Raw genomic sequence first — 44831 nt, 5'->3', positions numbered from 1 at the left:
CGCATCAGCGTCCTCTTCGCCATGCTCCGCGACGGCACCTTCTACCAACCCAGAACCCCACGGCTCGCTTGACGAAAGACATAGAGGCACCCCCCGCTGCCTCACCACATGACCTGCCCATGATGTCACCAAGCGTCATGAACTGTCAGTGACTGTAAAAGATCACGGATGACTGTCAGAAGCCGTCAAGTGAGGCTGACGAGTGCTGACGCTGGTTCCAAGGCGTCTACTTGGAGAGGTACATGGACCAGATCAGCACACGCACTCTTCTGCTCATGTTCGTTGGTGTCCTCACGGCCTACCTGGTCTTGCAAGACCCGGCTATAGGGGCAGCGCTCGGCACGGCAGCAGCGGTGGTGACTCTCCTACGGGAGCTTCTACGGAAGTAGCACCCCCACCAGGGCGGCTCGTCCTCAAGCGCTGATGAGCTTCGCTCAACGAGGATGCGGGCCACCGCAGGACGTGAAGGCGCCCGCTCTGCCTGGCGTAGGCAGAGCGGGCGCTGTCTGAGCTTCGAGGGTGGCCTACTTTTCGTCGGCAGCTTCAAGCGCCCGAGCGATCTGTTCGTTCGCATGCTGCTGACCACGGTGAATGGCTTTCGCATAGAAACGAAACAGCACCGCGATGCTGTGGCCAGCCCGCCGCGCGACCTCGGCCGGAGAGACGCCGGACTCAAGCCAGAGCGAGACGCCCGCGTGACGCAGGGAGTAGGGCACGTCAGCCAGGGGGCAAGCCGCTTCAGATTCCGTCAGCACCGCGAGCCGAGCTGCCTTCCAAACCTCCCCGTACTCCTTGGACAGCAGGCCGCCACCCTGGGCCGCACGGAACAGCCGGCCGTCTTCAGCAGTGCCGAACTCCTTGATGTGCTCGCGGACCAGGCGCACGAGGGCGGGGGGAATCGGTACAGGTCGGGTCGCCTTGCGGGCTCGCTTCTTCAGTCCGCGCGTATCGAACGACTCGCCCGTGTCGGTCCACCCGGAGCCGACGCGGGGAGTGCTCGTCGACAGCAGCACTTCCCCCCAGCCTTCTTCGGGCAAGGTTGAAGTCGGCTTCCCGAAGGTTGGCTGACTCCCCAGGACGGTTGGCCGCGTAGTAGAGGCATCCGAAGAACGCCATCAGGTGCCGTCCGCGTGTCCCCAGCTCGCCCGGCGATCGTATGAGCAGATGGCGGCCGGCCACTGGAATTTCCTGGCCGAAATCCTCAATCAGCAGGGCGTGGATGTGGAAGCGCGGGAGCTGGAGTGGCTTTCGCATGATGTTGTGCTCACCGAACGTCTGCAAGCACGGATTCAAGACGCTTGAGTATTGGCGCTGCACTTCCTCGTCGGAGAGGAATCAGGTCCGCTTCCTGGCTCGTTGCACGGGTCGGCCGGGCCGGCGGTCCAGGACGGGCCGCCGACGCCGGGCGCGGTTCAGGCCGTGACGTCCTCGGGGTACCAGCGGAGTTCCACGGTGTTGCCGTCCGGGTCCCGGACGTAGACCGAGCGGGCGGTGCCCCGGGCGCCGGAGCGGTCGACGGGGCCTTCGAGGACGGGGACGGTGGTCGACGCGATGAACGCGTCCCAGTCCAGCGGTTCCACGGTGAGGCAGATGTGGTCGACGTTGGATGTTCCCCGAGGGCTGTCGGCCAGGTCGATGATGGTCTCCGGGGTGATCCTCACCGAAGGGAACGGGGTCTCGCCGGCCCGCCATTCGGCCACGCCCACCGGTTCCAGGCCGAGGGGGCCGGTGTAGAAGTGTCCAGGGACCGTTCGATGTCTTCGACGTTGAGGACCAGGTGGTCGAACGCCTTGACGCGCAGGGAGGGCGCTGTTCCTCCGGGGCGAGGGCCGGTGGTGGTGTCCGGGGCGGTCATGAGCTCTCCTCCAGGGGGTTCCGGGGTGTATGTCCTTCACGATGCGCCGGGGAGGGATCGCGATCAAGGCCGGTTCGGCATACGATCGTTGAGCACAATTCAACGATCGAGGGTTCATGCTGGAACGGGGCGAGGCCGAGGCGTTCCTGACGCTTGCCGAGGAGCTGCACTTCGGGCGGACCGCCGAACGCCTGCGCGTCACGACCGGGCGGGTCAGTCAGGTGATCAAGAGGCTGGAACGGCGGGTCGGCGCCCCGCTCTTCGAGCGGACCAGCAGAACGGTCCGGCTCACGGCGATCGGCCGGCAACTGGCCGACGACCTCGCGCCGCTGGTCGCCGGGATGGACGCGGCGCTCCGGCGGGCCGCCGACGCCGGCCGCGGTGTCACGGGGGAGCTGCGGGTCGCCTTCCTCGGCGAGGGGACGGCACCGGTGCTCCTGAAGGCTGCCGCGCTGTTCGGCGAGCGGCACCCCGACTGCCGGGTCGACATCCGGGAGGCGCAGATGGCCACCTCCCGCGCGAGTCTGCTCGACGGCTCGGTGGACGTCCTCATCGCCGGGTACCCGTTCGACGGCATGGCCTGCGGGCCGGTCCTGCTGACCGAGAAGCGGGTGCTCGCCGTCGCGGTCGGGCACCCGCTCGCCGCTGAGGAGTCGGTCTCCCTCGACGTGCTCGCGGACCACCCGGTGGTGCAGTACCCGGAGGCGACCTCGGCGGCGTTCCGGCGGGATCGCACACCGGACCGCACTCCGTCGGGCAGGCCGGTTCCGAAGGGGCCGGCCGGCGGGTCGTTCTCCGAGATGCTCACGCTGGTCGCGATGGGCAGGGGCGTCCTTCCGGTCGGGGAGCCGGCCCGGCGCTACTATCCGCGGCCGGACGTCGCCTACGTTCCTCTGCACGACGCACCGCCGATCGAACGGGGGCCGGTGTGGCTCGCGGGGAACACCACGGAGCGCATCCGCGCGTTCGTCCGGGCCGCGTCGGACGCCGCCGGGGCGCCATCGGTCGCAGGGGTGTGCTGAACGGGTGCCTCCCGGGTGGGGGAGGCACCGTTCCGTGCTGTTCCACCGTCCCTGTCGGCGGGCCGTCGGCCCGCCGGTTCAGGGGGTGGCCATCGGTTCAGGTGGTGGCCGTCAGCTCCTCGATGTGCCGGGCGAAGTCGGGCTCGGGGAGGGGCAGGTCGACCTCGTCGACGAACTCGACCGCTCCGGGGACGTAGTCGATGACCGCGCTGGTCGCGGCGCTCATGTGGACCCGGTCGGCGGCGAGGAGCCCCAGCAGGCGCAGGCTCAGCGCCAGGTCCGGGGTGTCGCGGAGCCCGCTGTCGTCCCGCGCCGCATCCTCCGGGGAGGCCTGGGTGAACCACCAGTCCGCCTCCCAGGTCTCCCCGAGGGACATGTGGTGGAGGTAGAGGCAGTAGGTGGCGGCGGTGTCCCCGGCACCCGCGGCGAACTGCCACCAGAAGCGGGCGCTGTCCTCCCGGGTGGCGAGCTGCAGGACACAGCCCAGCACCCGTGCGCCGTCCGGTTCGAGGATGCGCAGTGAGAGGAACGTCGACATCTGGTGCAGCGCGCCTTCCTGTTCCACGACCGCGCGGCACAGGTTCTTGAGGTCGCGGGCGGCTTCGGCGCGGAGCTGCTGTTCCCAGCGGGGCAGCGGGCGGGAGGGGGCCGGCGGGCGGTGCGGGCCGGTCTCGTCCCGGGCGTGCCGCATCTCGTCGTCGAAGGAGAGGGCTCCGTTCAGCATCCGGTCGACGGCCCGCACCGCGATCCGGATCTCGGCGGCTTCCAGTTCCGCTTCCGTATAGGGGCGTGGCTGCAGGCGGGCTTTGGCCAGGGCGCGTTCAACGGGTGAGATCATTGGCGCTTCCCTTCCGGTTCAGGCCGAGCGTCTCCATGAGCCGACGTTTGGCGTAGCGGGCGGTGGAGCGCACACCGGGCTCGGTGATGCCGAGGATGTCCGCGGTCTCGGCGGTGGTGTGGTCCAGGCAGTAGCGAAGGACGATGACGTCGTGCTGTCGTTCGGGAAGTTGCCGGATGGCCTGGTATATCGACAGGCTCTCCTCGAGTTCGCCTATCGGGTCGACGGCTCTGCACAGGGCCGTGGTCTCGAAGGCGGCGGTGTCCATGACGGTCGCTCGGCGGTTGCGGGCGCGGGCGAGGTCCAGGGTGCGGTTCTTCAGGACGACCCAGGCGTAGCCGGCCGGGTTCTCCTGGGCCAGGACGTCCGGCCAGGAGAGCAGCAGTTGCTCGAAGGCGTGGTCGGCGGCCTCTTCGGCGTCGTGCCGGTTGTTGTCGAGGTGCAGTTCCGCCCACCGGACGTAGGCGGGGCGCATGAGCTGATGGAAGGCGCGGAAGTCGGCGGGCAGCCCGCCGGGCAGGAGAGTCACGTCGTTCGGGCGGGAGGTCCGGTTCATCGGTCTCCCCTCCGCCGGTCGCGCCCGTGGGACTGGGCCAACTCGGAGACACCCAGGCGTACCCCGGCTGCGGCGGCGCGGCGCAGCAGGCGGTGTACGTCGGCACCGAATACGCGGGCCGCCAGCGCAACCATGACGAGGTCACCAGCGAGTTGAAGGTTCACGACGTTCGGGTCCTATCGGTGGTCGGTCGGAGTGACGGCCCCCGCCCCGGCACTCCAGAGGGCACCACTTGTGCTCTCCACCTCTATAGCGATCGGCAATGCCCGAACGTGCATGACCAGAGTCGAAAAACTTACGGAATGCACTCGTCCGGTTACGCGCAGGTAGCTTATGTTCGCGGAAACGCACGAGGCTGCACGAGGCTGCGCGGACTGCACGAGGCCGTGCGTGCTTCCGGAGGCTTTTCCCCTCCCGCCGGGAGTCGGCCGCCCGGCGAAAGGTCCACGGGTGCGGCCCGGCGGGGGCCGTGTCAGGTACGGGCCGTAGCGCACCCGGTGCCGAACGTCATGGCCCTCCTCGCAAGCCGGACGCGGATCCGGAGGCTCCGCTTCCAAGGGCTATCGTGGCCGCGCCGCGTTTTCCGGCGGCCGTGCGAGAAGGGGGGTCCGAGGTGTCCGATCCGGGGACGCTCCTCGTCGGCCGGTACCAGTTGACCGAGTGCGTCGGCCGGGGCGGCATGGGCACGGTGTGGCGGGCCGAGGACGTGCTGCTCGGCCGGGACGTCGCCGTCAAGAAGCTCATCGTTCCCGAGCACTTCGACGACCACGAGATCCGGGTGCTGCAGGAGCGCATGCGCCGCGAGGCCCGCAGCGCGGCGCAGATCACGCACCCCAACGTGGTCGTGGTCCACGATGTCGTCGACGACGACGGCCAGCCGTGCATCGTCATGGAGTACGTCCCCTCGGTCACCCTGGGCGGGGCCGTCAAGGAACGCGGCCGGCTGCCCGTCGGTGAGGCCGCCCGGATCGGTTCCTCCGTGGCCGCCGCGCTGCGGGCGGCCCACGACGCGGGCGTGCTGCACCGGGACGTGAAGCCCGCCAACGTGCTGCTCGGGTACGACGGGCGGACCGTCCTCACCGACTTCGGGATCGCGGTGTCCTCCGGGACCCCCGCCCTGACGACGACCGGCGAGTTCGTCGGGTCGATGGACTACGTGGCGCCCGAGCGCCTCAGGAGCAAGCCGGCGAGTCCGGCCTCCGACCTGTGGGCGCTGGGCGCGACGCTCTACCACGCGGTGGAGGGCCGCCCTCCGTTCCGGCGTGAGTCGGCCTTCGCCACCGCTCACGCCATCGCGTTCGAGGAGCTCGAACCGCTGCGCGAGGCCGGCGAACTGTCCGCGGTGATCGAGGGGCTGCTCGCCAAGGACGCCGGGGAGCGCCCGGACGCCCGGCGGGTCGAAGAGCTTCTGTCGCAGATGGCGTCCGGGAGCGCGGCTCCCCGGACCATCGCTCCCCGGACCACGGCCGGCGCCCAGGAACCGCCGGCCTCCGCGGCCCCGGCCGGGACGCGCCCGGTGCCGGCGGCGGAGACCGTGGCCCACGCGGCTGCGGATGCCGGGACGCCGGTCCCGGATCAGCCGACTCCCCCGGCGCCGACGGCGCCGATCTCCGCGGCATCCGACGCCACGGCCCCGTCCCGCGGGGCCCCGCGGCGGCGTGGCCGGCGGGCGGCGCTGCTGTCCCTGGCCGTCGTCGCCCTCGCGGCGGCGGGCGCCGGCGGTGCTCTGCTGGTGAACAACTCCGGGGACACAAAGGCGCCGCCGGTCACCGTCAGCAGCTCCAGCGGCTCCCCGCACGCCGCCCCTTCGCCCGTGCCCGACGGCTTCCGGCTCCGGGAGCTGGGCAACGGCGCGTCCGTGCCGGTGCCGGAGGACTGGAAGCGGACCGCCACCAGCAACGGCGAGATCGCCCATGTCGACCCCTCCGGCCTGGTGGGGCTCCGTATCGAGGCGAACCGGTTCGCCGGGACCGATCCGTTGAAGCACTGGCGGGACGTCGAGGAGGAGCAGACGCGCCGCGACAACCCGAACTACCAGCGGGTGCAGATGAACGCGACGACCTTCCGGGGGCAGCAGGCCGGCTACTGGGAGTTCACCTTCACCGGCAGGGTCCGGAAGTACCGGGCCGTGGAGCTGGCCTTCAACGGCTCCGACGGCACCCGGTACGTGATCTTCCTCAGTGCCCCCGCGGAGGACTGGACCAAGTACCGCTCGGTCTTCGACCGGACCGTGGACGGCTTCCGCTTCCCGAAGTAGTGCCCTGAGGCCACCGGTTCGGGTGGTGCGGGAGAGGTTTGCCGGGAACTCCTCACGCCTGCGGGCGAATCGGAGTGGCTGGGCGATTCGGCGGTGGCCGGATGGGCACCTTTGCCTCCGCGACGTCGTACCCGAGGCAGCGGTCAACCGCCTCACAGCACCCTGTACTTCCCTTCTGGAGGACCTCCATGCCGAGCATCCGTACCGCACGCACTCTCGCCGCGGTCGCCTCGCTGCCCCTCGCCGCCGTGCTGTTCACCGGCGGGGCGCAGGCCGACAACGGCCCGGGTGCGGGCAACGGATCGAATGCCGGCACCGCCGGCATGGCCGAAAGCGGTGTGGCGGGCACCAACAGCGGCAACTCCACCACGACCCAGCAGGTCTCCACCGGCGCCGGGGCGTCGAACCAGAACAACTCCGCGGGCGTGGTCGGTCCCGGCCCCGCCACGGTCACCCAGTCCCAGACCGGCGCGACGGTCAACTTCTCCCAGCTGAAGTGACCGGCTTCTCCCGGATGAAGCGACCGGCGCGATGAACCGGCCCGCGACCCGGCCGAGGTGATCGGCTGCCTCCCAGCAGCCGTGCGGGAGCGGGCGAGAGGCTGCACGACGACACCCCGAAGTCGTCGTGCAGCCTCTTTTCCGGATCCGCTCGGTGCCCAGGCCCCGCGCCGGCAGTTGGCGTACGCGGAGGAACGCAAGCCTCCGGCGCCGTCACCCGCCGGAGCCGCTCACCCCCGCCCTTGACACCCCCAGGTATCTGACGGACAGTCAGAAAATGCGTTCTCGGGTACGGAGGCCGGGAAGGGGTGCGCGGTGACCGAGCGGAGTGCCGGTGACGGCAAGGGCGTCGAGGGTGCCGAGGCCCCCGGCGGCACGGAGGGGCACGCGGGGCGTGCCGCGCCGCCCGACGAGCTCCATCAGCGGCTCGTGGCCTACGTGGGGCGTCCGGCGACGGTCGGCGGGGAGGGCCGGGACCCCGTCAACGAGCCGATGATCCGGCACTGGTGCGAGGCGATGGGCGACACCGGCGCCGCCTATCCGGCCGTCGCGCCCCCGGCCATGCTCCAGGCGTGGACCATGGCGGGGCTCTCCGGGCACCAGGGCCGTTCCACCGTGTTCGACGAGCTGTTCGCGCTGCTGGACGACGCCGGGTTCACCTCGATCGTCGCCACCGACTGCGAGCAGGAGTATCTGCGTCCGCTCCGGCCCGGGGACCGGATCGGCTACGACTCCGTCATCGAAGCGGTGTCGCCGCGGAAGACCACCAAGCTGGGCACCGGGCACTTCATCACCACCCGGATGGAGATCCGCGCCGGGGGCGAGCTCGCGGGCACCCACCGGTTCCGGGTCCTCAAGTACGCGCCCGCCCGGAAGCCGCCCGTCCGGAAGCCGCCACCGGCCCGCCGCCCCCGCCCGGTGATCAACGCGGACAACCAGGGGTTCTGGGACGGGGTCGCCCGGCGCGAACTGCTCGTCCAGCGCTGCACCGGCTGCGGGGCACTGCGCTTCCCCTGGCTGCCCGGCTGCAACGGCTGCGGCTCGCTGAAGTGGGACACCGTGGCGGCGGCGGGCGCCGGGAGCGTCTATTCGTACGTCGTGATGCACCATCCGCCGTTCCCCGCCTTCTCCGCGCAGCCCGCAGGGGCCACCGGAACGGCGGACGGCGGGGCGACCGGCGGGGCGGGGCCCTACGCGGTGGCCCTGGTGGAGCTGGCGGAGGGCGTGCGCATGATCAGCAACATCACCGGGGTGCCGTACGACGAGGTGCGTGTCGGGATGCCCGTCGAACTGGAGTTCCTGGAGGCGGACGAGGAGTTGACCCTGCCCGTGTTCCGGGCGGTGGGGCACGGCCGCGGAGCGCGGTGACCGCGCGGACCGGGACGCGGGCCGTGCGACGACGCCGCTCGGGAAAGAGGGACACCGCTCCGGAACCGGCACCACCACCCGGCCTCCCGGCACCACCACCCGGCACCACCACCCGGAGTCAGGACCCGGAATCAGGCCCCGGACAGGACCCGGCCCCGTCATCCCGCCGTTCCCCGGCCCCGTAGCCGCCCCGCCGACGAAGGAGTCCGTGTGACCGTCCGTGCCACCGCCCGCCCGTGCGCCGGTGACGAACTGCTGCCGCTGACCGTGCCGGTCACCCGGACGCTGATCGTCGCCGGGGCGATCGCCTCCCGCGACTTCCAGGACGTCCACCACGACGCCGAGGCGGCCCGGGCGAAGGGCTCGCCCGACATCTTCATGAACATCCTCACCACCAACGGCCTGGTCGGCCGGTACATCACCGACCACTTCGGGCCCCGGGCGCGGCTGCGGAGGATCGCCATCCGGCTCGGGGCGCCCAACTACCCCGGGGACACGATGGTGCTCAGCGGCACCGTCACCGCCGTGGCCGACGGGACCGCCGAGGTCCGGGTCGTCGGGGCCAACGGCCTCGGCCACCATGTCACCGGCACCGTGACCGTCGAGCTGCCGGACGGGGCCCCGGTGGAGGGGGCGCGGTCCGCGCCCGAGGGCGCCCCGGTGGACCAGCCACAGCCGCCGGACCAGCAGCAACCGCCGGACCAGCCACAACCGCCGGATCTGCCGGACCGGCCCGAACCGCTCGCCCCGTCGGAGCGTGCCCGGTGAGCCTCCGCAGCCGTGACGCCCTCGGCGGCCGGGCCGCCATCGCCGGTATCGGCGCGACCGAGTTCTCCAAGGACTCGGGGCGCAGCGAGCTGACCCTGGCGGTCGAGGCGGTGCGGGCGGCCCTGGACGACGCCGGGCTCGCCCCGGGCGATGTCGACGGGCTGGTCACGTTCACCATGGACACCAGCCCGGAGGTCACCGTCGCCCAGGCGGCCGGTATCGGTGAGCTGTCCTTCTTCTCCCGGGTCCACTACGGCGGCGGGGCGGCCTGTGCCACCGTGCAGCAGGCCGCGCTGGCGGTGGCGTCCGGGGTGGCGGAGGTCGTCGTCTGCTACCGCGCGTTCAACGAGCGGTCGGGGCGCCGCTTCGGCTCCGGCGTGCAGCACCGGGCCCCCACGGCGGAGGGCGCCGCGCTCGGCTGGGTGCTGCCGTTCGGGCTGCTGACCCCCGCGTCCTGGGTCGCCATGGCCGCGCAGCGGTACCTCCACACGTTCGGGCTCACGCCCGAGGTCTTCGGGGAGGTCGCCGTGGCCGGGCGCCGGTACGCGGCGACGAATCCGGCCGCCCACTTCCACGGCCGGCCGATCACGCACGCCGAGCACGCCGCGTCCCGCTGGATCGTCGAGCCGCTGCGGCTGCTCGACTGCTGCCAGGAGACCGACGGCGGTCAGGCGCTCGTGGTGACCTCCGTGGAGCGGGCCCGGGACCTTCCGCACCCGCCCGTGGTGATCACCGCCGCCGCCCAGGGAGCCGGCCGCGCCCAGGAGCAGATGACCAGCTTCTACCGGGACGACCTGACCGGGCTGCCCGAGGCCGGGGCGGTCGCCCGCCAGCTGTGGCGGACCGGCGGCCTGGGGCCCGGGGACGTCGATGTGGCGATCCTCTACGACCACTTCACGCCGTTCGTGCTGATGCAGCTGGAGGAGTACGGGTTCTGCGGCCCGGGGGAAGGGGCGGACTTCATCGCCTCCGGGGCGCTGCCGGTCAACACGCACGGCGGCCAGCTCGGCGAGGCGTATCTGCACGGGATGAACGGCACGGCCGAGGCGGTCCGGCAACTCCGGGGAACCGCCGTGAACCAGGTCCCGGGCGCCGCGCGGGCCCTGGTGACCGCGGGAACGGGGGTTCCGACCTCGGGGCTGGTGCTTGGTACGGACGGCTGACATCGGGCTCCGGCGTCGCGTGTCTGACGGTGCTTCAGGTCCCGAGGATCGTTCACTCCCCGTATGGGACGACGAACGAAGATCATTCAATATGCCGCCGCGCTGCTGATGGCGCTGGCCGCGATCCTCGGCGGGCTCTTCGGCGGGCCGGCCGCGGCGGCCAAGGACGGCGCCGACGAGGGGGACCCGCTGGCGCCGGACGTGGAGGTCTTCACCGGCCGGGGGTTCGACACCTGCGAGGCCCCGTCGCTGGGCGCGATGAGCGCCTGGCGGAAGTCCCAGTACCGGGCCGTCGGCGTCTACATCGGCGGCCGTGGCCGGGCCTGCAAACAGCAGGTCAACCTGGGGCCGCGCTGGGTGCGGAGCGTGCATGACGAGGGCTGGAGCATCCTGCCGCTGTACGTCGGGTCGCAGTCCCCCTGTGTGCACAGCGGCAGCAAGCAGAACGTCATCATCGACGCCGAACCCTGGTACCAGGGCGCCGAGGAGGGGCGGGACGCGGTGCTGAGCGCCGTCGCCCTCGGCATGCGGGAGAACAGCCCCATCTACCTCGACATGGAGGCGTACGACCGACACGACCCCGAGTGCGCGGACACCACGCTCTCCTTCGTCCAGGGCTGGAGCAACGAGGTCCGCCGCCAGGGCTTCCTGCCGGGCTTCTACAGCAGCTCCACCTCCGGCGTGCGGCACATGGACAGCATGCGGGCGTCCGGCGTGCAGGACCTTCCCGAGATCATGTGGTTCGCCCGCTGGGACATCCCGGGATCGGTGGAGGACGAGCCGTCGCTGGCCGACGACGCCTGGACCCCGCACCGCCGGATCCACCAGTACGCGGGCAACGTCACCGAGGAGTACGGCGGCGTGACGATGAAGATCGACCGCAATATGGTGGACGCGCCCGTCGCGGTCATCGATTGACCCCGGGCCGCGGACCCTCCGCCAGGCCGGAGTCCACCCGGCGCGCTGCCCCCTGACTCCGGCCGCCCGGACCTCCACCTGAGGGAGGTCGGAGCCACCGCGACCGTACAACCTGAGGCTGATCCCCCTTCGGCACCTCCGGCCGATCCCCGCACACCTCCCTCGCTCCTAGCGTTGTGCGCATGACCACGCCTGTCTGCACCAGCGCATCCGCTGCCGTGTATCCGTCCTTCTCGTCGTACGTGCGAGCCCGCGGACCGGTGCTGCTGCGCACCGCCCGCTCGCTGACCGCCAACCCGTGCGACGCGGAGGACCTGCTGCAGACCGCGCTGACCAAGACGTACCTCGCGTGGGAGCGGATCGAGGACCACCGGGCGCTCGACGGGTACGTCCGCCGGGCCCTGGTGAACACCCGGACCTCGCAGTGGCGCAAGCGCAAGGTCGACGAGTTCGCCTGCGACGACCTGCCCGAGCGGGAGACCGTCCCGGCCCCGGACCCGGCCGAGCACCAGGTGCTGCGGGACGCGATGTGGCGGGCGATCCTCCGGCTGCCCGACCGCCAGCGGGCCATGGTCGTCCTCCGCTACTACGAGGATCTGAGCGAGGCGCAGACCGCCGAGCTGCTGGGGGTCTCGGTCGGCACGGTCAAGAGCGCCGTCTCGCGGGCCCTGTCGAAACTGCGCGACGACCCGGAGATCGGCCAGGCGGCCTGACCGCCGCCTTTCCGTGGCGCGCTCCCGTATGCGGTGACGCCTCCCGATGCGGTGCCGCTTCCCCCGACGGCGTGCCCGGTGACGTCCCGCGCGGGCGTTGCCCGGTGACCGCGCCCGGTGACCGCGCCCGAGGCGACCGTCGGCACCGCCCGCCGGATACCGGGCGGCCCGCCCCGGCAAGCACCCCTCTGAGCTGGGACGCCCGGGGCGAGTGACCCGGGACACGGGTTTCCCGGAGGTAGTGACATACCCACTGGTACGGCCGCAGAATCTCGGCAGGATTACCCCCGCGTAACCGCGCCCTCGGGAGGCCCCGTGCTGAGCACGATGCAGGACGTACCGCTGACAGTGAGCCGCATCCTGCGGCACGGCTCGACCGTCCACGCCCGGTCCCGGGTCACGACCTGGACCTCAGAGGGCTCCCCGGAACGCCAGAGCTTTGCCGAGACCGGTGCCCGGTCCGCGCAGCTGGCCCACGCCCTCCGCGACGAGCTCGGCGTGACCGGCGACGAACGGGTCGCCACCCTCATGTGGAACAACGGCGTCCATCTCGAGGCGTACCTCGCCATTCCCTCGATGGGCGCGGTGCTGCACACCCTCAATCTGCGGCTGCCCGCCGAGCAACTGGTCTGGATCGTGCGGCACGCCGCGGACCGCGTGATCATCGTCAACGGTTCGCTGCTCCCGCTGCTGGCCCCGCTCCTCCCCCGGCTGGAGCCGGTCGAGCACGTGGTCGTCGCCGGGCCCGGGGACCGGTCGGTGCTGGACGGCAGCGCGGTCCGCGTCCACGACTACGAGGAACTGATCGCCGGGCGGCCGACCGCGTTCGACTGGCCCGACGTCGACGAGCGGCAGGCCGCGGCGCTCTGCTACACCTCGGGCACCACCGGCGACCCCAAGGGCGTCAGCTACAGCCACCGTTCGGTGTATCTGCACTCGATGCAGCTGAACTCCGCCGACTCGTTCGCGCTGAAGGCGTCGGACACCGCCCTGCCGGTCGTCCCCATGTTCCACGTGAACGCGTGGGGGCTGCCGCACGCCGCGTTCATGTCCGGCACCTCGCTGCTGATGCCCGACCGCTTCCTGCAGCCCGCCCCGCTCGCCGAGATGATCGAGACCGAACGGCCCACCGTCGGCGCCGCCGTCCCCACCATCTGGAGCGGGCTCCTCACCGAACTCGACGCCCGCGGACGGGACGTGAGCTGTCTGCGGAACGTCCTCATCGGCGGCTCGGCCTGCCCGCCCTCGCTGATGAAGGGCTTCGAGGAGCGGCACGGCATCCGCGTCGTCCACGCCTGGGGCATGACCGAGACCTCACCGCTGGGCACGATCGCCCACCCGCCGGCCGGCGTCACCGACGAGGAGGCGTGGGGCTACCGGCTGACCCAGGGCCGCTTCCCCGCCTCCGTCGAGGCGCGGCTGACCGGGCCGGACGGCGCGTTCCTGCCCTGGGACGGCGAGTCCGCCGGAGAGCTGGAGGTCCGCGGGCCGTGGATCGCCGGGGCCTACTACGGCGGCGCATCCGGTGAACCGCTGCGCCCCGAGGACAAGTTCAGCGAGGACGGCTGGCTGCGCACCGGCGACGTCGGCACCATCACCCCCGACGGCTACCTCACCCTCACCGACCGGGCCAAGGACGTCATCAAGTCCGGCGGCGAGTGGATCTCCTCGGTCGAGCTCGAGAACCACCTGATGTCCCACCCGGACGTCGCCGAGGCGGCCGTGGTCGCCGTGCCCGACGACAAGTGGGGCGAACGGCCGCTCGCCACGGTGGTGCTGAAGGAGGGCGCGAGCGCCGGCTACCAGGAGCTCCGGGCGTTCCTCGGGGAGCGCGTCGCCCGCTGGCAGCTGCCGGAGCGCTGGGCCGTCCTCGGGGCGGTGCCGAAGACGAGTGTCGGGAAGTTCGACAAGAAGGTGCTGCGCCGTCAGTACGCCGACGGCGACCTGGACGTCACCGAACTCTGACGACAGCAGGGACGACAGCAGGGACGTCGGCACGGACGGCGGCGGGCCGATGGGGGCCGGGCGGTGTGCGCCCGGCCCCCGTCGCACGCCGGTGAGCGTGCCCCGGGCGCGAGGCCCGGGGCGTCGGTCGGTGCGGACCGGGTGCCGACCGGTGCGGGACGGCGGGAGGGCCGGTGCGGACCGGGGTCAGTTGGTGCCGATCTTCGCCAGCAGGTCCACGATCCGGCCCTGCACCTCGGCGCTGGTCGAGCGCTCCGCGAGGAAGAGCACCGTCTCGCCCGAGGCGAGCCGCGGCAGCTCCTCCGGGTCCATGTCCGCCGCGGTGTAGACGACCAGCGGGGTGCGGTTGAGCAGGCCGTTCGCCCGCAGCCAGTCGACGACCCCGGCGCGGCGGCGGCGCACCTGCATGAGGTCCATCACCACCAGGTTGGGCCGCATCTGCGTCGCGAGCGTCACCGCGTCGGCATCGGACGCGGCGTGCGCGACCTGCATGCCGCGCCGCTCCAGCGTCGCCGTGAGGGCGCGCGCGATGGCCTCCTGCGACTCGATCAGCAGCACCCGCGGCGGGTGCTGTTCGCTGTCGCGCGGGGCGAGCGCCTTCAGCAGCACCGCCGGGTCGGCGCCGTACGCGGCCTCCCGGGTCGCCTGGCCGAGGCCCGCGGTCACCAGGACCGGCACCTCGGCCGCCACCGCCGCCGTGCGCAGCGACTGCAGCGCGGTCCGGGTGATCGGCCCGGTCAGCGGGTCGACGAACAGGGCCGCGGGGTACGCGGCGATCTGCGCGTCCACCTCCTCGCGGGAGTTGACCACCACCGGACGGTAGCCGCGGTTGCTCAGCGCCTGCTGGGTCGGGCCGTCGGGCGCGGGCCAGACCAGCAGCCGGCGCGGATTGTCCAGCGGCTCCGGCGGCAGTTCGTCGTCCATCGGCGGCGCGGCCTGGGAGTCGGTGACGTCCACGGCGCCGTTCGGCCCGTCCAGCGGCTCCGGGCCCTCGGCGCCCTCGTCGGGTGCGCCGATGGCGTAGGCCCGGCCTCCGTTGGTGTCCAGCAGCCGAGGCTGCTGCTGCCCGTCCCGGGGGCGGGCGGCGGCCTGTTCGGCGGGCGCGGTGCGCCCGCCCTCCGGCGGCGCGGCCAGCTTGCGCCGCCGTCCCGAGCCGCCCGACGTCTGGCCGGGGGCCGGGGCGGGCGCCTGCGGCCGCTGCTGTTCGGCGATCTGCTGGGCGAACGGCACGCCCTGGCCGAGGGTGCGCACACTGATCGCCCGCGACTGCGGGACCGCCTCGCCGGACTGGGACTCCGCGGGCAGCGGCAGGGACGCCTGGATCCGGCGCGGCGCGGGCGGACCGGACCGGAGTGCGTACGGCTGCTGCTCCGGAGCGGCCTCCGGGGCCGGCTGCTGCGGCAGGCCCGGGGCGGCTCCGGGCGCCGGGGCGCCGGTCCCGTCCCAGGCCGGGGCGTTCTCGGCCGGTGGCGCCGACTGCGGTTCCGCGGAGGCGGGTTGCCCGGGGCCGGCCGGACCCGGCGTGCCCGGGATGGGGGCGCCCTGTGCGGGTGCTCCCTCCAGCGGGCCGGCGGCGGCCGGGGCCTGCTGTTCCTCGGCCGGGCTGGGCCGTCCGCGGCGGCGCCCGGTGGGCAGCGGGTGCGGCTGCGGGGGCGTGGGCTCCGGGTCCACCGACGCGGCGTCGGGCCGCCCGTGTTCGGCCGCGGACCACGCGCCGGGCTGTGCTGCTCCTGCCGGGGCCGCTCCTGCCGGGGCCGCTCCTGCCGGGGTGGCGGACTGTGCCGCTCCGGGCTGTGCTGCTCCGGGCTGTGCCGCTCCGGCCTGCGCGGGTGCGGGCTGGGCGGCGCCGGGCTGCGCCATGGCGGGCCGCGCGGGGGCCGGCGGTGCGACCTCGGGCTGTGCCGGGGCGGACTGTGCGGGGGCGGCCTGCGCAGGCGCGCCCGGCGCCGGCCGGTCGGCCGCGGCCGGGGGCAGGGCGAGGCCCGGGCCGGTGCCGGACCCGCCGGTGCCGGAGCCGTCGGTGTCGGGCAGCGGCCGGTCGGAGGCGTCGGCCAGGGCCCGCCGCGCCCGGCGGCCGGCCGGCTGGCCCGGGGGCGGTGCCTGGTGGGGCACGGTGGCGCCGTAGGTCTGCTGCGGTCCGGCCGGAGCACCGTCGTACGGGCCGCCGTCGGCGGGCACCGCACCGGGAGCGTCCACGGCGGGAGCGGTTCCGGGGGCGGCGCTTCCGGGGGCGGCGGGAGCCCCGCCGCCCGCCGAGGGCAGCGCGGGCCGACCGGCGGGCGCAGCGGGTGCGCCGCCCGCCGGCGGTCCGGTCACCCGGCCGCCGGTGCCCTGCGGGGGAACCGGGGCGCCGGTGCCCTGCGGGGGAACCGGGCCGCCGGTGCCGAACGGGGCGTTCCGCGGCACGGGGGCACCGCCCGCCGGTGCGCCGGGAGCGGCGGCCGGACCGGGGGCGCCGGGGGGCAGCTGGGCCTGTGCGGGGCCGAGTTGCGGCCGGCCGGTGGGGGCAACCCAGCTGTCGCCGCGGTCCTGTCCGGTGGGTGCCGCGGGCAGGGCGGGCAGCGCGCGGCCGTTCTGCGCGGTGTCGGCGGGTGCCGCGCCGGGGGCCTCCAGCGCGGGGCGTGCGCGGCGGCCGGTGCCCTGCGGTGGGACCGTCGCGCCGTTCGGCCCGCCCGGGAACGGCCCGTTCGGCCCGGCGAACCGCTCGTCCGCGCCGTCCGGGCCCGGCTGCCCCTCCGCGGCCGTGGCCAGCGCACCGTACGATCCGTCGCCGCCGCGCCGCGCCCGGCGGCCCGACTGCGGGGCGCCCGGGCCGGCGGTGCCCTCCGGGCCGGACTGCGGGGCGTCGCCCGGCGCGGCCTCGGCCGGGCTGGGCCGTCCGCGGCGGCGCCCGGTGGGGCGGACACCGTTGTCCGGCGTCGCCTGACCGGGAATCTGCGCGCCCCGACCGGGGACCGGAGCGCCCTCCGGCTGCGCGTCGGCCCCCCATGTGCCGGGCGCGGGTGCGCCGTCGGGCGCGGCGGACTGCGCTTGCGGGACGGCGCCGGACGGCAGTGCCGGACGGGCGACCCGGCCCGCAGTGCGCTCCGGGGCCGGTGCCGCGGCGGGGGCGTTCGCGGCCTCCGGGCCGATGATGTCGGGCGGACCGATCAGACCGCCGGGTTCGCCGCTGCCGTCGGTGTCCGCGCCGACGGGGCTGCCCGCGGCCGGGGTCTGCGCCCCGGCGGGGCCACCCGGGATCTCCGCCGCGGGGCGGGCCCGGCGGCGTCCGCCCGGTGCCGCGGCGTTCGCCCCGGCGGGGGCGGCGGGCGTCCCGAGACGCCGGCCGTCGGCCACCGCGCCCGAGGACAATCCGTTGTCGAGGAACGACGCCGTCCGGCCGCCCGGCGCGGCCGGGGCACCCGTACCGGCGTCCTGGGCCCCGTCGGTGCCCCGCGCCCGCTCCGTCGGCACCGGCATCACGGTGGTCGCGTTCTCGCGGTCCCGGTCCGTGGCGCGCTCCGCCGCCGGGGCGCCGCCGGCGGCGATCGGCACCTCCAGCACATAGGCGCTGCCGCCCGCGCCCGGCACCTCGTGGGTCTGCAGCACACCGCCGTGCCGCCGCACGATGCCGCGGACGATCGGCTCGTGCACCGGGTCGCCCCCGGCGTACGGGCCGCGCACCTCGATACGGACGACCTCGCCGCGCTGCGCGGCGGCGACCACGATCGTCGAGTCGCCGGAGCCGCCCGCGGGGGCGTTGCCGGTGGCGTCGACCCCGGCCACGTCCGCGACGAGATGGGCGAGCGCCTGCGCCAGCCGCTCCGGGTCGACCTCGGCCTCGATCGGCGGGGCGTGCACCGCGAACTGGGCGCGCCCCGGGCCGATCAGCTCGATCGCGCCCTCCACACCGGCCGCCACCACGGCGTCCAGCTCCACGGTCTTGAGCTCCAGCCGCTCGCTGCCCTCGTCGAGCCGCTGGTAGCGGAGGACGTTGTCGACCAGCGTCGTCATCCGCGCGTAGCCGGCGGTGAGGTAGTGCAGGATCTGGTTGGCCTCGGGCCACAGCTGGCCGGCCGGGTCGGCGGCCAGGGTGCCCAGCTCGCCCCGCAGCTGCTCCAGCGGGCCGCGCAGCGACTCGCCGAGCACGGCGAGCAGCTGGGCGTGCCGGGCCGCCAGCGCGTCCTGCTGCCGCCGGTCGGTGAAGGTCATCACCGCGCCGACGAGCTGGTCCCCGTCCCGGACCGGCGCGGTCGTCAGGTCGACGGGCACCGCCCGGCCGTCCTTGGCCCACAGCACCTGCCCGCGCACCCGGTGCTTGCGGCCGGAGCGCAGGGAGTCGGCGAGCGGCGACTCCTCGTACGGCAGCGGCGAGCCGTCGGGCCGGGAGTGGTGGAGCAGCGGGTGCAGCTTCCGGCCGCCGAGGTCGCCGGCGCGGTAGCCGAGGATCTGCGCCGCCGACGGGTTGACCAGGACGATCTTGCCCTCGGTGTCCACCCCCACGACGCCCTCGGCCGCCGCGCGCAGGATCATCTCGGTCTGCCGCTGCTGGCGGGCGAGCTCGGCCTCGGTGTCCACGGTGCCGGTCAGGTCCCGGACGACGAGCATCAGCAGCTCGTCACCGGTGTAGTGGTGCTCGTACGGGTCGGCGTACGGGGTCCGGCCGTCCTCCAGGTTGGCGCTGGTCACCTCGACCGGGAACTCCGTCCCGTCGGTGCGCCGCGCCACCATCCTGGTCGGCTTGGTCCTGCCGCCCTCCTCGCCCTCCTCGGGCCGCCGCATGGAGCCGGGGATCCGCTTGGAGTCGAAGGAGGGCAGCAGGTCGAGCAGACCGCGGCCGACGAGTGCGGTGCCGGGGGACTCGAAGGTCTCCAGGGCGATGGTGTTGGCGTTGACGACCGTGCCGTTGCAGTTCACCAGCAACAGGGCGTCGGGCAGGGCGTCGAGTATGGCGGCGAGGCGAGCAGCGCCTCGGGACGGCCTGCTGCTCACGACGACCATTCCTCCCTGATCACTGCATCTTGCCGACAGCCCCGGTCATCTTGCCGCGCGTCCGGAGGTCTGTCACTAGAGGGAGTCTACGGGCAGCCGTTGCGGGCGCGGCGGCGGATGAGGGGAGGGCGGGAGACGAGTTCGTGCGACTCCCCGCAGGCCCGACATAAGGCGTGCGAGCCCGTCAAGCGGCGGCAATCACCCGTCCGGGGACGGACCTCCGGGCGCGTCCGCCGTCAGGAGGTGCCGTCCGGGAGCAGCGGCACCAGCCGGTTCCAGCGGGCGATCTCGCAGCCGTTCGTCCGGTTGAAGGTGGCGTCCACCGGGCGGCCCGCCCAGGTGCCGGTGACCCGTGCGGTGGCCGTACCGCCGTGGATCATCGTGCAGTTGGCGCGCGGGGAGACCGGGGCGAACGGGTCGGCGCCCCACCGGGTGACCTCGTCGAGCCGGTCGCAGGCCAACTGGGGATCCCGGTGCGTGCCGCCCGCGGGGTGGCAGTCGAGGCTGTACATCCCGTCGAGGGCGCGCTCCCCGCTGCCGTCGACGGTGACGGTGAGTCTGTCCTCGCCGGCCGGGGCCACGGCCATCGGGGGCACGGGGTCGGTGTCCACCCCCGGCATGGGAACGGGGAACGCGGTCGCGGGGGCGGCCGCGGCGAGGACGGCTGCGGCGGAGAGCACGGTCAGGGTGAGGCGGCGGAGCGGCATCGGGGACTCCAGGAGTGGGGGGGGCGATGGGTGATGGGGCACGGTGCGGCAGGGCCGCTGACGCGTGCCTGCCATCACTAACGCTCCGGCCGCCGGGGCGTTGCGCAACCGGTGCGGACCCTCCGGGTGACGGGGTGGTGCTCCCGGGTGCTCCGGCGTGCTCCGGGGGTGTGACGGTTTCGCGGCGCGGCGGTGACGGGCGGGCGGCATCGTGACGGGCCGGCGGCGGGGGGCTGTGGTGACGGGCCCGGCACGGCCGGGTAAGGCTTTGCCCCGCTGCCCGGGCGCCGGGTACCGTAGGGGGCGATTGGTGACGGCCCGCAGGGCTGTGCCATCATCTGCACACACCACATCGCGTTCGCGCGATGGTGTTGGAGGCTTCGCCTAGTCTGGTCTATGGCGCCGCACTGCTAATGCGGTTTGGGGTAACCCCCCATCCCGGGTTCAAATCCCGGAGCCTCCGCTCGATCTTCTCGATCACTGAAGCCCCGGTCCGACGGCCGGGGCTTCTGTCGTTCCCGATGCCGTTCCCGACGCCGTTCCGGATGTCGTTCCCGGTGCTGTTGCGGGTGTCGTTCCCGGCGGCTCCACTTGGCCCCTCCTGGAGCCGTTTTCCCAGCTCAGGTGGGCTGGGAGGAACGGATTTCGCCTCAGGCGGCAGGTCATGTAATGTTGTTCCCGCAACGCCGACCGGCAAGAAAACGCCGGAACGCAAGCGCTCGTAGCTTAACGGATAGAGCACTTGACTACGGATCAAGAGGTTGCAGGTTCGAATCCTGCCGAGCGCGCAGTGCTGAAAAGCCCCCTCCGGTGACGGAGGGGGCTTTTTGCTGTCTCCGGCCCGGTGCTCTGACGGGTATGCCCTCACGGGGCTGCGGAGTCGGATCTGCGGAGTCGGATCTGCGGGGTGTGGGTGTCGCGGCGGCGGGCCCGGCGGGTGCGGTGGTGCCGCGGCGGGTTCGGCGGCCGGTCGCCTGGCGTGTTCCGGTCATGAGCGGGCGCGCCCCGTGTCCGCGTCACGGGGCCGGACGCGCCCCGGTCCCGCGTGCGGTGCGGACGGACGGCCGGTGTGGAGGGGCGGCCGGGTGTCCGGGTGAGGTGCGGCCGGTCACGTGACGGGTGCCTCGCCGCCCCCGCCCGGGCCGCCGTCCGCTCGCCGGTGGCGGGCCGGGGATGTCCGGGGGTGGGCCAATGGGGTGGCGTTATGCGGTGGGGAAGCGGTGCTGTGCGTTTTGACGCCCTATCAGTCCTTTTTGTGGCGGTAGAACTCGATGCGTTCTTCCACCCCGGAGACGCTGAGAATGGAGAGAGACATGCGCACATCCCTCAAGATGTCCGTGATGGCGGTCGCCGCGATCGCCGCGATCGGCGCCTCGGCGACGTCCGCCGTCGCCTACGACAAGAAGAAGGACGACGACAAGCAGATCAACGTCTGCGGCAACTCCGACGCGACGGCCTTCGCGGCCCACGACGCCTACCTGTACGACATCGAGCAGGAGGCGGAGGGTCCGGTGTTCTGCCAGAACGGCAAGAACAACACCGCGGTCAACTACGCCCCGAAGAGCTACCTCCTGTACATCGGCGGGCTCCTGTAGCCGCTGGCCACGTCGGCCTCTGACGGAGCGGTTCCGGACGGAACACCCCGCAGCACCGGACGTCCCGGGGAAGAGCGAGCTTCCCCGGGACGTCCCGTCGTTCCCGCCCGTGCTTCCGGCCGGTGCGGGACGCGTGTCAGTGCAGGATCTTCTCCTTCGCACGCTGGTACTCGGCCTCGGAGATGTCGCCCCGCGCCTTGAGGTCCGAGAGCTTGGCCAGCCGGTCCACGTTCGCCGAGCCGTCGTCCGCGCCGGCGGTCTCCCGGAGATAGTCGTTGAACGCCGCCTGCTGCTCCCGCACGTGCCGGATCTCGCGCTTGCCCATGCCGTCGCCGCGCACGATCACATAGGCGAGCACGCCCAGGAAGGGCACGACGATCACGAAGAGGATCCAGGCCGCCTTCGCCGGGCCGCTCATGTCGTGGTCACGGAATACATCGGTGATCACCCGGAACAGCAGAACCAGCCAGAAGACCCAGAGGAAGATCCACATCACCGTCCAGAAGGCGCCCAGGACGGGATAGTCGTACGCCAGGAACAGCTGATCGCTCATCGCTCTCCTCCTGCCACTGCCGCCGCGGCGATCATGCCGTCGGCACCCCGGCTCCGCCCGTCACCTGCCTCGCCCTCCACCGGACGGTTCCTCCATTCAGGTTGCGCCGGGACCCGCGAGGCCGCATCCCGTGGCGCCGCCGCACGCCGTTCACCTGCGCTGTCGCACCCCCGCACCCGTGATTGCATGGGGCGCGGACCGGCTGCGGGGAGGTGGTGGTGTCCGGCGGAGCGCAGTGGCGGTGCACCGGCTCGCTCTGGCGACCGGAGGGGCCCGTCCTGGGGTGGTACCGGCCGGGACGGCACGGCGCCGCGGCCGGGGAGCGGACGAGCCCGCTGACGGCGGGGCGGACGCTCGCGTTCGTCGCGGACGGCGGCCGGGGCTGCACCGGGGTGTGGCGCGGAGGCCGGCGCACGCCGTGCCCGGCGGATGCCGCGGTTCCGGTGCGCGGCACCCGGGCGCAGTGCGCGGACTGCGCGCGGCTCGACCGCTCCCGGTCGGTGGCGGCCGACACCCGGGCCGACGACCCGCAGCCGTACCGCGTCTACCTGGCCTGGTTCGGTCCGGGGCTGCTCAAGGTGGGGATCACCGCGGAGGCGCGGGGCAGCGCCCGGCTGCTGGAGCAGGGCGCCGTGGCGTTCACCTGGCTGGGGCGCGGGCCCCTCATGGCGGCGCGGCGGGCGGAGGAACTGCTGGGCTCCGCGCTGACGGTGCGGGACCGCGTCCCCTACGCGCGGAAGCGGGCCGTGCGGACGGCGCTGCCCCCGGTCGCCGACCGCTGCGCGGAACTGGCCGCGTTGCACGCGCGGGTGGCCGGGCTGCCCGGGTGGCCCGAGTCCCTGGAGCGCTGCCCCTGCGAACCGGTGGACCACACCGCTGCGTTCGGCCTCGAACGGCTCGAGGAACGGGCCGCCGCGGGACCGCCGGCCGAGGTCACCGAGCTGGGCGACGGCGCGGTGGTGGCGGGTGAGCTGCTGGGGGTGGCGGGGCCGGACCTCCAGCTCGGCACCGACGGCGGCCTGCTGGTGATCGACACCCGGCTGATGGCGGGATGGCCGCTGCGGGCCGCGGAGCCCGCAGCCGTGACCAGCGCGCCCGTCCGCCGGCTCGCCGCGGACGGGGGCGAGGGCGGCGGAGTGCAGGACGGGCTGTTCTGACCTCGGCGCCGGCCCGGGGCGTGGACGGGCCCGCGGTTTTCTCAGCTGATTCACAGGTGTCCCACAGCGCCCTCTCAGACCGCCCGCCGAGCGTTGAGGACATGACCGCGACCGCGCCCACCGGGCGTTCCGAACTGCTGCGGCCCGACGGCGGGCCGGTACGGATCCTCGTCGTGGACGACGAGAACGCCCTCGCCGACCTGCTGTCCATGGCCCTGCGCTACGAGGGCTGGGAGGTGCGCAGCGCGGGCGACGGGGCCGGAGCGCTGCGGACGGCCCGGGAGTTCCGTCCGGACGCCGTGGTGCTCGACATCATGCTGCCGGACCTGGACGGTCTCACCGTGCTGGCGCGGCTGCGCCGGGACCGCCCCGAGGTGCCGGTGCTGTTCCTGACCGCCAAGGACGCGGTGGAGGACCGGATCGCCGGACTCACGGCGGGCGGGGACGACTACGTGACGAAGCCGTTCAGCCTGGAGGAGGTCGTGGCCCGGCTGCGCGGGCTGCTGCGGCGCTCCGGCGCGGCGGCGGCGCGCACGCCGGACGCGCTGCTGGTCGTCGGGGACCTGGTGCTCGACGAGGACAGCCACGAGGCGCAGCGGGCGGGCCGGCCGATCCACCTCACCGCCACCGAGTTCGAGCTGCTGCGCTATCTGATGCGCAATCCGCGCCGGGTGCTCTCCAAGGCGCAGATCCTCGACCGGGTGTGGTCCTACGACTTCGGCGGGCAGGCCAATGTGGTCGAGCTCTACATCTCGTATCTGCGCCGGAAGATCGACGCCGGGCGGTCGCCGATGATCCACACCCGGCGGGGGGCCGGCTATCTGATCAAGCCGGGGGAGTGAGCGGTGCGCGTTCCCGGGCGGGGCGCCGGCGGCGGACCGCGGTCCCTGTGCGGTCGCCCGGTCTCCCCGCGCGGCCGCGGGCGTTCCCCGCGTGCCGGTACGCGCTCCCCGCGGGTCCGGCTGCGTCTCCCACGCCGGTCCGGCCGGGGGCAGCGCCGGGCGCGGTCGCTGCGCACCCGGCTCGTCCTCACCTCCGTCGCCCTGATCGCCGTGGTCTGCGCGGTCATCGGCGGTGTCACCACGATCACGCTGGACGCCTACCTCCAGGGGCAGCGGGACGCCCAGCTCCGGGGCATCGCCGACCGCGTCGTGCGGTTCCGGCCGCCGGTGCCCGACGGGAACCTCGGTTTCGTCACCGGGCCCGGACAGCCGCCCGGCACCGTCGGCGCCGAACTGGCCGGGAAGCACGTCGTCTCGGCGGTGCGCAGCACCGAGCGCGGGGAGGCCGAGCCGCTCACCGCCGCCCAGGCCGCGGCCCTCGGCCGGCCGGCCGTCGGCGGTGACCCGCAGACCGTCGAGGTCCCGGGGCTCGGCAGCTACCGGGTGCGCGCGGTGCCGGACCTCGACCGGGACGGCGGCAGCCTCGTGCTCGGACTGCCGCTGCGGGACGTGCAGGACACGGTGAACACACTGATCGTCGCCGAGGTGTGCGTGGCGGGGTCGGCGCTCGCCGCCGCCGGACTGGCCGGCACGGTGATGATCCGGGTCGCGCTCCGTCCGCTGCGCCGGGTGGCCGCGACCGCGGCGCGGGTGTCCGAACTCCGCCTCGACCGCGGCGAGGTCGCTCTGCACGAGCGGGTCCCGGAGGACGACACCGATCCGCGGACGGAGGTCGGCCAGGTCGGGGCGGCGCTCAACCGGCTGCTCGGGCACGTCGGGTCGGCGCTCGCCGCCCGGCACGCGAGCGAGACCCAGGTGCGGCAGTTCGTCGCGGACGCCAGCCATGAGCTGCGCACCCCGCTGGCCTCGATCCGCGGGTACGCCGAGCTGACCCGGCGCGGCCGGGAGGAGACGGGACCCGACACCCGGTACGCGCTCGGCCGCATCGAGTCGGAGGCGGCCCGGATGACCACGCTCGTCGAGGATCTGCTGCTGCTCGCCCGGCTCGACGCCGGCCGGCCGCTCGCCCGCGCCGAGACGGACCTGTCGCCGCTGGTGGTGGACGCGGTGAGCGACGCCCGGGCGGCCGGGCCGGACCACCGCTGGCGGCTGGAACTCCCCGACGCACCGGCGCTGGTGCGCGGCGATCCGGAGCGGCTGCACCAGGTGCTGGTCAACCTGCTGGGGAACGCCCGCAGCCACACCCCGGGCGGTACGACGGTGACGGCGCGGGTGCTGCGGCCGGCGGCAGGGGAGCTGCTGCTGGAGATCGACGACGACGGGCCCGGGATCCCGGAGGACCTGCTGCCGCACGTCTTCGAGCGGTTCGCCCGCGGTGACGCCTCGCGCGGCCGCACCGCGGGCAGCACCGGGCTCGGACTGGCCATCGTGCAGGCGGTGGTGGGCGCCCACGGCGGGCGGGTGGCGGTGCGGAGCACGCCCGGCCGCACGGTGTTCGCGGTGGTGCTGCCGGCGTCCGGAACCTCACGCGCCGGGGGTACGGAGGGGGCGGCGCCGGACTCACAGGCGGCCCACAGGCGGATCACACGGCCGTGACAGCCCGCCCGGCGAACGTCGTCGGCATGCGAACCGAGACTCTCCCGGGCACCCTGCCCACGCGCGGGCATCTGCCGGCCCTCCGGCCGCGGACCGCCGACGGCGAACCGGTCCTGGACGTCGTCATCCCCGTCCACAACGAGCAGACCGACCTGGAGCCCTGCGTCCGCAGGCTGCACGGTCACCTCACCCGCACCTTCCCCTACGGCTTCCGCATCACCATCGCCGACAACGCGAGCAGCGACCGCACACCCGAGGTGGCGGCCCGGCTCGACGAGCTGATCGAGGAGGTCACCGCGGTCCGGCTGGAGGAGAAGGGCCGCGGGCGGGCGCTGCGCGCCGTCTGGTCGATGTCCCCGGCCCCCGTGCTGGCCTACATGGACGTGGACCTCTCCACCGACCTCAACGCGCTGCTGCCGCTCGTCGCCCCGCTGATCTCCGGCCACTCCGACCTCGCGATCGGCTCGCGGCTGGCGCACAGCTCACGGGTGGTGCGCGGCCCCAAGCGGGAGCTGATCTCGCGCGGCTACAACCTGCTGCTGCGCGGCGGCCTGGCCGCCCGGTTCAGCGACGCGCAGTGCGGCTTCAAGGCGATCCGGAAGGACGTCGCGGAGCTGCTGCTGCCGATGGTGGAGGACACCGGGTGGTTCTTCGACACCGAGATGCTGGTCCTCGCCGAACGGGCCGGGCTGCGGATCCACGAGGTGCCGGTGGACTGGGTGGACGACCCGGACAGCCGGGTGGACATCGTCCGCACGGCCGTCGAGGACCTCAAGGGGGTCTGGCGGGTGGGGCGGGCGCTGCGTACCGGCGCGCTGCCGCTCGCCCGGCTGAGCCGGCCGTTCGGTGACGACCCGCGGGACCGCGAACTCGCCGGGGTGCCCCGCGGACTGGCCCGCCAGCTGCTGGGCTTCTGCGTCGTGGGGGCGCTGAGCACCCTGGTGCACCTCGCGCTGTACGCCCTGTTCCGGCTGGAGGCGGGGCCGCAGACGGCCAACGCGGTGGCGCTGCTGCTCGCGGCGGTGGGCAACACCGCGGCCAACCGGAGGTTCACCTTCGGGGTGCGGGGCCGGGAGCGTGCCGTACGGCACCAGGCCCAGGGGCTGGTGATCTTCGGCATCGGTCTGGCGCTGACCAGCGGCTCCCTGGCCGCCCTCCAGGGGGCCGGCAGCCCGTCCCGGACGACGGAGGCGGCGGTGCTGATCGTCGCGAACCTGGCGGCGACGGTGCTGCGGTTCCTGCTGCTGCGGGCCTGGGTCTTCCCCGGGCGGCGGGATCCGGCGCGGGGAGGGGAGCCCGCGGGCGGCTCCGGACGTGCCTGCCCCGACGGCGCCTCCTTCGACGGGGCTTCCCGCGACGGCGCCGCCTCCGACGGGGCTTTCCGCGACGGGGCTTCCCCCTCCCCATCTCGCACCCCCTCGTACCCGTACAACCACGACCCCCGGAGCACCCGATGACCGAGCGCCACGACGAGACGACCTCCCGGACGGGGGCGGGCGCCGTCCTGACGCCCCCGGCCCCCGCTTCCGCCGGACCACCGGCGGGACCGCCCCGCGGGCGGCTCGCCTCGGCCTGGCGCGGCCGGGCCGAGGACCCCCGCTGGGTGCGGCCCGCGTTCCTCGCGCTGCTGCTCGGCACGCTGCTGCTGTACCTGTGGAACCTCCAGGCCTCCGGTTGGGCCAACTCGTACTACTCGGCGGCGGTGCAGGCGGGCAGCGAGAGCTGGAAGGCGTTCTTCTTCGGCTCCCTGGACGCCGGCAACGCCATCACCGTCGACAAGCCGCCGGCCGCACTGTGGCCGATGGCCCTGTCCGTACGGCTCTTCGGGCTGCACTCCTGGGCGGTTCTGGTGCCCGAGGTGCTGATGGGCGTGGCCGCGGTCGCGGTGCTCCACGGGTCGGTACGGCGGTCCCACGGCCCGGTGGCCGGGCTGCTCGCGGGCGGGGTGCTGGCGCTCACCCCGGTGGCGGCGCTGATGTTCCGGTTCAACAACCCGGACGCCCTGCTCGCGCTGCTGATGACCGTCACCGTCGCCTGCGTGCTCCGGGCCATGGAGGGGGCGCGCACCGGGTGGCTGCTCGGTGCGGGTGCCGCCGTCGGGCTGGCCTTCCTCACCAAGACGCTGCAGGCGTTCCTGGTCCTGCCGCCGCTCGCCCTGCTCTACGCGGTGTGCGCCCCCACGACCCTGCGCCGGCGGCTCGGCCAACTGCTGCTCGCCGGAGCCGCGCTGGTGGTCGCGGCCGGATGGTGGGTCGCGGCCGTCGAACTGTGGCCCGCCGGCTCCCGTCCGTACGTGGGCGGTTCCCAGAGCAACAGCTTCATGGAGCTGACGCTGGGCTACAACGGCCTCGGCCGGATCAACGGCGAGGAGACCGGGAGCGTCGGCGGAGGCGGCGGTCCGGGCGGTGGCGCGTGGGGACGGACGGGCATCGGGCGGATGTTCGGCGACACGGTCGGCGGCCAGATCTCCTGGCTGCTGCCGGCCGCACTGATCCTGCTGGTCGCGGGCCTGCTGCTGACCCGGCGGGCGGGACGGACGGATCCCGCGCGGGCCGCCTTCCTGGCCTGGGGCGGGTCCCTGGTGATGACGCTCGCCGTCTTCAGCTTCATGGCGGGGATCTTCCACGAGTACTACACGGTGGCCCTCGCGCCGTACCTCGCGGCCGTGGTGGGCATGGGCGTCGTGGCGCTCCGGGAGCGGCGGCGCGGCGCCGTGGCGCCGGCGGTGCTCGGCGGCACGGTCGCGGTGACGGCTCTCTGGGCGTTCGTCCTGCTGGGGCGGAACGGGGACTGGCTGCCGTGGCTGCGGTGGACGGTGCTCGCCGCCGGGCTCGCCGCGGCGGCCGGGCTGGCGTTCGCCCGGCGGCTGCCGGCGCGGGCGGTGCCGGTGGTCCTGGCGCTGGGGCTGGCGGCGTCGCTGGCCGGGCCGCTGGCGTACACGCTCAGCACGGTCGGTACGGGGCACACCGGGTCCATCGTGACGGCCGGACCGGCCGTCGCCGGACGCAAGGGGCCGGGCGGCGGTATGCCACCCGGCATGGCGGGGAACGGCCGGGCCAACGCCCCCGGCGCGGACGGCGGGAACGGGGCCGGCGCCCCGGGCCGGGCTCCGGGAGGGAACGGCGCCGCCGCGGGCGGTGCGCCGCAGGGGATGCCTCCCGGGGGCAGCGGCCCCGGGCGCGGCGGCGCCGAAGGCGGCGTCATGGGCGGGCTGCTGGGCGGACGGACGGCCAGCGACGAGGTGGCGGACGCCCTCCGGCGGGATTCCGGCGACTACACCTGGGCCGCCGCGACCGTCGGGGCCCAGAACGCCGCCGGCCACCAACTGGCGACCGGGAGCCCGGTCATGGCCATCGGCGGCTTCAACGGCAGCGACCCGTCCCCGACGCTCGCCCAGTTCAAGAAGTACGTGCGGCAGGGCAGGATCCACTACTTCGTCCCGAGCACGGGCGGCGGCCCCGGCGGGATGCCCGGGCCCGGTGCACAGGCCGCGGGCGGTGGGAAGGCCGCAGGCGGTGGGACGGCCGCGGGCGGCCGGATGGGCGCGGGCGGCGGTGCCGGCGCCGAGGCCCGTGGGAACGGCGCCGGCGGGAAGGGCTCCGGAGGCGTCGCGTCGAGCATCACCCAGTGGGTCAAGAGCCACTACACCAAGGTCACGGTCGACGGCACCACGCTCTACGACCTGACCCGGCCCACCGGCTGACGGATCGGCCGCCGCTCCCGGACCCGGTGGGCCCCCAGCCGTCCCGGCCGTCCCGGCTTCCCCCGTCGCCGCAGCTCAGCGGCGCCGACGGGGCGCCGGGGCGGCCGGGACGGTCCGGGCACGTCACGGCGGTTCCCGGCGCACCACCAGGTCCGCCACGACGGGACGGTGGTCGGAGGCGATGGTTCCGGCCACCGCCGCGCCCCGTACGCCGATGCCGTCCGAGACCGTCACGTAGTCGATCCGCCGGACCGGGGCCCCCGCCGGATAGGTGGGCCGGGCCCCGGCCGGTACGGCGTCGGTCAGCCGCCTCCACAGCGGTGCCAGTTCCGGCGCCGCCGCCTCCGCGTTGAAGTCACCGACGAGGACCTGCCGCGGACACCGGCCCCCTCCGTCGCAGTCCTCGGCCATGATCCGGAGCATGTCGCCGGTCTGCGCCCGCCGGACGGCCGGGTCGGCCCGGTAGTCCAGGTGCGTCACATAGACGTGCACCGGCACGCCCCGCACGCGGACCACCGCCTCGCCGAAGCCGGGAGCGGGCGCGGGCACCGGGTGCGGATCCTGGGTCGAGAGCCGGGTGATGGCGTGGTTCCCGGTGCTCAGCACCGGGAGGCGGGACAGCACCGCCACCCCGAACTCCCGCCGGGGCCCGCCCGCCTGCGCCGGACCGAGGCTGTACAGCGGGGCGAAGAAGACCCGCATGCCCAGGGCGTCCGCCAGTTCCGCCGCCAGATCCCGCCCCTGGCTGCGGGCTCCCCAGTGGACGTCGACCTCCTGAAGGCCGATCACATCCGCCCGCAGGGCGCGCAGCGCGCGGGCCGTCCGCCCGGGGTCGAAGACGTGGTCGGCGCCCGCCCCGGCCGCGATGTTGTACGTGGCGACCCGCAGCGGCGCCTCCGCACCCGCCCGCTGCCCCACCGCCGCGAGCCGGGGTCCGGACCGCCCGCCCGGCGCCTCCGCACCCGCCCGCGGCCCCGCGCCGCCTCGGGCCACCGCTCCGGCCTGCGCGTACGGCAACGCCGCCGCCCCCGCCAGGCCCGCGGCGCACAGCAGTCGGGTCCATCGACGGCGCAGTGGCATCCGGACTCCCTCATCGGCTTCGCGCCGCTGCACCGTAACGGAGCCGTCCGCCCGATCCCCGCTTTACGGTGTACGAGACACGTTCTACGGTGTAAAGGTCAGAGTGCTCTACACCGTACAAGGGGGTCCGTGTGTCCACGACGTCCACCGAGCCGTCCACCCACCGTTCCGTCCCGCAGGGGCATCCGCGGCGCTGGCTGATCCTGGGGGTCATCTGCCTCGCCCAGCTCACGGTGCTGCTCGACAACACCGTCCTCGGCGTCGCCGTCCCCACGCTCACCGAGGAGCTCCGCGCCTCCACCGCCGATGTGCAGTGGATGATCAGCGCCTACGCCCTCGCGCAGGCCGGTCTGCTGCTCACCGCGGGCAGCGCCGCGGACCGCTACGGCCGCAAACGGCTGCTCGTCGCCGGTCTGGTCCTCTTCGGAGCAGGATCCCTCGCCGCGGGCCTGGCGCAGACGGCCGGTCAGCTGATCGCGGCCCGCGCCGGGATGGGCGTCGGCGGTGCGCTGCTCATGACGACGACGCTCGCCGTCGTCGTCCAGGTCTTCGACGAGGCCGAGCGGACGCGGGCCATCGGGGTCTGGGGTGCGGTCGGCGCGGTCGGGTTCGCCGCGGGCCCGCTGGTCGGCGGCGTGGTGCTCGACCACTTCCGGTGGGGCGCGATCTTCCTCGTCAACCTGCCCGTGGCGCTGCTCGGCCTCGTCGCGGTGGTGCTGCTCGTCCCCGAGTCGCGGGGCGCGTCCGCCGCGGACGGACCGGCGGCCGCCCGGCGGCCCGATCCCGGCGGTGCCCTGCTCAGCACGGTCGGGATGACCGGCGTCGTCTTCGCGATCATCTCCGGCCCCCGGGACGGCTGGACGGCCCCCGGGGTGCTGCTCGCGGCCCTCGTCGGGACCGCCGGGCTCCTCGCCTTCGTGCGGTGGGAGCTGCGCGTCCCGAACCCCATGCTGGACCTGTCCTTCTTCCGGGACCGCCGGTTCGCCGGCGCGGTGGCCGGCGCCGTTCTGGTGGCCTTCGGCATGGCCGGTTCGCTCTTCCTGCTCACCCAGCATCTGCAGTTCGTCCTCGGCTACGACCCGTCCGCCGCGGGCCTGCGCACCGCACCGCTCGCCCTGACCGTCGTCCTGCTCAACCTCTCGGGCGTGGGCGCCCGGCTGCTGTCGCGGCTGGGCACCCCGGCCGCCATCGTGACCGGCATGGCGCTGCTGGCCGCCGGGCTCGCCGTGATCGCCGTCCTGGGCGGCGACGGCTACGGCGGCACCCTCGCCGGGCTGCTGGCGATGGGGGCGGGGATCGCCGTCGCCATGCCCGCGATGACGAACGCGGTCATGAGCGCCATCCCGCCGGAGAAGGCCGGCGCGGGGGCGGGGCTGAACGGCACGCTCGGCGAGTTCGGCAACGGACTCGGCGTCGCCGTCCTCGGCGCCGTGCTGAACGCCCGCTTCGCGGCGCTCGTTCCACTCTCCGTGGACACCGGATCGCTGCCCGCCGCGCTCGCCGGCGCACGGACGGACGGCGACCGGGCGCGGATCGCGGATGCGTTCGCCGCCGGTCTGGGTACCGGTCAGCTCGTCGGCGCGGCGGCGGTGCTGCTGGGCGGTGTGGTCGCCGCGGTGCTGCTGCGCAGGGCCGGGTGTCCGGACCGACCTGCGGAAACGGCATAGCATCGAGTCCGGGGCGGGCCGGAGTACGGCGGCCGCTCCACCGGGCCGTCCGCCCGGCTCCCGGTGCCGGGAGCCGCCGTCGGCACCGGCGGAGAGTACGACGTGGAGGAGGGCGCCATGGCAGCTGCGGGCCGCGGATCGGGCCACGCGCGGACCAGTGTGTGGCTGGAGGGCCGCCCGGCACCCAGCCGGAGGAGCGAGCAGCCCGCGGGGCTGGACCGCGACAAGATCGTCGCGGCGACCGTACGGCTGCTCGACGCCGAGGGGCTGGCGAAGTTCTCCATGCGCCGGCTCGCCGCGGAGCTGGGGGTCACCGCGATGTCGGTGTACTGGTACGTCGACACCAAGGACGACCTGCTGGAGCTGGCGCTCGATGCCGTCACCGGCGAGATGCGGCTGCCGGAGGAGGGCGACGGCGACTGGCGCGACCGGCTGCGCCGACTGGCCGCGGAGTACCGCCGGTTGCTCGTCACCCACGTCTGGGTGTCCCCGCTGATGGGGGCGTACCTCAACGTCGGCCCGAACGCGATGGCCTTCTCCACCGCCGCGCAGGAGGTGCTGCGCACCAGCGGTCTGGCGCCCGAACAGCTGCCCGGCGCGCTGTCGCTGGTCTACCAGTTCGTCTACGGGTTCGGCACGATCGAGGGCCGGTTCGCTGCCCGCTGCCGGGAGGCGGGGATCAGCCAGGACGACTTCTTCCGCCAGGTGATGGGCACGATCGAGGACCGCCCGGAGTTCGGCCGGTCCGTGGACATCATGGAGGCCCGGGGCGGGGACAGCGTCGCCGAGATGCGCGCCCGGGACTTCGACTTCGCGCTCGACTGCGCGATCGCCGGTATCGAGGCGATGCGGCGGCGCGCGCCGGGGGAGGGAGCCGGCGAGACGTCCGGCGAGGAGCGTCCCGGTTCGGCCGGGGGGAGCGGCGGGACGGCGGACTGACCGTCCGTCCCGCCCCCAGCGGCACCGGTCACCGGCTCACCCGGTTTCCGCCGCCCGCCGTCCGCCGCCCGCCGTCCGGCTCCCGGAGTCCGCGTGGATCGCGCAGTCCGCGGCCCCTTCCCCGAAGGCCCGCCGCGTCAGCTCTCCGGCGCCAGGCGGGCGGGAAAGCCGCCCGTGGCGACCGGTCCCCAGCGCTCGGGGGTGATCCGGATGAGGGACTTGCCCTGCTTGCGCATCGCCGCCCGGTACTCGTCCCAGTCCGGGTGCTCCCCCGCGATGCAGCGGTAGTACTCGACCAGCGGCTCCACCGACTCCGGCGGGTCGACGACCTCCGCCGTCCCGTCGATCTGCACCCAGGGGCCGTTCCACTCGTCGGAGAGGACGATCAGGCTGACCCGGGCGTCGCGGCGCGCGTTCCGCGTCTTGGCGCGCTCCGGATAGGTCGACATCACCAGCCGGCCGGAGCCGTCGACCCCGCAGGTGAGCGGGGAGCCCTGGGGGCGGCCGTCGGAGCGGGTGGTCAGCAGGATCGCCCGGTGGCGGGGGCGGACGAACTCCAGCAGCCCCTCGAGGTCCACGGTCGTGTTGGTCGCGATGTTCCCAGCCATGACCGCAGACTACGGCGGAGTCAGACCGCCGGCAGCGACTCGCCCTGCACGGCCTGCACGTCCAGCTCCACCCGCAGGGTCGTGCCGATCGCCGCGATGCCCGCCGCGACCACCTGGTTGTAGTTCATCGCGAAGTCCTCGCGCCGCAGCTCGGCGGTGGCGCGGAAGGCCGCCCGCACGCCGCCCCACGGGTCGGGGCCGGTGCCCAGGTAGACCAGGTCCAGGGCGACGTCGCGGGCCACCCCGTGCAGCGACAGTTCGCCCTGCACCGTCCAGCGGTCCGGGCCGGCCGGGGTCAGCCCCGTGCTCCGGTAGCGGATCTCCGGGAACCGCTCGACGTCCAGGAAGTCCGGGGACTTCAGATGCCCGTCGCGCAGCGCGTTGCCGGTGTCCACGCTCTCCGCGCGGATCACCGCCTCGACCCGGGAGTCCGCGAGGTCGCCGGCGATGACGATCCGGCCCGCGAAGTCCGTGAACCGGCCGTGCACGCTGGAGATGCCGAGGTGCTGGGCGACCGCGCCGACCGAGGAGTGCGCCGGGTCGAGCGTCCACACGCCGGGCGGCGGCAGTTCCACGCCGCCCTGCCGGGCCAGCACGACCGTGCCGACGTCCGCCCGGCCCGATGCGGTGACCATGGCCGTCGAGGCGGCCGGCGCGTAGCCGACGGCCGTGACGATCACGGTGTACGCCCCGGGAGCCAGCGGCTCCTCGCTCCGGACGCCGCCGTCCTCGTCGGCGGCCGCCCGCAGCACCTGGCTGCCCGTCATGTCCGTGACGGTCAGCACCGCGTGCTGCACCGCCCAGCCGTCCCGGGTGCGGACCTGTGCCCGCAGCCCCGTACCGGCACCGAGTCCTGGTGTGGTCATCACCGCTCCTGCTTGATCGTCCTGTGCGGGCCCCGGGCGGCGGTGCGCCGGGCCGTCCCCTGCCCCGCGCACCGCCGGCCGGGCCTGTCCCCTGACGGCCGGTGGGGTCCCACCCGCCGGGGCGGGGCCGCGTCTCCGCTGTACGCGCCCCCGCCCGGGGGTCTGCTACTCGCCCGGGTGGGCGAGTTCGATGTCGTGGCCGTCGACGCCCTGTCCGGTGACCGGCAGGGGCTGCGCGACCGGCGGGTAGCCGCTCGCGATGACCGTGTAGTCGCCCGCGTCCAGGTCGGCGAAGGCGTACGCGCCGTCGTCGCCGGTGGTGGAGGTGGCCACCACGTTCCCGGCCGCGTCGACCAGCGTCACCCGCGCGTCCGGCAGCGGACGGCGGTCCGCTCCGGCCCGTACGGTGCCCTGGACCAGCACACCGGCCCGGAGCTCCACCGCGATCCGGGTGACGCCCTGGCCGCCGACCTCGACCGGCAGTGCCAGCGGCCGGAAGCCGGGCGCGTTGACCGCGACCGTGAAGGTGCCGGGCACCAGGTCCTCGAAGCCGAACTCGCCCTCGCCGGAGGTCCGGCCGGTGGCCAGCACCTCGCCGCGGACATCGGTGACGACGACCATCGCCCCGTCGACCGGCAGGCTGTCGGCGGCGTTGCGCACCAGGCCGGCCAGCCCGCTGGTGCCGGAGAGCAGCAGGTCGTAGCCGAGCGGCTCGTCGCCGACGAGCACGGTCGACGCCTGCGGCTGGTGCCCGTCGGCGGAGGCGATCAGGACGTACGAGCCGGAGCCCGGGGCGTCCAGGGTGTAGCCGCCGTCGGCGTGCGCCACGGACCGGCCCAGCTGACGTCCGCCGAGGGAGATCAGGGTGACCGCGGCCTGCGGCACGGGGTGGCCGTCGGCGTTCCGGACGAAGCCGTGGATCGCGGTGCCGTTGCCCAAGGGGGCTCCGGCACCGTCACCGGCCGCGGCGAACGCCATGGTCGCGGCCTCGGCGGCCGGGGCGGTCGCCTCCGCGGCGGTCGCCTCCGGGGCGGCCGGGGCGGCCACGCTCACCAGCGCCGGCTCCGGCCCGGTGGCCGCGGCCGCCGGAGCGGACTCCGGGACCGGGGCGGTCTCCGTCGCGGACTGCTGGAGCCCGCTCCGGGTGCGCAGCGGCACCTCCTTGATGAAGAGCACCACCAGCAGGGCGACCAGCGCGACCGGCGCCGCGTACAGGAAGACATCGCCCACACCGTGGCCGTACGCGCTCTCGACGACCGTACGGATCGGGGCCGGCATCGCGTCCAGGTCGGGCAGCGTCTTGGTGTCGCCGCCGCCCTGCGCCGCCCGCGCGACCTTGGGGCCGAGCTCCTCCAGCCCCTCCTTCACGTGGTGCGTGATGCGGTTGCTGAGCGCCGCGCCGAGCGCCGAGACGCCGACCGCGCCGCCGAGCGTGCGGAAGAAGGTGACGACGGAGCTCGCCGCGCCGAGGTCCTTGGGGTCGACCTGGTTCTGGGTGGCCAGGACCAGGTTCTGCATCATCATGCCGAGGCCCAGGCCGAGCGCGACCATGAAGATCGCCATGTGCCAGTACTCGGTGTCGTACCGGAGGGTGCCCAGCAGGCCGAGGCCCGCCGTCACCAGCACGCCGCCGGAGACCAGCCAGACCTTCCAGCGGCCGGTCCGGGTGATCACCAGGCCGGAGACCGTGGAGGAGACGAACAGACCGGCGATCATCGGGATGGTCATGACGCCGGACATCGTCGGCGACTTGTCCCGGGCCAGCTGGAAGTACTGGCTGAGGAAGACGGTGGCGCCGAACATCGCGACACCCACGAAGAGGCTGGCGACGGAGGCCAGGCTGATCGTCTTGTTCCGGAACAGGTGCAGCGGCATGATCGGCTCGCTCGCCCGGGACTCGATCAGGACGAAGATCGCGCCGAGCACGATCGAGCCGCCGACCATGGCGTAGGTCTGCCAGGAGATCCAGTCGTACTTGTCACCGGCCAGGGTGACCCAGACCAGCAGCAGGGAGACCGCCGCGGTGATGAAGAACGCACCGCTCCAGTCGACCTTCACGTCCCGCTTCACCACGGGCAGCTTCAGCGTCTTCTGCAGCACGATCAGCGCGATGACCGCGAACGGCACACCGACGTAGAAGCACCAGCGCCAGCCCAGCCAGTCGGTGTCGGTGATGACACCGCCGATGAGCGGGCCGCCGACGGTGGCGACGGCGAAGGTCGCGCCCAGGTAGCCGCTGTACCTGCCGCGCTCCCGCGGGGAGATCATCGCGGCCATGATGATCTGCGCGAGCGCCGTGAGGCCGCCCGCGCCGATGCCCTGGACCACCCGGCAGGCGATCAGCATCGAGGTGTTCTGCGACAGGCCCGCGACGACCGAGCCGAGGACGTAGATCACCAGCGATATCTGGACCAGGGTCTTCTTGCTGGTGAGGTCGGCGAGCTTGCCCCACAGGGGGGTGGACGCGGTGGTCGCGAGCAGGGCCGCGGTGACGACCCAGGTGTAGGCGCTCTGGCCGCCGTCGAGATCCTTGATGATCTCCGGCAGCGCGTTGGAGACGATCGTCGACGACAGGATCGCGACGAACATGCCGAGCATCAGCCCGGACAGCGCCTCCAGGATCTGCCGGTGGGTCATGGGTGCGGCGTGCCCGGCGTGCGCGCCGGTGCCCGCGTCCTCCCGCACACCGGCCGGTGTGGTGGTGGTCATGCTGTTCCTTGTCCTCATGCGGGTGTACGGGTGGTGGTGTCGGTGGTGGGGTGGCTCCGGGACCGGCAGTCGCCGAAGCTGCCGCGCAACTTGGCCAGCAGCTCGTTGAGCTGTCCGACCTCCTGGTCGGACCAGTCCCGCAGGGCCCGGGCGAGCATCTCCGCATAGCGGTCGGAGACCGTCCGGAGAAACGCCTCGCCGTCGGCGGTGAGCCGCAGCAGCCGGGACCGCCGGTCCAGCGGGTCCGACTGCCGCTCGACCCAGCCGTAGCCGACGACGTGCGCCACATGCCTGCTGGTGACGGACATGTCGATGGCGAGCAGCTCGGCGAGCCTGCTCATCCGCATCTCGCCGTGCCGGTGCAGCAGGGTCAGCACGCCGGCCGACCCGGGCGGGCACTCGTGCGGCAGGATCCGCGCGAGCTCCCGCTTCACCGCGCCGATGGCGCTGAGCTGCCGGGCCAGCTCCTCGTACTGGCTCTGCGCTGCCATGCACTCTCTCCCCGAGCTATCAGTTGCTTAGGGCAACCATAGAAGCAGTTGGTTGCCGAAGGCAAATGAGTTCGGGGTGGATCCGGCAAAGGAATCGGAAAGGCTCCGTCCGGTGGCGGTCAATGCCGCGCACCGGCTTCGAACACCGAGGTGGCGGCCGACTCCGGCGCGCCCCAGGGGTTGGGGCGGCCCCGCCGGTTCGCTAGGGTCCTGGCCCATGACGAACAACCCCCACGCTCCCCAGGGTCAGCAGGACCCGGCGGGCAGCACGCAGATGTTCCGCGCCTTCGTCGACGAGGGCGAACCGCAGGGCCGGCCCGCGGCCACCGCGTCGTCCGGGCCGCGCACCGGTCTCGTCCTCGGTGTGATCGCCGTCGTCGCGATCGTCGTCGGGGTGGCCTGGCTCGCCCTGAGCTGACGCCGTCCGGGTCCGGCCGCCGCCGGTCCCGCCGGACCGGCACGTGCCGGTCCGCTTCCGTGGTCCCGACGGGAGTGGCCTCGCGGTCACTCCCAGTCGACGTCCACGTCCCGGGTCTCGATGTGCATGCCCAGCGGCACCCGCCAGGCGTCCACGCACACGGTCCAGGTCCTCTTCAGCCGTGCCCCGCCCGCGATGGGGACGGGCAGCGCCTGCTCCGACCCGAGCGTCGCCCAGTCGACGCCGAGTCCGCCGATGACGTGCGTGGAGAAGCCGACCCGGCCCGATCGCACCGGCCGGTCACCGGTGTTGCGCAGCACGAGCGACACCTTCTCGCACCAGCGCCGGTCGGTGGCGGTGCGCTCGGGAGCGCCCACCGACAGCGCCGCGGGCCGCTGCGGAGCCGGGGTCGAGGGTGTGGGATCCGCCCCACCGCCCGAACCGCCGGAGCCTCCCGACCCGCCCGGACCGCCGGTCCCGCCCGAGCCGCCCGAACTCCCCGTACCGCCGGAGCCTCCCGAACCGCCGCCGTCCGTGCCTCCGGGGCCCGCGGTGCCTCCGGATCCGCCCCGGCCGCCGTGCGCGCCGCCGCCCGAGCCGTCGCTCCCGCCGCCGTGCGTACCGGACCGGGAGTCCGCAGCCGCATCCGAACCGCCCTCGGAACGGCCCTTCTCGCTGCCGCCGGCACCCTCCCGGCCCGGTGTCGATCCCTCCGGCCGTCCGGAACGCCCGCCGTCCGCGCCGTCGCCCTGCCCCGCGGCTCCGGTGTCCCGCTCCCCCGGCCTCCGGCCCGGGCCGTCGGTGCCCCCGTCCAGCGGGACCAACGTCACCCCGCCGTCGGGCGGTACGGCCTTGCCGGGTGCCGTCGGCCCCGGTCCGGCGGCGCCGGCCGCCACATAGCCGTCGTCGCCGCCGCTGCCGCAGCCGGCGACCGGCACCGCCAGACACAGCACGGCCGCCGAGGAGACGAGCACCGTCCCCCGGCGGCCGTGCGGCAGCAGGCCTCGCGTCGTCCGTCGCATCGTCGGGCACCTCCCAGCGTCGGCTGGGCGACAGTGTTGCTGACGATGCGTCAGTTGTGAAGCGGGCGGCACCGCCTCAGTCCGCGATGAGTCCTTCCCGGAGCTGGGCGAGCGTCCGGGTGAGCAGGCGGGAGACGTGCATCTGGGAGATGCCGACCTCCTCGCCGATCTGGGACTGCGTCATGTTCGCGAAGAACCGGAGCATGATGATCTGCCGCTCCCGGGGCGGGAGTTTGGCGAGCAGCGGCTTCAGCGACTCGCGGTACTCCACCCCCTCCAGCGCCGAGTCCTCGTACCCCAGCCGGTCCGCGAGCGAGCCCTCGCCGCCGTCGTCCTCCGGGGACGGGGAGTCCAGCGAGCTCGCCGTGTAGGCGTTGCCCACGGCCAGCCCGTCGACCACGTCCTCCTCCGACACCCCGAGGCAGGCGGCGAGTTCGGTGACGGTCGGCGACCGGTCGAGCTGCTGCGCGAGCTCGTCGCTGGCCTTGGTCAGCGCCAGGCGCAGCTCCTGGAGCCGGCGCGGCACCCGCACCGACCAACTCGTGTCGCGGAAGAAGCGCTTGATCTCGCCGACGACGGTCGGCATCGCGAACGTCGGGAACTCCACGCCCCGTTCGCAGTCGAACCGGTCGATCGCCTTGATCAGGCCGATCGTTCCGACCTGGACGATGTCCTCCATCGGCTCGTTCCGGCTGCGGAACCGGGCCGCGGCGTAGCGCACCAGGGGGAGGTTCAGCTCGATCAGGGTGTCGCGGACATAGGTGCGCTCGGGGCTGTCCCGGTCGAGGGCGGCGAGCCGCAGGAACAGGGATCGGGAGAGGGTGCGGGTGTCGATGGCGTCGCAGTCGTCGAGCACGTGCGGTGCGTCAGTGGTGAGCACCTTCGAGCTGCCCAGTTCTACGGACATGCCACCCCCTTGAGGTCGCGGACGGATCCCGGCGGCGCTCTCGCTGTCGAGTGACGCCTCCACCTGAATACCGGAGGCGAAGCTGCGGCAAACGCAGTTTCTGCAGAATGTCACATGTCGGCAACACGCTGTAGCGCCAAGTCGACATATCTGCGCTGGAATCGGTCCCTCGTTCCGGCTACGTCTCGATCCGATTTGCGGACCTCAGCCGGGCGAAGCTCCGGGACAGCAGGCGGGACACGTGCATCTGAGAGACCCCCAGCTCCGCGCTGATCTGGGACTGCGTCAGATTGCTGTAGTAGCGGAGCAGCAGAATCCGCTGCTCCCGCTCGGGCAGCTGTACGAGCAGGTGCCGGACGAGGTCCCGGTGCTCCACCCCGGCCAGCGCGGGGTCCTCGTAGCCCAGCCGGTCGAGGAGGCCGGGCAGTCCGTCGCCCTCCTGGGCCGCCTCCAGCGAGGTCGCGTGGTACGACCGGCCGGCCTCGATGCAGGCCAGCACGTCCTCCTCAGCGATCTTCAGCCGCTCCGCGATCTCCGCCGTGGTCGGCGACCGGCCGTGCTGCACCGTCAGGTCCTCGGTGGCGCCGTTCACCTGGACCCAGAGCTCGTGCAGCCGGCGCGGCACGTGGACGGTCCGTACGTTGTCCCGGAAGTAGCGCTTGATCTCGCCCACGACCGTCGGCATCGCGAAGGTCGGGAACTGCACCCCGCGCTCCGGGTCGAACCGGTCGATGGCGTTGATGAGCCCGATCGTGCCGACCTGGACGACGTCCTCCATCGGCTCGTTACGGCTCCGGAAGCGGGCCGCGGCGTAGCGCACCAGGGGTAGATTCGCCTCGATGAGCGCCGCGCGCACGCGCGTGTGCTCCGGTGTGCCGGGTTCGAGGGCGGAGAGCTCCTTGAAGAGCACCTGGGTCAGCGCCCTGGTGTCCGCGCCGCGGCTCTCCCGGCTCTTCCCGGCGCCCTCGCCCTGGGGTGGCGTCGCTTCGGACGCGGTACGGGCCGACGCGGTCATGCCACCCCTTTTCGGGTCTCGGGTCAACCTCTGGCAAAAGCGGTCATAGCATCACAAGACATGTGCACTGTGTGCAAGCACCGTATAAAGCCGTGTTGACGGCAAGTTGGGGCGTTTTACGGGCATACAACAAGGCCCCTCGCCTGTGCGGCGAGGGGCCTTGCGTCAGTTACGGATCAGAACTCGTAGTCGGCGATCACCCAGGTGGCGAAGGCGCGCCACTGCGCCACGCCCGCCTGGTGCGCCGGGTGCTCCAGATAGCGCTGCAGGGCGTCCCGGTCGGCGACCGCGGAGTTGATCGCGAAGTCGTAGGCGATCGGCCGGTCCGAGATGTTCCAGGCGCACTCCCAGAACTCCAGCTCGGGGATGAGGTCGCCGAGTTCCTGGAAGGCCCGGACGCCCGCGGCGACGCGCTCCTCGTCGCGCTGCACGCCGTCATTGAGCTTGAAGAGGACCAGGTGGCGGATCATCGGGGACTCCTGGGGGGAACGGCACCCGGCGGTCAGTTGACCAGCTGGGTCATGAACTCGCCGACGCCCTGCGCGGCGCTGGAGATGCCCTCGAAGCCTATCTGGACCAGGTCGGCCGCCCGCTCGGGGGACGTGATGATCGTGTACAGCACGAAGACGATGACCACGTACTGCGCGATCTTCTTCGTCTGCGCCATGCCGTGCCGCCTCCTCCGCCGCTGTGTGCCACCGCCCGTCCCCTGCGCGGTCGCGTGAGTCTATCCACAGATACCGCCGAACAGGGGACCCGGTGGGGACCGTTCAACGGGTCTCCGCGGGCACGGCTCCGGCCCGTCACGGGATGTGCGCGGGCCGGGGACGGGAAACGCGAAGGCCCCCGCCGGTTTCCCGGCGGGGGCCTTCGTCGAAGCGGTAGCGGTGGGATTTGAACCCACGGAGGAGTTGCCCCCTCACACGCTTTCGAGGCGTGCTCCTTAGGCCGCTCGGACACGCTACCGAGAGAGAGCCTAGCGGACGGGGGGCCGGGATCCGAAATCGGTATCGGATCCGCGGAAGAATCGGGTGAGGAGACCGGCGCACTCCTCGGCCAGCACGCCCTCGATGACCTCCGGCCGGTGGTTGAGCCGGCGGTCCCGGACGACGTCCCACAGCGAGCCCACGGCGCCCGCCTTCTCGTCGGCCGCCCCGTAGACCACCCGGTCGACCCGGGACAGCACGGTCGCGCCCGCGCACATCGTGCAGGGCTCCAGCGTCACCACGAGCGTGCAGCCCGCCAGCCGCCACTCGCCGAGGACCTGCGCGGCCTCCCGGAGCGCGAGGACCTCCGCATGGGCCGTGGGGTCACCGGTGGCCTCCCGCTCGTTGTGGCCGCGCCCCAGCACCGTGCCGTCCGGGCCCAGCACGACCGCGCCGACCGGCACGTCCCCCCGGCCCGGGGCCCGTACGGCCTCCTGGAGCGCCAGGCGCATCGGCGCGTGCCACGGGTCGCGCAGGGGGTCGGGGTGCGGGGAGGCGGAGGTGTCCATGGGGACAGTGTCCCCTCAGCCGGCCCGCTGCTGAGGGGGCCTCGCACTGCGCCCGCCCGGGGCGCGCGGTCCGGCACCGCCGCACCGCTCCGGCGCCCCGCGACGCACGGCACGCGACCTCCATCGGGCGCGCATGTGCGAGGACTCCTCAGCGGACGGCCTCCAGGACGTCCATGCAGCCCAGCGCCTCGGCGATGACGCCCAGGGCGTCGCCGTCCAGGGTCCGCAGCTGCCGTTCGGTCATGCCCAGGTCGTCGAGGATCCGGGAGTCGCCGATCGGGCCGGGCGGAACGACCTCGTCCGGGTCCTCCCCGTCCTCGCTGCCCTCCGGCTCCCCGTCCTCCGTGCCGTCGAGGTCGACCAGCCGGTCCAGGTCCTCCTCGGGGTCACGGCCGAGCAGTTCGTCGGTGAGCAGGATCTCCCCGTAGGAGCTGCGGGCGGCGGCGGCCGCGTCCGAGATGTAGATGCGCGGATCCTCCTCGCCGTCCACCCGGACGACGCCGAACCACGCGTCCTCCTGCTCGATGAAGGCCAGTACCGTGTCGTCGTCGACCGATGCCTCACGGGCCAGATCCGCGAGATCGGCCAGGGTTTCCACATCGTCGAGCTCTGTGTCGCTCGCTTCCCACCCGTCTTCGGTGCGCGCGAGCAGTGCGGCGAAGTACACCGTGACTCTCCCACTGGTCATAGGCGTGTACCGGGTCCGACGGGAACAGTGCTTCTCCTCTGGGCCCGCCCACTCGGAATCGTGGCAGAAAGAACGCCTCCGCGAGAGGTCTTCCGCTGTGCGTCGTGCACCAGTCCTGCAATCGGACCGCATTTCGGGCCCGTCGCGGACCTACCAGCGGAAGGTGCGCATCCGCATCTGCTGGCGCATCCGGGCCGCCCGGGCGCGGCGCGGCTGGACCCGCTCGCGCAGTTCCTTGGCCTCGTTCAGTTCGCGCAGGAACTGGGCGCGTCGCCGCCGCCGGTCCGTGTCGTTCTCCGGCGCGGGCGTGCCCCTCGGCTGGCTCCGGTCCGGCATGTGCACACCTCCCCGGGCTGGGCACCGTCCGGTATGACGGTGCCGGGGTTCGCCCCTGTGCCGGTGGCCGGGGCTCATCTGCCCACCTTCCCCCCGAATGCCGGTTTGACGCCATCGGAAGCGCCCGGACGGCCCTGCACCCCCGGCCCCGGCGCGGTCCGCGCCGGGGCTCGGTTAGTGTCGTTGCCATGCGGACCCACGTCGTCGACCACCCGCTGGTGGCGCACAAACTCACCACGCTGCGCGACCGGCGCACCGATTCCCCCACCTTCCGGCGGCTCGCCGACGAGCTGGTCACCCTGCTCGCCTACGAGGCGACCCGCGATGTGCGCACCGACCGGGTGGACATCGAGACCCCCGTCACCGCCACGACCGGGGTGCGGCTGTCGCACCCGCGCCCGCTGGTGGTGCCGATCCTCCGCGCGGGGCTCGGCATGCTCGACGGCATGGTGCGGCTGCTGCCGACCGCCGAGGTGGGCTTCCTGGGCATGATCCGGGACGAAGAGACGCTCCAGGCCTCCACCTACGCCACCCGGATGCCCGAGGACCTCTCCGGCCGCCAGGTCTACGTCCTCGACCCGATGCTGGCCACCGGCGGCACCCTGGTCGCCGCGATCCAGGAGCTGATCTCCCGCGGCGCGGACGACGTCACGGCGATCTGCCTGCTGGCCGCGCCGGAGGGCGTGGAGCTGATGGAGCGCGAGCTCGCCGGGACGCCGGTCACCGTGGTCACGGCCGCGGTCGACGAGCGGCTCAACGAGCACGGCTACATCGTCCCGGGCCTCGGTGACGCGGGCGACCGGATGTACGGCACGGCCGGTTAGGTTCCGTCCGGGGCGGGCCGCGCGGCCCGCCCGGTCAGCACTTCTCGCCGCGGGAGGCGGAGGGCGCAGGCGAGGGGCTGGTCAGATCGACCAGCGCCCGGTCGGCGTCCTTCTTCTTCTCCAGGGCGGTGAATTCGTCGCCGAGGATCAGGTCGACGTCCTCGCCCGTGCGGTCGTCCGACCGGGACGAGGCGCCGCCGAGCTGCGTGCCCAGCACCTTCAGCCGGGACTCGGCGCCGTTCGGCGCGCCCAGCAGTATCCCCGCGCCCTTGACCTTCTTGTCGTAGGCGGCGGGGGCGTTGCCCACCTTGCCGACCTTGAAGCCGCGCTTCTTCAGCTCGTCCGCGGTCTTCTTGGCCAGCCCACTGCGCTTGGTGGCGTTGTAGACGTTCACGGTGATCTCGCCGGGTTCCGGCACGGGCTCGGCCGACGGGGTCGGCACGGCGGCCGGCCGGCAGGCCGTACTGCCCGCCGCGCGGGTGGTGGTGCCGCCGGTGAACACGTCGATGAGCTGCAACGTCCCCCAGCCGACCAGCCCGACGGAGGCCGCCGCGCCGACCACGGCGAGCACGATGCGGCGGCGGTTGCGGGGCCGGCGCATCCGCGGGTACCGGTCCCCCGTGATGCGGTACTTTCCGCCCATGCCGGGGGGAGTCAGC

General features: G+C 73.8%; 39 protein-coding genes, 3 tRNA genes and 2 pseudogenes (1 of these 44 cut by a window edge). 22 read left to right on the top strand and 22 right to left on the bottom strand.

Going from position 1 to position 44831, the window contains the following annotated elements:
* Positions 1-524: 524 nt before the first annotated feature.
* Positions 525-1013, bottom strand: a complete 489-nt coding sequence (locus tag ACFYYR_RS24955; RefSeq protein WP_388857577.1) for a hypothetical protein — start codon at positions 1011-1013, stop codon at positions 525-527.
* Positions 1014-1164: 151 nt separating this feature from the next.
* Between ACFYYR_RS24955 and ACFYYR_RS24950 the strand changes: the two genes are divergently transcribed.
* Entirely contained in the window at positions 1165-1302 is a 138-nt protein-coding gene (locus ACFYYR_RS24950) for a hypothetical protein (protein ID WP_388857575.1), read from the top strand.
* Positions 1303-1412: 110 nt separating this feature from the next.
* Here the strand turns inward: ACFYYR_RS24950 and ACFYYR_RS24945 are convergent.
* Positions 1413-1855: pseudogene (locus tag ACFYYR_RS24945) on the bottom strand (VOC family protein).
* 116 nt (positions 1856-1971) lie between these two features.
* Here ACFYYR_RS24945 and ACFYYR_RS24940 point away from each other — a divergent pair.
* Complete coding sequence (locus ACFYYR_RS24940) at positions 1972-2877, top strand: LysR family transcriptional regulator (RefSeq protein WP_388857573.1); 906 nt, start codon at positions 1972-1974, stop codon at positions 2875-2877.
* A 97-nt stretch (positions 2878-2974) separates the two neighbouring features.
* Here the strand turns inward: ACFYYR_RS24940 and ACFYYR_RS24935 are convergent, their stop codons facing one another.
* Together ACFYYR_RS24935 and ACFYYR_RS24930 are read right to left on the bottom strand one after the other, a co-directional pair.
* Complete coding sequence (locus tag ACFYYR_RS24935; RefSeq protein ID WP_388857570.1) at positions 2975-3715, bottom strand: hypothetical protein; 741 nt, start codon at positions 3713-3715, stop codon at positions 2975-2977.
* Entirely contained in the window at positions 3699-4271 is a 573-nt protein-coding gene (locus ACFYYR_RS24930) for an RNA polymerase sigma factor (RefSeq protein WP_388857567.1), read from the bottom strand. Before ACFYYR_RS24930 ends, ACFYYR_RS24935 begins: the two co-directional genes overlap by 17 nt.
* Positions 4272-4884: 613 nt before the next feature.
* Here ACFYYR_RS24930 and ACFYYR_RS24925 point away from each other — a divergent pair.
* The 8 genes and pseudogenes from ACFYYR_RS24925 to ACFYYR_RS24890 all read left to right on the top strand — a co-directional run bounded on the left by ACFYYR_RS24925 (position 4885) and on the right by ACFYYR_RS24890 (position 13923).
* Positions 4885-6528 (top strand): serine/threonine-protein kinase, encoded by a 1644-nt coding sequence (locus tag ACFYYR_RS24925; protein ID WP_388857564.1) that lies wholly within the window; start codon positions 4885-4887, stop codon positions 6526-6528.
* Between the two features lie 188 nt (positions 6529-6716).
* Positions 6717-7028 (top strand): hypothetical protein, encoded by a 312-nt coding sequence (locus ACFYYR_RS24920; protein ID WP_388857562.1) that lies wholly within the window; start codon positions 6717-6719, stop codon positions 7026-7028.
* 315 nt (positions 7029-7343) lie between these two features.
* On the top strand, positions 7344-8396 hold the full coding sequence (locus tag ACFYYR_RS24915; protein WP_388857559.1) for a Zn-ribbon domain-containing OB-fold protein: 1053 nt from the start codon (positions 7344-7346) through the stop codon (positions 8394-8396).
* 210 nt (positions 8397-8606) lie between these two features.
* Positions 8607-9017: pseudogene (locus ACFYYR_RS24910) on the top strand (MaoC/PaaZ C-terminal domain-containing protein); the annotation flags it as partial.
* A gap of 143 nt (positions 9018-9160) precedes the next feature.
* The gene (locus ACFYYR_RS24905; protein ID WP_388857556.1) at positions 9161-10327 is read left to right on the top strand and encodes a lipid-transfer protein; all 1167 of its coding nucleotides are present in this window, start codon (positions 9161-9163) and stop codon (positions 10325-10327) included.
* Between the two features lie 63 nt (positions 10328-10390).
* Positions 10391-11245: a DUF1906 domain-containing protein gene (locus ACFYYR_RS24900; protein ID WP_388857553.1), complete on the top strand. Its 855-nt coding sequence runs from the start codon at positions 10391-10393 to the stop codon at positions 11243-11245.
* A gap of 182 nt (positions 11246-11427) precedes the next feature.
* Positions 11428-11958, top strand: coding sequence for a SigE family RNA polymerase sigma factor (locus ACFYYR_RS24895; RefSeq protein ID WP_388857550.1), 531 nt, complete (start codon positions 11428-11430; stop codon positions 11956-11958).
* Positions 11959-12273: 315 nt separating this feature from the next.
* Positions 12274-13923 (top strand): long-chain fatty acid--CoA ligase, encoded by a 1650-nt coding sequence (locus tag ACFYYR_RS24890; protein ID WP_388857547.1) that lies wholly within the window; start codon positions 12274-12276, stop codon positions 13921-13923.
* Positions 13924-14109: 186 nt separating this feature from the next.
* On the opposite strand, the gene ACFYYR_RS24885 is transcribed toward ACFYYR_RS24890, so the two are convergent.
* A complete protein-coding gene (locus tag ACFYYR_RS24885) occupies positions 14110-18894 on the bottom strand; it encodes a PAS domain-containing protein (protein ID WP_388857544.1) in 4785 nt (1594 codons plus the stop codon).
* 236 nt (positions 18895-19130) lie between these two features.
* Entirely contained in the window at positions 19131-19601 is a 471-nt protein-coding gene (locus ACFYYR_RS24880; RefSeq protein ID WP_388857541.1) for an SSI family serine proteinase inhibitor, read from the bottom strand.
* A 373-nt stretch (positions 19602-19974) separates the two neighbouring features.
* On the opposite strand from ACFYYR_RS24880, the gene ACFYYR_RS24875 reads away from it, so the two are divergent.
* The 3 genes from ACFYYR_RS24875 to ACFYYR_RS24865 all read left to right on the top strand — a co-directional run bounded on the left by ACFYYR_RS24875 (position 19975) and on the right by ACFYYR_RS24865 (position 21196).
* A tRNA-Ser gene (locus tag ACFYYR_RS24875) sits at positions 19975-20064 on the top strand.
* A 252-nt stretch (positions 20065-20316) separates the two neighbouring features.
* Positions 20317-20389 (top strand) — tRNA-Arg (locus ACFYYR_RS24870).
* 525 nt (positions 20390-20914) lie between these two features.
* Complete coding sequence (locus tag ACFYYR_RS24865; protein ID WP_388857538.1) at positions 20915-21196, top strand: hypothetical protein; 282 nt, start codon at positions 20915-20917, stop codon at positions 21194-21196.
* A gap of 136 nt (positions 21197-21332) precedes the next feature.
* Here the strand turns inward: ACFYYR_RS24865 and ACFYYR_RS24860 are convergent, their stop codons facing one another.
* Positions 21333-21749, bottom strand: a complete 417-nt coding sequence (locus ACFYYR_RS24860; protein ID WP_388857535.1) for an SHOCT domain-containing protein — start codon at positions 21747-21749, stop codon at positions 21333-21335.
* 215 nt (positions 21750-21964) lie between these two features.
* On the opposite strand from ACFYYR_RS24860, the gene ACFYYR_RS24855 reads away from it, so the two are divergent.
* The 5 genes from ACFYYR_RS24855 to ACFYYR_RS24835 all read left to right on the top strand — a co-directional run bounded on the left by ACFYYR_RS24855 (position 21965) and on the right by ACFYYR_RS24835 (position 29107).
* A complete protein-coding gene (locus tag ACFYYR_RS24855; protein WP_388857532.1) occupies positions 21965-22906 on the top strand; it encodes a DUF2797 domain-containing protein in 942 nt (313 codons plus the stop codon).
* A 101-nt stretch (positions 22907-23007) separates the two neighbouring features.
* On the top strand, positions 23008-23748 hold the full coding sequence (locus ACFYYR_RS24850) for a response regulator transcription factor (RefSeq protein ID WP_388857530.1): 741 nt from the start codon (positions 23008-23010) through the stop codon (positions 23746-23748).
* Positions 23749-23868: 120 nt separating this feature from the next.
* Positions 23869-25404, top strand: a complete 1536-nt coding sequence (locus tag ACFYYR_RS24845) for a sensor histidine kinase (RefSeq protein WP_388857630.1) — start codon at positions 23869-23871, stop codon at positions 25402-25404.
* A 26-nt stretch (positions 25405-25430) separates the two neighbouring features.
* Positions 25431-26861 carry a glycosyltransferase gene (locus ACFYYR_RS24840; protein WP_388857527.1) on the top strand — a complete coding sequence of 477 codons (1431 nt, stop codon included), beginning with the start codon at positions 25431-25433 and terminating at the stop codon, positions 26859-26861.
* Positions 26858-29107, top strand: a complete 2250-nt coding sequence (locus ACFYYR_RS24835) for an ArnT family glycosyltransferase (RefSeq protein ID WP_388857525.1) — start codon at positions 26858-26860, stop codon at positions 29105-29107. Before ACFYYR_RS24840 ends, ACFYYR_RS24835 begins: the two co-directional genes overlap by 4 nt.
* 123 nt (positions 29108-29230) lie before the next feature.
* Here ACFYYR_RS24835 and ACFYYR_RS24830 read toward each other — a convergent pair whose 3' ends face one another.
* Entirely contained in the window at positions 29231-30187 is a 957-nt protein-coding gene (locus ACFYYR_RS24830; protein WP_388857522.1) for an endonuclease/exonuclease/phosphatase family protein, read from the bottom strand.
* A gap of 131 nt (positions 30188-30318) precedes the next feature.
* Here ACFYYR_RS24830 and ACFYYR_RS24825 point away from each other — a divergent pair, with 131 nt between their 5' ends.
* Positions 30319-31854, top strand: coding sequence for an MFS transporter (locus ACFYYR_RS24825; protein WP_388857519.1), 1536 nt, complete (start codon positions 30319-30321; stop codon positions 31852-31854).
* Between the two features lie 117 nt (positions 31855-31971).
* Positions 31972-32793: a TetR/AcrR family transcriptional regulator C-terminal domain-containing protein gene (locus ACFYYR_RS24820; RefSeq protein ID WP_388857516.1), complete on the top strand. Its 822-nt coding sequence runs from the start codon at positions 31972-31974 to the stop codon at positions 32791-32793.
* Between the two features lie 137 nt (positions 32794-32930).
* On the opposite strand, the gene ACFYYR_RS24815 is transcribed toward ACFYYR_RS24820, so the two are convergent.
* The 4 genes from ACFYYR_RS24815 to ACFYYR_RS24800 all read right to left on the bottom strand — a co-directional run bounded on the left by ACFYYR_RS24815 (position 32931) and on the right by ACFYYR_RS24800 (position 37467).
* The gene (locus ACFYYR_RS24815; protein WP_388857513.1) at positions 32931-33401 is read right to left on the bottom strand and encodes a PPOX class F420-dependent oxidoreductase; all 471 of its coding nucleotides are present in this window, start codon (positions 33399-33401) and stop codon (positions 32931-32933) included.
* Between the two features lie 20 nt (positions 33402-33421).
* Positions 33422-34267 (bottom strand): YceI family protein, encoded by an 846-nt coding sequence (locus ACFYYR_RS24810; RefSeq protein ID WP_388857510.1) that lies wholly within the window; start codon positions 34265-34267, stop codon positions 33422-33424.
* A gap of 165 nt (positions 34268-34432) precedes the next feature.
* A complete protein-coding gene (locus ACFYYR_RS24805) occupies positions 34433-36976 on the bottom strand; it encodes an MFS transporter (RefSeq protein WP_388857507.1) in 2544 nt (847 codons plus the stop codon).
* 14 nt (positions 36977-36990) lie between these two features.
* Positions 36991-37467: a MarR family winged helix-turn-helix transcriptional regulator gene (locus tag ACFYYR_RS24800; RefSeq protein ID WP_388857504.1), complete on the bottom strand. Its 477-nt coding sequence runs from the start codon at positions 37465-37467 to the stop codon at positions 36991-36993.
* A gap of 217 nt (positions 37468-37684) precedes the next feature.
* Between ACFYYR_RS24800 and ACFYYR_RS24795 the strand changes: the two genes are divergently transcribed.
* Positions 37685-37885 carry a hypothetical protein gene (locus ACFYYR_RS24795; RefSeq protein WP_388857501.1) on the top strand — a complete coding sequence of 67 codons (201 nt, stop codon included), beginning with the start codon at positions 37685-37687 and terminating at the stop codon, positions 37883-37885.
* An 86-nt stretch (positions 37886-37971) separates the two neighbouring features.
* Here ACFYYR_RS24795 and ACFYYR_RS24790 read toward each other — a convergent pair whose 3' ends face one another.
* The 9 genes from ACFYYR_RS24790 to ACFYYR_RS24750 all read right to left on the bottom strand — a co-directional run bounded on the left by ACFYYR_RS24790 (position 37972) and on the right by ACFYYR_RS24750 (position 43348).
* Entirely contained in the window at positions 37972-38907 is a 936-nt protein-coding gene (locus ACFYYR_RS24790) for a hypothetical protein (RefSeq protein ID WP_388857498.1), read from the bottom strand.
* Between the two features lie 76 nt (positions 38908-38983).
* Positions 38984-39814: an RNA polymerase sigma factor SigF gene (locus ACFYYR_RS24785; protein ID WP_388857495.1), complete on the bottom strand. Its 831-nt coding sequence runs from the start codon at positions 39812-39814 to the stop codon at positions 38984-38986.
* Positions 39815-39992: 178 nt separating this feature from the next.
* A complete protein-coding gene (locus ACFYYR_RS24780) occupies positions 39993-40829 on the bottom strand; it encodes an RNA polymerase sigma factor SigF (RefSeq protein ID WP_351514633.1) in 837 nt (278 codons plus the stop codon).
* 176 nt (positions 40830-41005) lie between these two features.
* Complete coding sequence (locus ACFYYR_RS24775; RefSeq protein WP_351514635.1) at positions 41006-41299, bottom strand: Dabb family protein; 294 nt, start codon at positions 41297-41299, stop codon at positions 41006-41008.
* A gap of 32 nt (positions 41300-41331) precedes the next feature.
* Positions 41332-41496, bottom strand: coding sequence for a hypothetical protein (locus ACFYYR_RS24770; protein WP_388857491.1), 165 nt, complete (start codon positions 41494-41496; stop codon positions 41332-41334).
* A gap of 212 nt (positions 41497-41708) precedes the next feature.
* Positions 41709-41795: transfer RNA gene (locus ACFYYR_RS24765), tRNA-Ser, on the bottom strand.
* Positions 41796-41805: 10 nt separating this feature from the next.
* Positions 41806-42324, bottom strand: a complete 519-nt coding sequence (tadA, locus tag ACFYYR_RS24760; protein WP_388857488.1) for a tRNA adenosine(34) deaminase TadA — start codon at positions 42322-42324, stop codon at positions 41806-41808.
* Between the two features lie 148 nt (positions 42325-42472).
* Complete coding sequence (locus ACFYYR_RS24755; protein ID WP_388857627.1) at positions 42473-42991, bottom strand: hypothetical protein; 519 nt, start codon at positions 42989-42991, stop codon at positions 42473-42475.
* A 171-nt stretch (positions 42992-43162) separates the two neighbouring features.
* Positions 43163-43348, bottom strand: coding sequence for a hypothetical protein (locus tag ACFYYR_RS24750; protein WP_351514671.1), 186 nt, complete (start codon positions 43346-43348; stop codon positions 43163-43165).
* Between the two features lie 188 nt (positions 43349-43536).
* On the opposite strand from ACFYYR_RS24750, the gene upp reads away from it, so the two are divergent.
* Positions 43537-44172 (top strand): uracil phosphoribosyltransferase, encoded by a 636-nt coding sequence (gene upp, locus ACFYYR_RS24745; protein ID WP_388857483.1) that lies wholly within the window; start codon positions 43537-43539, stop codon positions 44170-44172.
* 34 nt (positions 44173-44206) lie between these two features.
* Here the strand turns inward: upp and ACFYYR_RS24740 are convergent, their stop codons facing one another.
* A protein-coding gene (locus ACFYYR_RS24740; protein WP_388857480.1) for a LytR C-terminal domain-containing protein crosses the window boundary here: on the bottom strand, positions 44207-44831 show its 3' portion. 8 nt of this gene lie beyond the right edge of the window; 625 of the gene's 633 nt are visible here — the last part of the coding sequence; its start codon lies off the right edge, out of view; it ends in the stop codon at positions 44207-44209.

The sequence above is a fragment of the Streptomyces sp. NPDC001922 genome, from assembly GCF_042891165.1.
In the GTDB taxonomy this organism is placed as follows: domain Bacteria; phylum Actinomycetota; class Actinomycetes; order Streptomycetales; family Streptomycetaceae; genus Streptomyces.
This window is presented reverse-complemented; position numbering and strand designations above follow the sequence as displayed.

Excerpts from the sequence above, each read along its gene's own strand:
- ACFYYR_RS24770 (WP_388857491.1), bottom strand. The coding sequence starts at position 41,496 with ATGGCGCAGACGAAGAAGATCGCGCAGTACGTGGTCATCGTCTTCGTG.
- ACFYYR_RS24840 (WP_388857527.1), top strand. The coding sequence starts at position 25,431 with ATGCGAACCGAGACTCTCCCGGGCACCCTGCCCACGCGCGGGCATCTG.
- ACFYYR_RS24810 (WP_388857510.1), bottom strand. The coding sequence starts at position 34,267 with ATGACCACACCAGGACTCGGTGCCGGTACGGGGCTGCGGGCACAGGTC.
- ACFYYR_RS24865 (WP_388857538.1), top strand. The coding sequence starts at position 20,915 with ATGCGCACATCCCTCAAGATGTCCGTGATGGCGGTCGCCGCGATCGCC.
- ACFYYR_RS24920 (WP_388857562.1), top strand. The coding sequence starts at position 6,717 with ATGCCGAGCATCCGTACCGCACGCACTCTCGCCGCGGTCGCCTCGCTG.
- ACFYYR_RS24895 (WP_388857550.1), top strand. The coding sequence starts at position 11,428 with ATGACCACGCCTGTCTGCACCAGCGCATCCGCTGCCGTGTATCCGTCC.
- ACFYYR_RS24815 (WP_388857513.1), bottom strand. The coding sequence starts at position 33,401 with ATGGCTGGGAACATCGCGACCAACACGACCGTGGACCTCGAGGGGCTG.
- ACFYYR_RS24750 (WP_351514671.1), bottom strand. The coding sequence starts at position 43,348 with ATGCCGGACCGGAGCCAGCCGAGGGGCACGCCCGCGCCGGAGAACGAC.
- ACFYYR_RS24835 (WP_388857525.1), top strand. The coding sequence starts at position 26,858 with ATGACCGAGCGCCACGACGAGACGACCTCCCGGACGGGGGCGGGCGCC.
- ACFYYR_RS24790 (WP_388857498.1), bottom strand. The coding sequence starts at position 38,907 with ATGCGACGGACGACGCGAGGCCTGCTGCCGCACGGCCGCCGGGGGACG.
- ACFYYR_RS24780 (WP_351514633.1), bottom strand. The coding sequence starts at position 40,829 with ATGACCGCGTCGGCCCGTACCGCGTCCGAAGCGACGCCACCCCAGGGC.
- ACFYYR_RS24830 (WP_388857522.1), bottom strand. The coding sequence starts at position 30,187 with ATGCCACTGCGCCGTCGATGGACCCGACTGCTGTGCGCCGCGGGCCTG.
- ACFYYR_RS24950 (WP_388857575.1), top strand. The coding sequence starts at position 1,165 with ATGGCGGCCGGCCACTGGAATTTCCTGGCCGAAATCCTCAATCAGCAG.
- tadA (WP_388857488.1), bottom strand. The coding sequence starts at position 42,324 with ATGGACACCTCCGCCTCCCCGCACCCCGACCCCCTGCGCGACCCGTGG.
- ACFYYR_RS24800 (WP_388857504.1), bottom strand. The coding sequence starts at position 37,467 with ATGGCAGCGCAGAGCCAGTACGAGGAGCTGGCCCGGCAGCTCAGCGCC.
- ACFYYR_RS24850 (WP_388857530.1), top strand. The coding sequence starts at position 23,008 with ATGACCGCGACCGCGCCCACCGGGCGTTCCGAACTGCTGCGGCCCGAC.
- ACFYYR_RS24860 (WP_388857535.1), bottom strand. The coding sequence starts at position 21,749 with ATGAGCGATCAGCTGTTCCTGGCGTACGACTATCCCGTCCTGGGCGCC.
- upp (WP_388857483.1), top strand. The coding sequence starts at position 43,537 with ATGCGGACCCACGTCGTCGACCACCCGCTGGTGGCGCACAAACTCACC.
- ACFYYR_RS24900 (WP_388857553.1), top strand. The coding sequence starts at position 10,391 with ATGGGACGACGAACGAAGATCATTCAATATGCCGCCGCGCTGCTGATG.
- ACFYYR_RS24805 (WP_388857507.1), bottom strand. The coding sequence starts at position 36,976 with ATGACCACCACCACACCGGCCGGTGTGCGGGAGGACGCGGGCACCGGC.
- ACFYYR_RS24785 (WP_388857495.1), bottom strand. The coding sequence starts at position 39,814 with ATGTCCGTAGAACTGGGCAGCTCGAAGGTGCTCACCACTGACGCACCG.
- ACFYYR_RS24775 (WP_351514635.1), bottom strand. The coding sequence starts at position 41,299 with ATGATCCGCCACCTGGTCCTCTTCAAGCTCAATGACGGCGTGCAGCGC.
- ACFYYR_RS24820 (WP_388857516.1), top strand. The coding sequence starts at position 31,972 with ATGGCAGCTGCGGGCCGCGGATCGGGCCACGCGCGGACCAGTGTGTGG.
- ACFYYR_RS24930 (WP_388857567.1), bottom strand. The coding sequence starts at position 4,271 with ATGAACCGGACCTCCCGCCCGAACGACGTGACTCTCCTGCCCGGCGGG.
- ACFYYR_RS24935 (WP_388857570.1), bottom strand. The coding sequence starts at position 3,715 with ATGATCTCACCCGTTGAACGCGCCCTGGCCAAAGCCCGCCTGCAGCCA.
- ACFYYR_RS24795 (WP_388857501.1), top strand. The coding sequence starts at position 37,685 with ATGACGAACAACCCCCACGCTCCCCAGGGTCAGCAGGACCCGGCGGGC.
- ACFYYR_RS24880 (WP_388857541.1), bottom strand. The coding sequence starts at position 19,601 with ATGCCGCTCCGCCGCCTCACCCTGACCGTGCTCTCCGCCGCAGCCGTC.
- ACFYYR_RS24940 (WP_388857573.1), top strand. The coding sequence starts at position 1,972 with ATGCTGGAACGGGGCGAGGCCGAGGCGTTCCTGACGCTTGCCGAGGAG.